The 57,671-nt window shown below is 37.0% G+C and carries 52 protein-coding genes (2 of these 52 only partly in view); 19 read left to right on the top strand and 33 right to left on the bottom strand.

Annotated elements, in window-relative coordinates; translation table 11 throughout:
* The 3 genes from BN1243_RS20340 to BN1243_RS20330 form a co-directional block, all read left to right on the top strand.
* On the top strand, positions 1–559 hold the 3' portion of the coding sequence (locus tag BN1243_RS20340; protein ID WP_062109928.1) for an ABC transporter substrate-binding protein. Its footprint begins 797 nt before the window's first position; the window shows 559 of its 1,356 coding nt (coding positions 798–1,356); its start codon lies beyond the left edge, outside the window; the stop codon is at positions 557–559.
* A gap of 196 nt (positions 560–755) precedes the next feature.
* Positions 756–1,961, top strand: coding sequence for a UTP--glucose-1-phosphate uridylyltransferase (locus BN1243_RS20335; RefSeq protein WP_062109926.1), 1,206 nt, complete (start codon positions 756–758; stop codon positions 1,959–1,961).
* 232 nt (positions 1,962–2,193) lie between these two features.
* The gene (locus BN1243_RS20330) at positions 2,194–2,661 is read left to right on the top strand and encodes a GyrI-like domain-containing protein (RefSeq protein ID WP_062109923.1); all 468 of its coding nucleotides are present in this window, start codon (positions 2,194–2,196) and stop codon (positions 2,659–2,661) included.
* 151 nt (positions 2,662–2,812) lie between these two features.
* Here the strand turns inward: BN1243_RS20330 and BN1243_RS20325 are convergent, their stop codons facing one another.
* The 5 genes from BN1243_RS20325 to BN1243_RS20305 all read right to left on the bottom strand — a co-directional run bounded on the left by BN1243_RS20325 (position 2,813) and on the right by BN1243_RS20305 (position 9,091).
* Positions 2,813–4,480, bottom strand: a complete 1,668-nt coding sequence (locus BN1243_RS20325) for a ribonuclease J (RefSeq protein ID WP_062109921.1) — start codon at positions 4,478–4,480, stop codon at positions 2,813–2,815.
* Positions 4,481–4,666: 186 nt separating this feature from the next.
* Positions 4,667–5,470 carry a class I SAM-dependent methyltransferase gene (locus tag BN1243_RS20320; protein WP_062109919.1) on the bottom strand — a complete coding sequence of 268 codons (804 nt, stop codon included), beginning with the start codon at positions 5,468–5,470 and terminating at the stop codon, positions 4,667–4,669.
* 155 nt (positions 5,471–5,625) lie between these two features.
* Complete coding sequence (locus BN1243_RS20315) at positions 5,626–6,498, bottom strand: carbohydrate ABC transporter permease (protein WP_062109917.1); 873 nt, start codon at positions 6,496–6,498, stop codon at positions 5,626–5,628.
* A complete protein-coding gene (locus tag BN1243_RS20310; protein ID WP_069201810.1) occupies positions 6,498–7,466 on the bottom strand; it encodes an ABC transporter permease in 969 nt (322 codons plus the stop codon). The genes BN1243_RS20315 and BN1243_RS20310 overlap by 1 nt, the downstream gene beginning before the upstream one ends.
* A gap of 62 nt (positions 7,467–7,528) precedes the next feature.
* Positions 7,529–9,091, bottom strand: a complete 1,563-nt coding sequence (locus tag BN1243_RS20305) for a type 2 periplasmic-binding domain-containing protein (protein WP_062109915.1) — start codon at positions 9,089–9,091, stop codon at positions 7,529–7,531.
* A 415-nt stretch (positions 9,092–9,506) separates the two neighbouring features.
* On the opposite strand from BN1243_RS20305, the gene BN1243_RS20300 reads away from it, so the two are divergent.
* The gene (locus tag BN1243_RS20300) at positions 9,507–10,748 is read left to right on the top strand and encodes a CynX/NimT family MFS transporter (protein WP_062109912.1); all 1,242 of its coding nucleotides are present in this window, start codon (positions 9,507–9,509) and stop codon (positions 10,746–10,748) included.
* A 201-nt stretch (positions 10,749–10,949) separates the two neighbouring features.
* On the opposite strand, the gene BN1243_RS20295 is transcribed toward BN1243_RS20300, so the two are convergent.
* From BN1243_RS20295 to BN1243_RS20285, 3 genes are all read right to left on the bottom strand, one after another.
* Positions 10,950–13,157, bottom strand: a complete 2,208-nt coding sequence (locus BN1243_RS20295; RefSeq protein WP_062109910.1) for an ABC transporter ATP-binding protein — start codon at positions 13,155–13,157, stop codon at positions 10,950–10,952.
* A gap of 635 nt (positions 13,158–13,792) precedes the next feature.
* Positions 13,793–14,350: a DUF1854 domain-containing protein gene (locus tag BN1243_RS20290; protein WP_062109908.1), complete on the bottom strand. Its 558-nt coding sequence runs from the start codon at positions 14,348–14,350 to the stop codon at positions 13,793–13,795.
* The gene (locus tag BN1243_RS20285; protein WP_230200272.1) at positions 14,351–16,675 is read right to left on the bottom strand and encodes an ABC transporter ATP-binding protein; all 2,325 of its coding nucleotides are present in this window, start codon (positions 16,673–16,675) and stop codon (positions 14,351–14,353) included. It lies immediately after the preceding gene.
* Positions 16,676–17,190: 515 nt separating this feature from the next.
* Here BN1243_RS20285 and nagE point away from each other — a divergent pair.
* The 5 genes from nagE to BN1243_RS20260 all read left to right on the top strand — a co-directional run bounded on the left by nagE (position 17,191) and on the right by BN1243_RS20260 (position 22,393).
* A complete protein-coding gene (gene nagE / locus BN1243_RS20280; protein ID WP_062109906.1) occupies positions 17,191–19,080 on the top strand; it encodes an N-acetylglucosamine-specific PTS transporter subunit IIBC in 1,890 nt (629 codons plus the stop codon).
* Between the two features lie 6 nt (positions 19,081–19,086).
* On the top strand, positions 19,087–19,308 hold the full coding sequence (locus BN1243_RS20275) for a hypothetical protein (RefSeq protein WP_062109903.1): 222 nt from the start codon (positions 19,087–19,089) through the stop codon (positions 19,306–19,308).
* Positions 19,309–19,359: 51 nt separating this feature from the next.
* A complete protein-coding gene (locus tag BN1243_RS20270) occupies positions 19,360–20,268 on the top strand; it encodes a nuclease-related domain-containing protein (protein WP_326569856.1) in 909 nt (302 codons plus the stop codon).
* Between the two features lie 431 nt (positions 20,269–20,699).
* On the top strand, positions 20,700–21,374 hold the full coding sequence (locus BN1243_RS20265) for a response regulator transcription factor (RefSeq protein WP_062109902.1): 675 nt from the start codon (positions 20,700–20,702) through the stop codon (positions 21,372–21,374).
* Positions 21,375–21,541: 167 nt separating this feature from the next.
* Positions 21,542–22,393, top strand: coding sequence for a sensor histidine kinase (locus BN1243_RS20260; RefSeq protein ID WP_230200271.1), 852 nt, complete (start codon positions 21,542–21,544; stop codon positions 22,391–22,393).
* A 20-nt stretch (positions 22,394–22,413) separates the two neighbouring features.
* On the opposite strand, the gene BN1243_RS20255 is transcribed toward BN1243_RS20260, so the two are convergent.
* Both BN1243_RS20255 and BN1243_RS20250 read right to left on the bottom strand, forming a co-directional pair.
* Complete coding sequence (locus tag BN1243_RS20255) at positions 22,414–24,333, bottom strand: ABC transporter permease (RefSeq protein ID WP_062109898.1); 1,920 nt, start codon at positions 24,331–24,333, stop codon at positions 22,414–22,416.
* Positions 24,320–25,096: an ABC transporter ATP-binding protein gene (locus BN1243_RS20250; RefSeq protein WP_062109896.1), complete on the bottom strand. Its 777-nt coding sequence runs from the start codon at positions 25,094–25,096 to the stop codon at positions 24,320–24,322. Before BN1243_RS20250 ends, BN1243_RS20255 begins: the two co-directional genes overlap by 14 nt.
* 244 nt (positions 25,097–25,340) lie before the next feature.
* On the opposite strand from BN1243_RS20250, the gene BN1243_RS20245 reads away from it, so the two are divergent.
* Positions 25,341–26,300, top strand: a complete 960-nt coding sequence (locus tag BN1243_RS20245) for a glycine-rich domain-containing protein (RefSeq protein ID WP_062109894.1) — start codon at positions 25,341–25,343, stop codon at positions 26,298–26,300.
* Positions 26,301–26,378: 78 nt separating this feature from the next.
* Here the strand turns inward: BN1243_RS20245 and BN1243_RS20240 are convergent, their stop codons facing one another.
* Positions 26,379–28,706, bottom strand: coding sequence for a carbohydrate-binding domain-containing protein (locus tag BN1243_RS20240; RefSeq protein WP_230200270.1), 2,328 nt, complete (start codon positions 28,704–28,706; stop codon positions 26,379–26,381).
* Positions 28,707–28,942: 236 nt separating this feature from the next.
* Here BN1243_RS20240 and BN1243_RS20235 point away from each other — a divergent pair, with 236 nt between their 5' ends.
* On the top strand, positions 28,943–29,629 hold the full coding sequence (locus BN1243_RS20235; RefSeq protein WP_062109892.1) for a response regulator transcription factor: 687 nt from the start codon (positions 28,943–28,945) through the stop codon (positions 29,627–29,629).
* Complete coding sequence (locus BN1243_RS20230) at positions 29,622–30,890, top strand: sensor histidine kinase (protein ID WP_062109890.1); 1,269 nt, start codon at positions 29,622–29,624, stop codon at positions 30,888–30,890. The genes BN1243_RS20235 and BN1243_RS20230 overlap by 8 nt, the downstream gene beginning before the upstream one ends.
* A gap of 215 nt (positions 30,891–31,105) precedes the next feature.
* On the opposite strand, the gene BN1243_RS20225 is transcribed toward BN1243_RS20230, so the two are convergent.
* Positions 31,106–31,531 (bottom strand): SRPBCC family protein, encoded by a 426-nt coding sequence (locus BN1243_RS20225; RefSeq protein ID WP_062109888.1) that lies wholly within the window; start codon positions 31,529–31,531, stop codon positions 31,106–31,108.
* A gap of 282 nt (positions 31,532–31,813) precedes the next feature.
* On the opposite strand from BN1243_RS20225, the gene BN1243_RS20220 reads away from it, so the two are divergent.
* Together BN1243_RS20220 and BN1243_RS20215 are read left to right on the top strand one after the other, a co-directional pair.
* Entirely contained in the window at positions 31,814–32,512 is a 699-nt protein-coding gene (locus tag BN1243_RS20220) for a polyphosphate polymerase domain-containing protein (RefSeq protein WP_062109886.1), read from the top strand.
* Between the two features lie 40 nt (positions 32,513–32,552).
* On the top strand, positions 32,553–33,236 hold the full coding sequence (locus tag BN1243_RS20215) for a DUF4956 domain-containing protein (protein WP_062109884.1): 684 nt from the start codon (positions 32,553–32,555) through the stop codon (positions 33,234–33,236).
* A 436-nt stretch (positions 33,237–33,672) separates the two neighbouring features.
* Here the strand turns inward: BN1243_RS20215 and BN1243_RS20210 are convergent, their stop codons facing one another.
* The 4 genes from BN1243_RS20210 to BN1243_RS20195 are packed head-to-tail and all read right to left on the bottom strand — an operon-like array spanning position 33,673 to position 38,234.
* Positions 33,673–34,158 (bottom strand): NUDIX hydrolase, encoded by a 486-nt coding sequence (locus BN1243_RS20210; protein ID WP_062109882.1) that lies wholly within the window; start codon positions 34,156–34,158, stop codon positions 33,673–33,675.
* Positions 34,159–34,186: 28 nt separating this feature from the next.
* Positions 34,187–35,989 (bottom strand): ABC transporter ATP-binding protein, encoded by a 1,803-nt coding sequence (locus BN1243_RS20205; RefSeq protein ID WP_062110815.1) that lies wholly within the window; start codon positions 35,987–35,989, stop codon positions 34,187–34,189.
* A gap of 32 nt (positions 35,990–36,021) precedes the next feature.
* On the bottom strand, positions 36,022–37,758 hold the full coding sequence (locus tag BN1243_RS20200; RefSeq protein WP_062109880.1) for an ABC transporter ATP-binding protein: 1,737 nt from the start codon (positions 37,756–37,758) through the stop codon (positions 36,022–36,024).
* Between the two features lie 11 nt (positions 37,759–37,769).
* A complete protein-coding gene (locus BN1243_RS20195; protein WP_062109878.1) occupies positions 37,770–38,234 on the bottom strand; it encodes a PadR family transcriptional regulator in 465 nt (154 codons plus the stop codon).
* Positions 38,235–38,393: 159 nt separating this feature from the next.
* On the opposite strand from BN1243_RS20195, the gene BN1243_RS20190 reads away from it, so the two are divergent.
* Positions 38,394–38,828 carry a hypothetical protein gene (locus BN1243_RS20190; RefSeq protein ID WP_062109876.1) on the top strand — a complete coding sequence of 145 codons (435 nt, stop codon included), beginning with the start codon at positions 38,394–38,396 and terminating at the stop codon, positions 38,826–38,828.
* Positions 38,829–39,099: 271 nt separating this feature from the next.
* Here BN1243_RS20190 and BN1243_RS20185 read toward each other — a convergent pair whose 3' ends face one another.
* The 5 genes from BN1243_RS20185 to BN1243_RS20165 form a co-directional block, all read right to left on the bottom strand.
* Complete coding sequence (locus BN1243_RS20185) at positions 39,100–39,336, bottom strand: hypothetical protein (RefSeq protein WP_230200268.1); 237 nt, start codon at positions 39,334–39,336, stop codon at positions 39,100–39,102.
* Positions 39,337–39,483: 147 nt separating this feature from the next.
* Positions 39,484–39,672, bottom strand: coding sequence for a hypothetical protein (locus BN1243_RS20180; protein WP_062109872.1), 189 nt, complete (start codon positions 39,670–39,672; stop codon positions 39,484–39,486).
* A 125-nt stretch (positions 39,673–39,797) separates the two neighbouring features.
* Positions 39,798–40,544 carry a phosphotransferase family protein gene (locus tag BN1243_RS20175; RefSeq protein WP_062109870.1) on the bottom strand — a complete coding sequence of 249 codons (747 nt, stop codon included), beginning with the start codon at positions 40,542–40,544 and terminating at the stop codon, positions 39,798–39,800.
* Between the two features lie 98 nt (positions 40,545–40,642).
* Positions 40,643–40,975: a DUF3221 domain-containing protein gene (locus BN1243_RS20170; RefSeq protein ID WP_062109868.1), complete on the bottom strand. Its 333-nt coding sequence runs from the start codon at positions 40,973–40,975 to the stop codon at positions 40,643–40,645.
* Positions 40,976–40,992: 17 nt separating this feature from the next.
* Positions 40,993–42,165, bottom strand: coding sequence for a DUF4317 domain-containing protein (locus BN1243_RS20165; protein ID WP_062109866.1), 1,173 nt, complete (start codon positions 42,163–42,165; stop codon positions 40,993–40,995).
* A gap of 337 nt (positions 42,166–42,502) precedes the next feature.
* On the opposite strand from BN1243_RS20165, the gene BN1243_RS20160 reads away from it, so the two are divergent.
* Positions 42,503–42,895 carry a DUF3888 domain-containing protein gene (locus tag BN1243_RS20160; protein WP_062109864.1) on the top strand — a complete coding sequence of 131 codons (393 nt, stop codon included), beginning with the start codon at positions 42,503–42,505 and terminating at the stop codon, positions 42,893–42,895.
* A gap of 129 nt (positions 42,896–43,024) precedes the next feature.
* Here BN1243_RS20160 and BN1243_RS20155 read toward each other — a convergent pair whose 3' ends face one another.
* Positions 43,025–43,525, bottom strand: coding sequence for a hypothetical protein (locus tag BN1243_RS20155; RefSeq protein WP_062109862.1), 501 nt, complete (start codon positions 43,523–43,525; stop codon positions 43,025–43,027).
* Between the two features lie 73 nt (positions 43,526–43,598).
* Positions 43,599–44,438 (bottom strand): sulfurtransferase, encoded by an 840-nt coding sequence (locus BN1243_RS20150; protein WP_062109860.1) that lies wholly within the window; start codon positions 44,436–44,438, stop codon positions 43,599–43,601.
* 202 nt (positions 44,439–44,640) lie between these two features.
* On the opposite strand from BN1243_RS20150, the gene BN1243_RS20145 reads away from it, so the two are divergent.
* Entirely contained in the window at positions 44,641–44,907 is a 267-nt protein-coding gene (locus BN1243_RS20145; protein WP_062109858.1) for a hypothetical protein, read from the top strand.
* A gap of 126 nt (positions 44,908–45,033) precedes the next feature.
* Positions 45,034–45,918 carry a fructose bisphosphate aldolase gene (locus BN1243_RS20140; RefSeq protein WP_062109856.1) on the top strand — a complete coding sequence of 295 codons (885 nt, stop codon included), beginning with the start codon at positions 45,034–45,036 and terminating at the stop codon, positions 45,916–45,918.
* Positions 45,919–45,970: 52 nt separating this feature from the next.
* On the opposite strand, the gene BN1243_RS20135 is transcribed toward BN1243_RS20140, so the two are convergent.
* The 5 genes from BN1243_RS20135 to BN1243_RS20115 all read right to left on the bottom strand — a co-directional run bounded on the left by BN1243_RS20135 (position 45,971) and on the right by BN1243_RS20115 (position 52,280).
* Entirely contained in the window at positions 45,971–47,641 is a 1,671-nt protein-coding gene (locus BN1243_RS20135; protein ID WP_062109854.1) for a glycoside hydrolase family 13 protein, read from the bottom strand.
* 33 nt (positions 47,642–47,674) lie between these two features.
* The gene (locus BN1243_RS20130) at positions 47,675–48,709 is read right to left on the bottom strand and encodes a LacI family DNA-binding transcriptional regulator (protein WP_062109852.1); all 1,035 of its coding nucleotides are present in this window, start codon (positions 48,707–48,709) and stop codon (positions 47,675–47,677) included.
* Positions 48,710–48,802: 93 nt separating this feature from the next.
* Entirely contained in the window at positions 48,803–50,155 is a 1,353-nt protein-coding gene (locus BN1243_RS20125; protein ID WP_062109850.1) for an SLC45 family MFS transporter, read from the bottom strand.
* Between the two features lie 419 nt (positions 50,156–50,574).
* Complete coding sequence (locus tag BN1243_RS20120) at positions 50,575–51,378, bottom strand: CPBP family intramembrane glutamic endopeptidase (RefSeq protein WP_062109848.1); 804 nt, start codon at positions 51,376–51,378, stop codon at positions 50,575–50,577.
* 107 nt (positions 51,379–51,485) lie between these two features.
* The gene (locus BN1243_RS20115) at positions 51,486–52,280 is read right to left on the bottom strand and encodes a MerR family transcriptional regulator (RefSeq protein WP_062109846.1); all 795 of its coding nucleotides are present in this window, start codon (positions 52,278–52,280) and stop codon (positions 51,486–51,488) included.
* A 210-nt stretch (positions 52,281–52,490) separates the two neighbouring features.
* Between BN1243_RS20115 and rluF the strand changes: the two genes are divergently transcribed.
* Positions 52,491–53,198, top strand: a complete 708-nt coding sequence (gene rluF / locus BN1243_RS20110) for a 23S rRNA pseudouridine(2604) synthase RluF (RefSeq protein WP_062109844.1) — start codon at positions 52,491–52,493, stop codon at positions 53,196–53,198.
* A 70-nt stretch (positions 53,199–53,268) separates the two neighbouring features.
* Here rluF and BN1243_RS20105 read toward each other — a convergent pair whose 3' ends face one another.
* From BN1243_RS20105 to BN1243_RS20085, 5 genes are all read right to left on the bottom strand, one after another.
* Positions 53,269–53,769: an LURP-one-related/scramblase family protein gene (locus BN1243_RS20105; protein WP_062109842.1), complete on the bottom strand. Its 501-nt coding sequence runs from the start codon at positions 53,767–53,769 to the stop codon at positions 53,269–53,271.
* Positions 53,770–53,924: 155 nt separating this feature from the next.
* Complete coding sequence (gene phnX, locus BN1243_RS20100; RefSeq protein WP_062109840.1) at positions 53,925–54,767, bottom strand: phosphonoacetaldehyde hydrolase; 843 nt, start codon at positions 54,765–54,767, stop codon at positions 53,925–53,927.
* Complete coding sequence (gene phnW, locus BN1243_RS20095) at positions 54,764–55,858, bottom strand: 2-aminoethylphosphonate--pyruvate transaminase (protein ID WP_062109838.1); 1,095 nt, start codon at positions 55,856–55,858, stop codon at positions 54,764–54,766. The genes phnX and phnW overlap by 4 nt, the downstream gene beginning before the upstream one ends.
* An 18-nt stretch (positions 55,859–55,876) precedes the next feature.
* Entirely contained in the window at positions 55,877–56,875 is a 999-nt protein-coding gene (locus BN1243_RS20090; RefSeq protein ID WP_062109836.1) for an extracellular solute-binding protein, read from the bottom strand.
* Positions 56,876–56,919: 44 nt separating this feature from the next.
* Positions 56,920–57,671: the 3' end of an ABC transporter permease subunit gene (locus tag BN1243_RS20085; protein WP_062109835.1), read on the bottom strand. The gene runs 868 nt beyond the window's last position; only the last 752 of its 1,620 coding nucleotides appear in the window; its start codon lies beyond the right edge, outside the window — the gene reads right to left on this strand; it ends in the stop codon at positions 56,920–56,922.

Below are 57,671 nucleotides of genomic sequence, written 5' to 3'. Positions count from 1 at the left end.
TCCCGGAAACTTGCCTCCTGAAGATTCAGGTGGTGCACTAGGTGACTTTTTGAATGGTACGGTAGCGATGACTCTTTATTCCCCACAATTCATGAGATGGGGCGTTGGAACTCCTGAAAAGGCAGAATCCATAGACTTTTTGCCGGCACCTGTTTGGTCTGATCAGTCAGATGTAACAGAACCAGCAAAAAGTTACTATCACTGGGTTATTAACAAATATAGCGAGAATAAAGATGCTGCTTTTAAAGTATTAGCTGAATATACTTCTCAAGATATTCAAGAATTAATTACAAATGCTGGACAAGAAATGACGATCCTTGCTGATGATTCAATCAAAGGGCAATTCGGTTCAGAATTAGACGTGTATGAAGGTAAAAATATCCAAGCCATTTTTGAAATCCCTTCTGGAACTCCTCCAGAGAAAATTAGTAAATACAATCAATACGTTAAGTTTGAAATTAATGAGTTCATTAACTCTAATAAAGATGTGAACCAACATATAAGAGAAGTTGCGGAAAAAGCAGAGATCGAGATTAAAAACGCTAGCGGCAACAACTAAGCGATCATAATCTTATATGTCGGTGAAAGCGGTATCGGACTGTCAAATGGACAGTCCGATTTTAATTTTTACGATACGTCAGTATTTTTATAAAAGGGATTATGGAGGATCATCACGAATCATATTGTTAGTAGAGATGTGGATTAATGAGTGTTTGCGGTCCAGAAAAATCAATTAATGCGAGGTCAAAAACTGAATGGATAACTATAAATTGACGGAAGAAAAATTAAAACAATATGGTCAAGAGCATCTCCTTAGCTTTTATGAAGAATTAGAAGAAAACGAGCAAGATGCATTAATTAAGCAAATTAATTCTATTAATTTTGCTGAAATAGAAAAAGCTTTTCATCATTTATCTTCTACTAGCAGAAAAAGAGAACTTACATCGATCGGTTTTGAATCAGTCGAAGATTTACCAAAATTAACAAAAGAAATATATGCAGAAAAAGGTTTAAAACTTTTAAAAGAAAATAAAGTGGCTGTCGTCCTACTTGCAGGTGGACAAGGTAGCAGATTGGGACACGATGGACCTAAAGGCTCTGTTAGTATAGACGGTTCTCCCCAATCTTCACTATTTGCATTACAAGCTAAACGTCTCCAGCATGTGGAAGAAATAATAGGATCCAAAATCCCTTGGTACATTATGACTAGTCCTTTTAATGATCGTGAAACTAAGGAGTTTTTTAAAAGTAACCATTTTTTCAACTGTGACCCAAATCAAATACGTTTCTTTCAACAAGGACTCATCCCGACAATAAACGCAAACGGGAAAATTATTCTAGAAAGTAAATCGACCATTTCTTTAGCCCCTAATGGAAACGGAGGCGTATTTGATTCCATGGAAAAAAGTGGGGTCTTAAAGGATTTGCAAGAAAGAGGCATTGAATGGCTCTTTTTTAATAATATTGATAATGCCCTCGTTCAAGTTGCAGACCCATTGTTTATTGGTTTTGCAGATGAAAGCGGCTCAGATATATCCAGTAAATCAGTAAAAAAGAGGAACCCAAATGAAAAAGTTGGTGTACTTTGTTTATCTGACGGGCATCCAGCTGTCATTGAGTATTCTGAGTTGCATGACGAAAAAAGTAAGGCTAGCCTCGTGAATGCAAACATAGGAATACATCTGTTTCGAGTATCTTTCCTTGAAAAAACGAAAGATGTTTCTCTCCCTTTTCACTTAGCTCATAAAGTCATACAAACAATCGATCAAAATGGCTGTACAATTAAGCCTGTGAGTCCAAATGGCTACAAATTAGAACAGTTTTATTTTGACATTTTTCCATACGCTGAGAGCATGTCAGTCCTACAAGTACAGAGAGAAAAAGAATTTGCCCCTATCAAAAATAGAATTGGAGAAGATAGTTTAGAAAGTGTAAGAAAGATGATGTTATCAAAAGAATAAATAATTCGTTCGCATTATTCTCAAGCAATAGTTATGAAAATACAAAGCTGCGGAAAATTCAAATCAAAAATTGAACAAAACAGAATGAAATGATTATTGACTGAGAGTGTTTCAAACGACCGTTGCAAGAAGCGCGTTCGTATCCCTGGTCGTTAATTTTAATGCCAGTAACAATGGCATAAAGGATAAGCTTCGTAAGCAAATGGAGAAACATTAATCGGGAGTGAACGATATGCCAGAAACGACTATAACTATTAAGGAACTTAATGAGTTAAAATTAGTAGGTTTTCGAGTATTATGCTCAGATGACCAATATGCAGATAAAATTTCTCAAGCATCGTTACGTTTAAATGAACGCATCAATGAAATTGAACAAGTTAAAAATCCTTCACAGCAATACGGTGCATTCATTGTAGAAAATGAAACAGCTGATGAAGATGGCTATTGGGTTTGTGTTGAAGTTAAGGATTACGAAAATATTCCGAGAGATATGGCGAAACTGACGATCCCACCTCAAAAATACGCTGTCATAAAACATATAGGTTCTAATCAAAAAATTAGAGCTTCTTATAATGAATTACACAAATGGATTGAAGAGAACAATTATATAAGGTTAAAAAACAAGTGGCATTTAGAAAAATATTACATTTGGAACAACACGGAAAATATTCATGTTGAGTTAATGGATACAATTAAGTAATCACAAAATTTCTACCGATTGAAATGCAAATGTGGATATTAAAAGAGGAGGAATCCATGATCTAAGGATCCCAATAGTCGGATCATGAACTCCTCTAAAAATTAGTCATACACAGAGCTTTGGAAGGGTTCCAAAATATTGAAGATTCTAGTTAAACTTCAATCAATATCGGAACAATCATCGGCTCTTTTTTTGTATACGAATAGACAAATTGTCTAATGTTTCTCTTGATTTGTTTTTTCACGACATTACGTTTAATTCTATTTTCTTCTTGTAGTTCTTCAATAGTTTCCAAAATAATTCTATTTACTTCTTTGCGGAACTTTGAGAAATCCCCATCTGTAAAGCCACGAGAAATGATTTCTGGATTAGCCTGAAGTTCTCCATCAGTTTTATCTAATGTCATAATAATCATCACCATGCCATCTTCAGAAAGTTGCTTCCGGTCACGCAACACATATTCCAGGTCGCCGACTTCGCCGCCATCTACATATGTACTTCCAACCGGAATTGATCGATATTGGCTAGGTATAGAATTTTCAATATCAACAACATCACCATTTTTCAAAATAAACGTATTTCCTCGTTCTACACCAACGGATTCAGCTAATGAACGATGATGGTGGAGCATTCTGTATTCCCCATGAATCGGTATAAAATATTTGGGTTTCATTAAAGTTAACATTAATTTTAAATCTTCTTGATAACCGTGGCCGGAAACGTGCATCCCTGAAGTGCTTCCAGATCCATAAATGACATTCGCTCCGAGCTCAAATAAATTATCAACAATTGCTGTAATTCCTCGTTCATTCCCAGGTATTGGTCCTGCTGCAAAGATCACCGTGTCTCCAGAATAAACATCGACATCGCGGAAATCTCCGGTCGAAAGTCGAGCGAGCGCGGCAAGCGGTTCTCCTTGACTACCGGTGCAAAGAATTGCCACACTTTCTGGAGCCATTCCATGAATTTGACGTGGTTCAATCAGCATTCCGTCTGGTACAGTTAAATATCCTTGATCGATGGCAAGTTTTACGACATTCACCATCGTTCGGCCAAGCAATGCCAACTTTCGATTCGTTTTATGGGCTGCATGGACGACTTGCTGAACTCGACTTACATTGGAAGCAAACGTCGTAACAAACACCTTCCCTTCCGCTTTCATAAAAGCTTGTTCCAAATGTTCGCCGACCATCTTTTCTGATGGAGTAAAACCTGGACGTTCAGCATTCGTACTTTCCGACAATAAAAGCAAGACTCCCTCTCTTCCAATTTCCGCCATTCGATGAATATCGGAATGCTCATTCGTTGCAGGAGTTAAATCAAACTTAAAATCCCCAGTATGTACAATGTTTCCCTCTGGCGTGTGAAACACTATTCCTAAACAATCAGGAATACTATGAAATACTTTAAAAAAGCTAATATCCATTTGTCCGATTTTCACTTTCGAACTTGGTTTAATTTCAATCAATTGGCTTTCCCTTAATATTTTATGTTCTCTTAATTTCAATTCAATCAACCCTAGTGTAAAGCGTGTTGCATAAACAGGAACGTTCAATTGTTTTAAGAAAAATGGTATTCCTCCAATATGATCCTCATGCCCATGAGTAACAATTAACGCCTTTACTTTCTCCTTATTGTCAACTAAGTAAGCAATATCAGGGATAATAAGATCAATCCCTAATAAACTTTCATCTGGAAACTTATTTCCACAATCAATTATGACGATATCCTCACCATATTGGATGGCATACATATTTTTCCCGATTTCATTCAAGCCGCCTAAAGCAAAGATTGATATTGTATTCTTATCTTTACTCATACTAAAACCTCCTCCTGGAAATAGATAGTATTAGTATGTCTCCTTGTATTTCCTTCATTCTTCCCTATCTAAATGGAGACAAGGATAAGTGAAAATTATAAAAGAACAATACCAGGTTTCTTATTTAAGCAGAAACCTGGTATCTTAGACTTTTGATGATTCCCTTTTTTAAAATAGTGATGGCACTTAATTAGAGCAAATAAAAATTCCCGTGTCTTTTGTAATATGTATATATCCTTGATTATTTTTCTTAGCTTCTAGGAAGTCAATAAAATTGTTATAACTTCCCTTTCTAATCATTGCTGCTTTAAGTTCGGTTCCTATCGTAAATATATAATCCGCCAAGTCGTGAACATTCGTAACCTTTAAATTACCTTCAAAACGTAACAAGCGTACTTGCTGAAAGAAATTCCTGAGTTGTTGTTCCCCATTTTCCAGACCAAAATGCTTTGAATTTAACGGTTTAGAAAATGGAAGTGATGCATCAAACTCTGCAATAAATTCATAAATCTCTTTCATATGGCTTGAACTATTTGTCGCTGTATAGAATGTTCCACTAGATTTTAATATTCGTTTAATTTCCGATAAAGCTGCAGTAATATTGGGAACGTGATAAAGCATATGGTTAGCTATGGTAATATCACAATAGGAATCCGCTAAATCGATTGATTGAACATCCTTTACCTGATACGTAATGTTTGGAAGTTCCCCAATACTCTTTTTAGCCTTTTCAAGCATTCCTTCAGATAAATCAGTTAAGATAATTTCCCATTTACTATTAATCCTGCTTTTATTTTTAGCCCATAAAGCCCCGGAACCGCACCCAAATTCTATAATCGTGCTTTGTTTTTCAAATTTAATATGATCAAAAACCCACTCATGCCAATCTGCCTCATTGGTACTATACAACTCATGGAGTGCTATGCGAATATCTAATTTGGATGAATCATTATACTGTTTAGTCAAAAACTCTTTTGAATTCGTTAACATAATAGTCTCCTTTAATTTCCTAATTTAATAAATATTCGATAATTAAGTATAAGAATCCTGCTGGAGGAAACTTAAATACATCGAAGGGATTTTACAAATAGAAGAAGCGTCAACCTTTGTATGTGTTTAGGCTGACGCTTATTTTTTTAAAAGAGCTAATCCTTAATCGATCCTAACAGCATACCTTTGTTAAAATGTTTTTGAAAAAACGGATAGACGCATAATAACGGTAGTGCGGTGATCAAAATTGCTGCCATTCTTGCTGAATGCGTAAAATTGACACCTTGGATTTCTTGTTGTCCAAAATCGGCATCTCCTTCAACAAGCATCAACTTTAGGAACACTTGTAATGGCCATTTATTGTTGTCATGTAAATATAAAATAGCATGAAAATACGTATTCCAGTTGTAGACCATATAAAACAACGTAAAGGTTGCAATCGCTGCCTTAGATAATGGAAGCACGATAGAGAAAAGAATGCGCCATTCACCTGCTCCATCAATCCGGGCGGAATCAAATAATTCATCGGGAAGTCTCGTAAAAAAACTGCGCATCACGATTAAATTAAAAGGTGCGATCGCTGTTGAAAACCAGAGCGCTCCAAATGTATTCATCAAGCCTAAACTATCAACAACTAAATAAGTTGGAATCATTCCGCCTGAAAAAATCAAAGTAAACACAACGATAAAATTTAGAAATGAGCGGCCTTTAATGTATTTTTTCGATAATCCGTAAGCCATTAAAGTCGTAATGACAATATTGATAAATGTACCAATAACTGTAATTTCTACAGCATTTTTAAAAGCTTTTATGAACGAACCATTTTTTAATAAATAGGAGTACCCCTCTAGTGTAAATTCATGGGGAATAATAAAGAAGCCTCGGGTTAAATATTCCTTTTCCGTTGCAAAGGAAGTCATTACTACATAAAGAATTGGGAGTATAATCACAATGACACCGATAATTAATAGGCCATAAACAATCGTTTCTAAGAAAAGATTTTTTCCTTGTGGATTGTGTTTTGCCATTAAAATATTCCCTCCTCCCCGAGTTTTTTAACCACCTTATTTGCTCCGACAACTAAGATCAGACCAACAACACCTTTAAATATCCCCACTGCTGTCGTATAACTGAAATTCCCCATTAAAATCCCTGTTCTATAAATATACGTGTCAAAAATATCAGAAGTCCCCATATTCAACGGATTTTGTAATAATAAAACGTGTTCAAAGCCAATATCCATAAACGAGCCTAATCGTAAAATAAACAAAACAATAATGACACCGCGAATAGCGGGCAAAGTAATATGCCAAATTTGCCGCAACCGCCCAGCTCCATCAATCGAAGCTGCTTCATACAAGTTAGGATCAACCCCGGCAATCGCAGCCAAGAAAATAATGGCACCCCACCCCGTACCTTGCCATATATTTTGCAATATCCAAGTAATGCGGAATCCACCAGGGGTTGTCAACGGCTCGATCGTATTAAATCCTAAATCCTTCAAAAGCATATTGATTCCGCCATCCCGTGTTGCAAACAGTACAACCGTAATGGCCACGATCACAACCCAAGATAAAAAGTGTGGAGCATAAAAAATTGTCTGGGAAATAACCTTAAACCATTTTAGTCTTACTTCATTCAATAAAATTGCCAAAATAATCGGCATAGGGAAAAAGAATATGATATCAAGACCACTTAAAATCATCGTATTCGCTAATAATGGCCAAAAATTCCGTGTAGTAAAAAGCCTTTCAAAGTGATCCAATCCAACCCAACTACTCCCCCAAAAGCCCTGAAAAGGATCGTAGTTTTGAAAGGCAATGACAATTCCCGCCATCGGGACATATTTGAAAATGATAAAAAATAAAAAGCCAGGTAAAATCATCATGTAAATTGGCCAAGTGCGTTTAAGATTGAATCCATTTTTTTGGGGACGTAACTGTGTCTGTACAGTCCCTTCCGCTAAAGGGAATTTATTGGTTGTTCTCATGCTCATTCGCTAGATTCACATCCTTGCTTCTTATATTTCTTAATAGGAAGGGCAAGATGCCCCTCCATTTATTCCATGTTTTTTTGTTTTTGATAGGATTTATTCACTTCTTCGATGATTTTATCTCCGCCTTCTGACTTCCAACGTTCAATCACTTCGTCAATATAGTCAACTGGTTTTCTTCCAGCAATAATATTAGCGATCCCTTCGTTGAAGTCAGCGGCGAGGTCTTTGGATCGTTCTTGGAAAGTCGGCGAATCGATCGTATACGGATCCCCTGCATCTCTCCATTCAGAAGGATATTGATCCACTGCTTTCTGGAATTCATCATCATACTGTTCTTCTTCTGGAGTCCAGCCATGAATATTGAAATTATCGTCAGAAGAACGGAATAACCAGTTATTTAATAGATTAATTTGTTCCTCATATGTCTTCCCTTTTTCCGTCAAAACAATTTCCCCATCTTTTTTCTCCCAGATTTCCCCTTCAGGACCATCTTTCATCACAACGGTACCTTCCTCGGAAATCCACCATTCTAACCATTCTAAAATACGGTATATTTTCTCCTCATCCATATTTGCATCCAATACAACTTTTCCACGCCCTTGTACTGTTACCAACAAACCTGATTCACCTTTAGGCCCTTTTGGCGGATAAGGAATCATCACAAATTCTGCATTTGGTTCGATTTGTTTCAACGCTTCTTCTCTCTGTTTAATGGATCCTGGGCTAGCAATCTCCCAACCTATTTTATTTCCCTCCACTAACGCTTCGATGTCACTTCCAACATTCGTTGCGAAATTGGCATCAAATACACCTTCCGCATAAGCTTTACTTAAAAAGGTTAAAAGTCCTTTCCACTCTTCATTTTGTTCCTCCATCTTAACTAATTTGCCATCCTGTTCCTTCCACTCATAAGCGATGCCATAAGCAGCTTGAAGGAAAGCATTTCGACTTTTCCCTAATCCAGTTGATGTTCCAAATTCATTCGTAAATCCAACGGTATCATCTTTTCCATTTCCATCAGGATCTCCCTCTACAAAGGCTTTTGAAATCTCATAAAACGTATCAATCGTAAATTCTTCCGGACTTGGAATTGGAATGCCTAATTTATCTAACCAATCTTTACGCACCCATAATGCATTACTATATTTCATTGTGTATTTTGGAAGTCCATAAATTTTCCCTGGTTCATTAAAAATCTCCATTGCATCTTCTGGAAATTCGTTTGCTAAACCTGGAAATTCCTCTAAATAAGGTTTTAAATCAACAAAGGCACCACTTAGCTGCCATTTCCTAAACTGAACTGGCTCATTAATCATATAGATGTCAGGTAAATCCTTTGAAGCTGCTAAACTATTTAACGTGTTTTTGTAGTCATTACCTCCAGGGACCCAACGGATGTCTAATTCAACATTGAATTTCTCTTCAATATATTTAATTGTTGGGTGCTCCTTATCTTCCCATCCTCCACCTTGCTGAACAGGTATGGCCATAGAAATAGTTAACTTTTCCGTTCCATCATCAATCTCTTTTCCACTAGGTTCCTTCCCACCAGATGATTTTGAACAGCCAACAATCATAATGATGCCCAGCACAAAGACAAACAGTGTTAGATATGTTTTTTTCACGCGACAACCTCCTTGTATGGTAATGAAACAGCAAAAATGAAATGATATAAGTACGTAGTTCTCTATTCCCTTTTAAAGGGGATACTCAAATTATATGAAAATTATTTCCGAAAAGAAGTGATTTTGAGTTGAGCGGATTGGAATTTAGTATGATCATTGGAGTTTTAAAAAATATATATCTCAGGTGGTTACTCATTGGAACAAGACGTACAAATGAGCAGCGTAGCTGGACCATAATATTTTTACTCTTATAACTCCCCCACATCCATTTTCTAACAATTATAAACTTCCATTTTAAAATTTCTGGTGATCAACGTTTATAAGTTTACTATAGGAATTTTTAATCAATTTACATACCAACGAAACAATGATACTATGCAAACTGTCGTAATTCTTTATATATGGAGGTAATTATTTGAGAAAGGTCCCATCAACAATAGATAGCAGCACATCGACCCTTCGCATAAATTGGTTATTAGTCATAGGAATCGTTTTAATAGGAGCAAACTTAAGAGCTCCGTTAACATCAGTAGGATCACTCATATTATTTATTCGTGATGATCTCGGTTTAAGTCATGCCGTTGCTGGAAGTATAACGACTTTACCTTTGCTCGCCTTTGCACTTCTCTCTCCTTTTGCTCCTAAAATTGCATATCGTTTAGGAATGGAAAAATCAATTTTTCTTTCGATGCTACTTTTAACTTTAGGACTCGTGATACGCTCCCTTTTCGGTACTACATCGCTTTTTGCTGGGACCCTAATTATTGGGCTAGCGATCGCCATTGGAAATGTATTATTACCAGGATTTATTAAAATAAATTTTCCGCAAAGAATCGGTGTCATGACTGGTATTTATGCTGTCTTCATGAATCTGTTCGGTGCATTCGGATCAGGATTAAGCGTACCGATCTCAAACGTAAAAGGAGTAGGCTGGAAAGGTTCCCTTGCGTTTTGGGCAATCTTTGCGATTATTGCACTTTTAGTTTGGCTCCCTCAATTGCGCAAGGCAAGTCACTCAGTTATGAAGGTTAAGGAAGTTAAGAAAAAGCAGAACAGTATTTGGCGCTCACCGCTAGCATGGAATATTACGATTTTTATGGGATTACAATCCTTCATTTTTTATACACTGATTACTTGGTTACCAGAAATTTTACATTCTCATGGATATAGTTCTAGCGCCGCTGGCTGGATGCTATTTCTTATGCAATCTGCTCTTATTCCGATCACCTTCATCATTCCAGTAATTGCGGAAAAAATGAAAAACCAAAAATTGTTAGCTAGCTTATCAGCTATTCTATTTTTCGCAGGAATTACTATATTAATATTTGGAAGTAAGCCACTGATGCCCGTATCTGTAATTCTAATTGGCATTGCAGGGGGAAGTGCTTTTAGCTTGGCTATGATGTTTTTTAGTTTACGTACTGCGGATGGTGAACAAGCAGCTGAAATGTCAGGAATGGCTCAATCATTTGGTTATTTATTAGCTGCCGCTGGACCAATTCTATTTGGCGGCTTGCACGATTTAACAGCAGGATGGACAATACCGCTTTTCACATTGCTTATAGTCTCGGCCCTTATTTTTATGACAGGTAGAGAAGCTGGAGAAAATAAATTGATATCTGTTTCCTCTTTGGAAGAAAAAGCTATCGTATCATAGGAAAAACCAGATATGGAATCTGGTTTTTCCTTGTATTTCGAAAATATAGTATACTCTAGTCATCTAATATTTTTATCAATAAGAAAGGTGGCTTTAGTATCGTTCACTTTTAGGTCGTAATCTCATTGGAAATCGTTCATTAAAAAATAAAAGCCAGTCCGTTGATGTATGTTCTACACCAAAGAACTGACTCTAAAGAGATTAGCCCGCTTTTACCTTAGTCTTCGTCATATTCCGCTGAGCCATAATCAATCCGTAATAAATACCTTGTTTTTCCATGAGCTCTTTATGAGTTCCCACTTCAGCAACCTCACCTTTATCAAGAACGAGGAGCCGGTCTGCATTGCGGAGCGTGGAAAGCCTGTGTGCAATCGCAATCGTTGTACGATTTTTCGTCACTCTTTGCAAAGCTTCCTGAATGGCAGTTTCTGTGTCGATATCAAGGGATGCTGTCGCTTCATCTAAAATTAAAATACGTGGATTATGAAGAACCGCTCGCGCAATCGTCAATCGCTGACGCTCTCCCCCCGATAAATTATTCCCGTTTTCTTCCAATCTCGTATCATAGCCATCTGGTAAATTAATAATAAATTCATGGGCATTAGCAACCCTTGCAGCCTGAATGACTTCTTCCATCGTCGCATCCGGTTTGGAATAACGGATATTCTCCATAATTGATCCTCGGAACAGCATCGTCTCTTGTAAAACGACTCCAATTTGCGAACGTAATTCTTCTTGCCGGATTGCTCGAATATCCACTCCATCAATCAAAATTTGTCCTTCATTGATATCGTAGAATCTGGAAACTAAGTTGATAAGCGTCGATTTTCCCGCTCCAGAATGTCCGACAAGTCCGATCATTTCTCCTGGCTGGATTTCAATGTTGATTTTTTTCAACACAGGCTCATAAGATTTATATCCAAAAATCACCTCTTTAAATTGGATATGACCATGAATGGAGTGTGAAATGGATGTTTCTTTATCAAAAATTTCTGGATCCTCATCTATGACAGAAAAAATTCGATCAATCGCAATAGCTGCATCGGCAACCCATCTCGGCATATTCATAAGCCATGCAAGTGGTCCAAAAACCATACTTGCATATCCTGTGAATTGGACGAGTTCTCCGAGTGTTAAGTTTCCATTTAGGATCATATTACATCCAACTAATAGTACAAAGTAAGTCGTAATCTGTAGTAAATATGTGGAGACTGGGGTGAGAACACTATATACTTTTTCTGATCTATAAGACGCTGCTGCATATTCAGTGTTATACTCTCTAAACCGCTTGATTTCCCTTTGTTCTTTACCAAAGGTTTTGACTACTCTTATTCCGCTCAGTACATCATGAAGATAAGAATTCGCTTTATCAAAAATTCTCCATTGTTTACGGAAGAGTCTCCTTACAATTACACGCCAAGTCATAAATTGCAAATAAGCTACAAATGGTGCAGGCAACAGGACAATTAAGGCTAAACGCCAGTCTGTCATTAGCAGCAAAACAGTAATAGCGATTAACATAATGACTTGATAAACAGCCGTTGTGAAAACTTCCTGAATCAAACGACGAATCCGATTTGTGTCAGATGTAACCCGATTCATTAAATCGCCTGCTCTTTGTGATGTTAAAAAGCCTAGCGAAAGGTTTTGGATTTTTTCATAGACAAGTTTACGCAAGTCCGCTGCAATCGTGGAACTGACAGTAGCCATTACCCGTCCCTTCGAAACATTTAAAAGCTCTCCAGCAACTAGAGAAAACAGGATTCCCCCGATCGCAAGAAAAAACATGGGAATGCTTGGATCCTGTCCTTCAGGTGGCTGTAGCGATGAGTTGACAAGCAATTTTTGAAAATATGGGCCTAATAAGGCAACAGCAGAAGTCACCAAGAGAATGAATAATCCTAAGGCAAGCATGGGCCAATGGGACTTGGATATTCCAAATAACCTTTTTAAAACCGCCGCTTTATTCATACACTTTGCACATACTCTCGTGCCACGAATTAATTTTTCCCCACAATTAGAACAAACGAGTTCTTCCTCGTCATTGTAGATCCTAATTTCACTATTTGTAGCGATATAGTTCAATATTTGAGCAATGTAGGTAAACCGAGCTATATGTTCCATGGAAATTCTAACAATGATTCTTTTTCCAAGTTCATCCGTTGTTTCCAGAATAGCGTTACCTACAAGTGGTACCACTTTATAATCATGTCCTTCTGATATAAGGCAGCTTTCTTTTACTTCTCCCGCTTCAACATAGGCCCACTTATCCTGACCAATTACAAAATATCCTTTAGTTCTTCGCCCAGTAAGAGATAAATCAGCAGGTACACAGTAACGAATCGTTTCCCCAATCACTTCTTGAACAGCTGACCGATCTTGTTCTGAGAGTTTATAATTTAAATTCATAGCAGCCTTCCTTTTTTGTAATGAGAAAGTTTTAAATAAAGGTCCAATGAATCTTCCGCTTTTCTTTGCGTTAGGGGCTCGAGATCAAATAACCTGAGGCAAGAAAAGCCAAAAACCAGGCTTTTTTGCCTCAGAACATTTGCTTGTCGCCCCTAGCAAACGCCTTCCGCTTTTCTTTGTCTAGCTCCCGCGCCTAGCGACTAGCAAACTTTCACGTTCTTCCTACGATAAGTCAACATCGGTTCGTCCTGGTGGACTCACCGTGTAATCTAGCTGCAGGCGGCAGGGACTCGGGGTCAAATAACCTTTCCACCGAAGGCACAAAACGCCTTCTTAGTGGAAAGAACATTTGCCTGTCGTCCCTAATCGGCCGCCTTCCGCTTTTTATTTTCCTTTATCTCAGGCCAACAGGATGTTGGTCAGAACGGCGTTGCGCCAGGACGGCGCGTCTTTAGCCGTTCATCCTTTGTTAAAAAGTTTGTACGTCGCTGGACAGGCGCTTCCGCTTTTCTTTGTCTAGCTGCAGGCGTTAGGGGCTCGAGATCAAATAACCTGAGGCAAGAAAAGCCAAAAACCAGGCTTTTTTGCCTCAGAACATTTGCTTGTCGCCCCTGTCAAACGCCTTCCGCTTTTCTTTACGCCATGCACATTTCTACCATTCGGTATTCTTTGTCTGTTAAGTCACCTAAATCTTCGATGATAAAACGGTTTCCATCTACGTCGGTGATCAATACCTTTTTAGCTGTAACAGCAGTAATGTTCCCTCTGCCAGAGCGTACTGTAAAATAGCAGCTTCCCGAAGTTGTCTCCGTATCCCAATAAGAATAGCCAAATTCCTCACTAATTTTATTAACCCTGGTAATTTTTGGAGCGAAATATCGCAAATTAATATGTTTCTCTAGCAAACTTACAGTCTCACTCGGAAATTCATCCAAGTTTTTGATGATGCCAATTTCTTTATTCTCACCCGTTCGGACAGATACAAAGACCCTTTTATCCATATGCGGGAATGAGCAATGTAAAAAAACAGCAGGGTGCATTTCTCCATTAACGTGGACCGAAAGCATTTGTCCTTCGGTTTCCACAAACATCGCATTATCCATCGTTAAATAATTCATACTCACTGCATCAGACAAGTCTGTTTTATTTCCTGCCCGTTCATGTCGACCGTGCCCAAGTTCCAACTTCGACATTTAAATCGCCTCTTTCATTTTTAAAGCTTCTTCATGTTTTTTAACCATCCCGGCGTATATTCCATCTTTAACCATAAGTTCCTCATGCGTGCCAGCTTCCTCAACCTTCCCCCGTTCCATCACATATAAATAGTCAGCATTTCGCAAAGTCGATAGCCTGTGAGCAATCGCAATGGTTGTTCTTCCTTCAGCAAGCGACTCTAAAGCTTCTTGAATTTGCAATTCTGTTTCTGTATCAAGGGACGCTGTCGCTTCATCCAAGATTAATATTTTTGGATCATGCAAAATGGCTCTCGCAATCGATATCCGCTGTTTTTCGCCTCCCGAAAGACTATATCCACCTGTTCCAACAACCGTATCATAGCCGTCTGGAAGATTTTCAATAAAATCGTGCGCATTCGCGATTTTCGCCGCATGAATAATATCTTCAAAAGTACAATCTGGGTTGGCGTAAGCAATATTTTCGGCGATGGTTCCTATAAACACGTATACTTCCTGTGATACAATTCCAATATTTTTTCGTAACGTGTCTGATGTTAAATCTTTAACATTAATATCATCAAGCTTGATTTCCCCTTCATTGACCTCATAAAGCCGTGATATTAAGTTGACTAGTGTTGATTTCCCCGCTCCAGAAGGCCCTACAACCCCTATCATCTGCCCTGGTTTCGCAATTAATGATACATCCTTCAAAATTGGATTATTCGGCTCATAACTAAAGTGAACATTTGAAATCTGGATATGTCCTTCGAGCTGCTCCAAATGGAGGGCATCTTCTTTTTCGATTACTTCCGGGACGGCATCTTGAACTTCAAAAATCCGCTGTGCCGCTGACATACAAGAAGACCACCAGTTAGCAATATTATTCATGAATTGGATCGGCCCAAATAACATGAAAATGTACGTAATGAAAGTCATAATTTCCCCGAATGTCATTTCTCCCCCAATGACTCTCCAGCCACCAAAGGCCCAAATCAACACTCCTCCAATTTGAGTGACCATATTAATAATTGGAAAAATGGTGCTTCCCATCTTATTAAACCTTTGTTCTGCCTCAGAGTAAGATTCATTAGCTCCTTGAAATCGATCGATCTCAACTTGCTCTTTTCCAAAAGCTTTAACAATTCTTGCACTGCGTACAGTATCACTTATTATCGAGTTCATGCTGCTCATTCTTCTATGCCTTCTCCAGCCCATTCTCCATAATTTAGGAAAAACCCACCTTACTAATAGAACAACAAATGGTAGCGGTATCAAACATATGAGCGTTAATTTCCAATCCATAATGAGTAGTACGGTTGTAACTCCAATAATATTCATCGAATTGACGATAAAATAAGGAATACCATCTACAAAAAAGGCCTGTAATTCATTTGCATCATCATTAACTCTTGTCATCAATTGTCCTGTCTGCCTTTTTTGAAAAAAAGATAAAGAAAGTCGCTGCATCGAGGTAAATATACTCGCTTTTAAATCAAAAACAATATCTGCTGCCATGCGGGCGTTGATGACACCAAATAAGATTCCGAAAACAAGAGATAAAGTTCGAAAAACAATAATAATTGCAATGACTAACGCAATCTTTCCAGCGAAAGTTCCCGTCCCACCTAGTGCTTGGTCGAATAATACAGTACCTTGGAAATAAGGAATAACAAGTCCCGTTGCCGAATTCAATAGCATAAATAAAATTATGAGGAAAATTGATAGCTTATGATTTGCTGTAAAACTTAGCAATCTTGTAAATATGGCACCCTTCTTAAGACATCGCGGACATACTTGACGTCCCTTTTCAGGGTAAATCATCCCACACTTTGGACATGTATTTGTACTTGTATCATCCTCTACATGTTTTTCAATCGTCTCATTGTTTTTCAGCTTCTCAAAGGTTCTTATAAAGCGAGAAGCATCCTCCATAAAGCCATTTGTAAAAGCTGCAAGCCCTCTTTCCTCTGGAGCTTTTATGACGATCATCCCTGAAGCAATTAAATTTACGGTGTAAACACTTTCAATCTCTTCGATCAAAAAACTGCTTACTTCAAAATGCTTTTCTTCTATTAAATTAGTTTTCTTCTTTGCCTTTTCATTCACACGAAATCCTTTGAATGTTTTTTGCTTCTTTTCATGGTCGTTAGAAATTCGATAGAGCGTATCTTTCGTAAGAACTAAGTATGTATCAACAAATCCACCGCTCATCGCACGGTCACAAACGATCCAATCCATGATGTCTTCTACCAATACACCCTTATTCAAAAATAAGGTCTTCAGTTCTTCTGTCAGCTTTTTCATATACTTCGGAAACCTCACTCCATTTTCTATCATTTTCATAAGAATAACGGAACTCCTGTACTTTACATCTTTTCCGTCTTTGCTAGATCTAGATCAGCAAATTTTATACTTTCTTATCTTGATAAAAATAGCACATAATAGCACTCAATGTAAAATGATTCTTCTCAAAAAATCTAAATTTTTGCTCTAGACAGGTATTTTGATCAAAATTGAAATCATTAATAGATTTGACTCTGTTTTAAAAACACACTTAAGTGGTATAGAACCTTGAATATATCTTTACTCCTTATTCGCAAATCAAACTCAAACATCCATAATAAGAAAAAACTGTGTTTCCAAGTGACTCTCTAGCAAGTACTTAATTGTGTCGTCTAGGAATATTATAAAGATAAGGTAGAAAAATACACATTATCTCTATTTAACCCTTTCCAAATTAGCGGTTCTTTTTCATTTGAATAAAATTCAATGCATTCCAGCAAAATAACTTTATAACTATTGTAGGGTACTTTTTATTTTTGCCTAATCTATTTATAAGAATAGGAGGAGATTCATTCATGTTAGGTTTTTTACAACGTATTGGTAAGGCCCTTATGCTGCCAATTGCTGTATTGCCAGCTGCAGGATTGCTTTTGCGTTTTGGACAAGAAGATTTATTAGATATTCCCTTTCTTGCAAATTCGGGTGACGCCATTTTCAGTAACTTGGCTCTAATTTTTGCTATCGGGGTCGCGATTGGCTTTGCAAAAGACAATAATGGTGCCGCTGCACTAGCTGGTGCCATTGGTTACCTCATCTTAACTGAGGGTGCAAAAGCCATTAACGAATCAATTAATATGGGAGTGCTTGGTGGGATTATCACTGGAATTATCGCAGGTCTTTTATATAATCGATTCCATGACATTAAACTTCCTGATTGGCTCGGATTTTTTGGAGGACGGCGGTTCGTACCAATTATCACTGCGGTAGTTATGGTCTTCTTAGCATTTTTAGCTGGATATGGATGGCCACCAATTCAAAATGCAATTGATGCATTAGGTAACTGGATCATCGGTCTTGGCGCAGTGGGAGCAGGTTTATTTGGATTCTTCAACCGCTTGCTCATTCCACTTGGACTGCACCACGTACTAAACAATCTTTTCTGGTTCCAGTTTGGAGAATATGGAGGAAAAACGGGTGATATTGCCCGATTCTTTGCGGGAGACCCAACAGCTGGAACATATATGACAGGTTTCTTCCCAGTTATGATGTTTGGTTTACCAGCGGCAGCTTTTGCGATTATTGCAGCAGCAAAACCAGAGCGTCGTAAAGCCGTTTTTGGGATGTTTATCAGTCTTGCGTTAACTTCCTTTATTACAGGTATTACCGAACCAATTGAATTTGCGTTCATGTATATTGCACCACTTTTATATGGTGTTCACGCTGTTTTAACAGGGGTTTCCATGTGGTTAACGACGAGTCTTGGTATTAAAGATGGTTTTACGTTCTCAGCTGGAGGAATTGATTATTTAATCAACTTTACCATTGCCGAAAAACCATTACTTTTACTACTTATCGGTCTGATTTACGCAGCAGTCTACTTCGTAGTGTTTTACTTCTTAATTAAAGCATTTAACCTGAAAACCCCTGGTCGTGAAGATGAGGAAATTACAGAAGAAGATGAGGCTACTGTTGCACCGACTGGAAATAAATATGATCAAATGGCTTATCATTTCATCAATGACATTGGCGGCCGCGACAATATTACGGCGATTGATAATTGTACAACTCGCCTCCGCTTAAATGTGAATGACATGGATCAAGTAAAAGACGATGCTCTTAAACGACATGGTGCGAAAGGCATCATGAAACTGAATAAAAAGAATTTACAAATTGTCGTTGGGACAGATGTTGAATTTGTTGCCGATGCCATGAAGAGAATCGATATGAGTGCAGCGCCTGTTGCTGAACCTGTCGATACCGATGAAGCTGGAACAGGTACAAACGGTCTGCTTCCGTTAACATCGAAAGACTTCGTTATGCCCATTACCGGAGAAGTCATTCCGATAACAGAAGTACCAGACCAAGTATTTTCGCAAAAAATGATGGGTGACGGTTTTGCGATTGTTCCAGAAGATGGAACAGTTGTCTCTCCTGTTGATGGAGAAATTATCAGCGTCTTCCCAACAAAACATGCAATTGGAATTCGTGCTAAGCAAGGTTATGAAATTCTAATTCATGTTGGGATGGATACCGTAAACCTAGAAGGAAAAGGCTTTACGGCCCACGTAAAAGAAGGTGACCCGGTTACAAAGGGACAAGAAATTCTCACCTTTGACTTAGATTTCATTAAACAATCAGCACCATCTACAGTAACACCAATCGTCTTTACAAATTTAACTAAGCTTAACTTGCGGAAAGAAGGAAAAGTGGAGCAAGGAAGCGAAGGTATTATTTCAATTGAATAACTGAAATTGAAAAATGTCCGCCTGATTATGGCGGATATTTTTGATGAAATTAGGATAATGGCGCTAGGTCGAAAAAAACAAGTAGAAGAAATTCAATCGATTATGTCTAACATAAAGGCAATCAAAGAAAGCCTAAATCATGAGAAAAGAGATCATGTGAGAAGACGACTGTATATTGGGATCGAACCTGTTAATTATTATCAAGGTGTTTGGAAAATTATGTTATAATCAATATAAATCTCCCTTATCAATAAATCCAAAAGAAAGGTGGTTCATCCCTTGATCATTGGCAAGCCCCGCACTGAATCTACAACTTTAAAAGCTCTAAAATTTTTAAACACACGCATGTCTTTATCCGAAGAAGATAAACGCTATTACCTCAACTTACTAAAAGGATACGAAGGCGAAATCATGTTTGATTCTATGACAGAAAAATTGGAATGTGATTGCATTATATTGAATGATCTGCTCCTGGAAGTGAACAATTCAACATTTCAAATTGATACATTGATCATTACCTCTGAAATCATTTACCCTTTCGAAGTAAAGAACAATTCCGGGGACTATTATTACGAATCAGATAAAATGTACACAATGAATAAAATCGAAATTAATAACCCGCTGAATCAATTAAGAAAAAACAACTCACTATTAAACCGATTACTTCACCTACTTGGCCATAAACTCCCCATCGTTGATTCCGTTGTTTTTATAAACCCCGAATTCACGTTATATCAGGCACCTATGGACTTACCATTGATCTTCCCTGGACAAGTTCACCGCACTTTGCAAAAGGTTGATGCAACACAGTCTAAACTAACAAGGCAACATAAACTATTGGCTGAAAAACTTGTGTCTTTGCATATGGATGATTCTCGTTTTTCAAAATTACCATCCTATAATTATCATTCTTTGCGTAAGGGAATAGTTTGTAAAAACTGTCATTCCTTTTTGGTATCCATTTCAGGAAGTGCCTGTATCTGTCAAAACTGTCATACTAAGGAAAGCGTTACTGAAGCAGTCATACGAAGCGCCAATGAATTTCAACTCCTATTTCCTAATGAAAAAATGACAACAGGGCTGATACACGACTGGTGTAAAATAGTCTCCTCAAAAAAGAGAATATCCCGTATTTTGCAGAAAAACTTCAAACAAATCTACTTAAATAGATGGACCTATTTTAAATAAAAAATTTCCGTCTCTGACTGATTAGTCAAAGACCCCTTCTTGGAAATTTTCAGAATTTTGTCTCCGAGAGCAACGATCAAAGACATATTTTACTTTTTCTCCCGTCTTTTGTCTCTGATCATCTCCCTCAGAGACTTTTTTACAATAAATTTCGGGATTTTGTCTCCGAGAGCAACGATCAAAGACATATTTTACTTTTTCTCCCGTCTTTTGTCTCTGATCACCTCCCTCAGAGACTTTTTTACAATAAATTTCGGGATTTTGTCTCCGAGAGCGATGATCAAAGACATAATTTATGTATCCTTAAGTACATTGAAAATACAAAAAGAAATGCTTATTATTGATCAATTACTAAAGTAGTTTAAGTAGCGATTCTTACGACTTTCCCCATTCTATCCCCCGTATTTGCTATACTAAAAAGGGTGATAATCATGTACAAAATTTTAATTATTGAAGATGACAATAAAATCAGAACATTGATCGGGCAGTATTTAGCTAAATGGAATTTCCAACCTGTTATTGTAGAGAATTTCGAGAAAATTGTCGAGCAAATGTTAAAAGAAAGCCCACATCTCATCCTTTTAGATATTAATTTACCTGGAAGGGATGGTTTTTATTGGTGCAGCAAGCTTCGCCAGATTTCAGATGTACCGGTCATAATCATATCATCACGTTCGCAAAGTATGGATATAGTGATGGCGATGAATATGGGGGCAGACGATTATATTCAAAAACCATTTTCACTTGAAGTGTTAGTCGCCAAAATAAACGCTGTTCTACGACGATCCAGTTTCATTCAAAATAAAGAAAATGACATACTTACAGTGGGAGAACTTACTCTTAATTTGCAAAATTCCTTTGTGTCCTTCCTTGAGAAAGAGGTTTCCCTTTCAAGAAATGAATTTCAAATTTTATACCTTCTAATGAAAAAATCTGGACAGATCATTTCTCGAGATGAAATCATGCGGGCATTATGGGAAGATGAACAATTTATTGATGACAATACACTTACCGTCAATATGACTCGTCTTCGAAGAAAGCTTAAAGAGATTGGCAAAGCAGACGCCATCATTACGAAAAAAAGACAAGGATATCTATTACAATGAAATGGAAACAATATCTTTTTGAGCAACGATTTTTGATCTTCACTTTTTTTATATTCATGATACTTACTTCTTTAATCATATTACTAGATCCAAAATTACAGATACATATTAGCAACCTTCTCTATTTATTAGTAATAATAAGCTGCCCTTTTTTCATCTACTTGATTTTGGATTATCATAGAAAAAAAGCTTTTTTCCATGAAATAATGCAACAAATAGAAGCTGGAATTATTTTGCAACCCTCAAACTCACACAACTTTGAAGAAAAAAAGATCATACACTTATTGCAATCACAAAAACTGCAATTTGAATACGATATTGGCCGTTTGAAAAGTAAAGAAAAGGAATGGCATGAATACATGACTACGTGGGTTCATGAGATCAAAACCCCAATTTCTGTTAGTAAAATGATCTTTGAATCCGAGTCCAGTCTGGACAGTTTAGAAGAGGAAATGGATAAAATTGAGCATTTAGTTGACCAAGCCCTTTACTACACGCGAGCCAGTGATTTTAGTAAGGATTATTTTATTCAAGAGTTGGATGCTGAATCCATCATTAAGGAAGTCATAAAGGGAAATCGCAAATTATTCATATCAAAAAAAATCAAGGTACAATTAAACCTTAGCCCATTAGAAGTCCTCACTGACAAAAAGGGACTGCTATTTATCATAAATCAGATTCTATCAAACTCATTAAAATACACTCCTCCCAATGGGGAAATTGTCATCCAGATTGATACAAATAAAAGAAAAATCATTATCCATGATAATGGAATTGGAATTTCCACTGAAGATTTGCCAAGGGTTTTCGAGAAAGGCTTCACTGGAATAAACGGAAGGCAATTTTCTGCTTCCACTGGAATGGGCTTATACCTTGCTAAAACAATTGCCGGTAAATTAGGACACCAGTTGGAAATTCATTCGTTGGAAGGAACCTATACAGAATCCTCCATTACTTTTTCCAAAACCGTTGATCATTTTAGAGAGGAATTAAATCCATTCTCTTACAAAAGGACGTGATCTGATGACCACGTCCTTTCTTAATGATTCACAATTGAATCATATTTCTTATATGTGATTACGTAGTATCCAAAATAGATAACGATATAAATACCAATCATAGTTAAAAACGGCAGAAACATATTCATATGAGTAAATCTAGCAAGGGCTGTCATAATGACTGAACTATTCGGAATCGCAATGATGAGAGGGAGTAAAAAAACCGGCAATAATTGTTTGGCAATCGCTCCCTTCATTTGTTTTCGGCCCATGCCAATTTTTCTTAAAATCTTATAACGTCCTTGATCAGCCGTTGCCTCTGTCAGCTGTTTGTAGTACAACATACTGCCAGTAGCCAGGATGAAAACGATCCCCAAAAAGGCACCAATGAAAATTAATAATCCGTATGTCTGAATCCCTTTTTGATATTCCTGATAGAAGGAAGAGAACTGGAAAAATTCATCATGGATATTATCATAAAATTCTTTTTCAATTGCGGCGGTTAGTGTTTCCATCTTTTTTTCATTTTTTAGTTTATATATTTGCATTGTTCTCATTTCAGCATGTTCTTTCAACTGCTCATATTTTTCGTTGGCAATGACCAATTGGAATGTAGAATAATCCAAATTCAGCAGTCGATCTTTTTCATATGCCTCAATTTTCACCTTGCCTTGATCATATAACAAAACGTCTTTTCCCGTATACGGGTCGTAATTTCTATTCAAATCCCCATCATTAAAAACAATAGCTCCATCTTGCCCAATACTTGATATCGGATTTAATCCCATTTTTCCAGCCAAACGCTTGTAGTCCTCTTCAGAAATTAGCATTAAAGGCATATGATCAAACCATCTTCCTGAAGCGGATAAATCTCCCTCCAACTCCAAATACTCTAGTTGTTCAGCAAACACTATTGGGTGATCCCCGCTCTCTTTGATCAATTTTTCAATTCGGGCATCGCTTTCTTCACTTTGAGAAGTATACATTATGCTTAAAGGATAAGTTTTAGACAGTTCATCATTAATGTTTTGTTGAAATCCGAAAATAGCCCCTAGAACGAACAGAGTAAGAGTCGTTAAGGATGCAATCACAGAAAGAATAAGGACATTCCCTTTCATCCGAAAGCGCAGATGGGAAACACTAATTAAGTTTGTCCCTTTAAAATAAATTCTCCCCATTTTTCCAATCCATTCCAGTAGAGTAATAAAAGCAGAATGGATAAATAAAAATGTTCCAATTAAAATGAGCAGCAATGATATAAGGACTGCAGTGAACCCCATTTCCTTATAAATCCCTGCATCAACAGGTAACAACAAAACGTAATAGCCAGCCCCAAGAAAGAGAAGTGATAATAGTGCGGCAACCTTTGACCCTCTCCGCTGTTTATCACCTTGTTTGTCTGCTTTTAACAAATCAATTAACGTATAGCGATAAATCATCAAGTAATTATGGGCAGACGTTAACCCGATGATCCCAGCAAACACGATAAACGTTTGAAAAACGGCTTCCACAGATAGTTCAAAATGAGCATTCAATGAAAAACCCATTAATTTTATTAATAACATCGTAAACAGTTTCGACAAGAGGGCTCCAATCACAATTCCAACAAGAAGAGCAACAAAGCCAGTAATTAGATTTTCATAGAAAAGTAATTTTGCAACTTGTTTCTTTCTCATTCCGAATAGTGAATATAAAGCCACTTCCTTCTTTCGCTTTCTTGTAAAAAAGGAATTTGAATACCAAATAAAAATCGCTGAAAAGATTAATAGCATGACAGATGCTGCCAAAAAAGCGGGTTCCACTTTTCCAAGAACAGTAGCCGATTCAATAATCTGCCTGTTATACTGAAGCGACACAAAAGTAAAATAAATTACGACACTAAGGACCATCGGATAAAAATAAAGTAAATATTGTTTCGTGTTCTTCTTTAAATTCTTTTTAGCTAAATCAAATAATGTCATGATGCCCACCTCCCCCAATTGTTGCGAGGATATCAATAATTTGCCCAAAAAATTGTTTCCGAGTTCGCTCTCCTTTTCTTATTTCAGTAAAAATAGATCCATCCTTAATAAATAAGACACGATTAGCAAAGCTTGCTGCGTAGGCATCATGTGTAACCATTAAGATTGTTGCCTCTTGCGATTTATTTAATTGCTCCAACGTTTGGAGTAATATAAAGGCAGATTTGGAATCTAAAGCTCCCGTCGGTTCATCAGCGAAAATTAAACTAGGATTCGTAATTATTGCTCTTGCGACAGCTGTTCTTTGCTGCTGACCTCCTGAAATATTGGCAGGATAGGAATTTAAAATACTTTCGATCCCAAGTGTTTCCGTTACATTCCTCAGTTTCTCTTCAATATCGAAATAGGAAGCATTCGATAAAGAAAGCGGTAAAATTATATTTTCTTTTACAGTTAATGTTTCTATTAAATTATAATCCTGAAAAATAAACCCCAGTTTTTCTCTTCTAAAATCAGCTAATTCTTCTTCTGTCAATTGGAGGATATTTTTCCAATTAATCATGATTTCTCCCGAAGTCGGGACATCGATTGTTGATAATACATTTAACAACGTTGATTTCCCTGCCCCTGATGGGCCCATTATCCCAACAAACTCACCTTTATTAACTTGCAGCTCAATGTCATTCAATGCTGTGTGAAAATTCCCTTTGGAACCAAAAGTCTTTTTTAAATTGCTCGCTTCTAAAACGATATCCTTTTCCATTTATTATCCCTCGTTTTCCTTTATATCTCTTACTATAAAAGATCCTAAAGGGTCTAACCATAACTTATCCTTACAATTTACCTTCCATCCTTACAATTTTGTAACATTCCCGGGCTACACTTTTCCCCAACATTTCATTTACGGTATTTTACTTGCCGTTCAGAGAGCTAGAATTAAATATGCCAGGATTTTGAAACATTTCCTAATAGTAAACGTATAGCTTATATAATAGGGAGGGAAAGCCATGGAAATCTTCATTATAGCTATTATCATTATTATTTCAGCTGTCGCTATTCAAATGATTGCGTCAAGAAGACGTTCTAAGTTACGTATTGAAGAACTGCCTATTCCAGACAATCTTGGCATACAGATGGAAGGTTTAAAACTTACCGTCCAAGATTTGGATAAAGCTTTGCCAGGTTTCTATGCTTCTGATGTAAAAAGCCGCTTTATGCAAGAACATCCAAAGGTAAAAGATTATGAGTTTGAATGGGTCTTCTTTGAATTAAAACGATACTTTATTATGAATCGTTTGTTGAAATCAGTGCCAATGTTCAGTCCCACTGTAGATGAAATTTGGCATGAGATGCTTATGTTTACGAGAGACTATGACAAGTTCTCCCAAAATTTTTATGGAGAGGTATTGCATCATACGCCAAATATGGAAGTAACCCCGATTCCAGGTGAAAGAGGCTTTTTCGACTGGGTGTATTTAAGCTTATTTAAATCTACTCCTAATAGTAGAATCATTTGGAAGGGATTTCTGAAAAATCCAATTGATCCTGATATAATGGGTGATTTTCGAAACTTAACAGATGCAGAACTGTTACAGAAGTATTTTCGGAATAATGAAGAGGAGCTTCCTCTTAAGAAGGAATTGATTCAGAAATTAAAAAATGAAATATTATCATCCGAACAAATGATGAAGGAAAACAGTGAACCGAATCCAATACCTTCATCAACACCTGAATCACAATTATTTTATTTAGCCGCAGGTGCAGCCGTCTTTTACTCACTACATGATCAGGGTTCTAATACATTTCAAGATCAGATGAATGATGTAATTCCTAATGAATATTATAAGACGTCTGCTAGCAGCGGAGGATCTACCTGTTCAGGATTTTCATGTAGCAGTTCCAGTGATTCTGGCGGCGACTCTGGAGGATCGAGTTGTTCCAGTTGCGGCGGTGGCTGCAGTAGTTAAAACGCTGTATTGATTCTAGGAAACCAATTTTAGAAAAAGGCGATACCTATTCATCTGGTATCGCCCTTTGTTAACCCTTTATTGTCTTCTTTGCCCCGGTACTTCAATACCTAGTTCAGCTAATTTTTCTGAAGCTTCTTCTTGTGTAATCGTTCCGTTCTGTACTTGTTCCATTATCGTCTGGACCTTCTCATTAGTTTCTTCATCAAGGTCGTTAAACATCCCGCCAGGTCCTTGTCCTTGTGGCTGCTCTCCCATTCCTCCTCCATTAGGAAAACCTCCACCAGGGCCCGAGTTTCCACCTGTTGTGACACCTGATTCATCCAGCCACGTTACAGATTCTGAAATAGTAAAGTCGACTACTTTCGTACCTTCTTCATATTCCCCATCTAAAAATAAACCATCTTGTTTCTCCCCTGTTGCTGTGCCCCCAGAATAAAGAGTGTACGTTTCACCCTGTTTCAATTCGGCTGAGCTGATCAAAACTGATTGATAGTCTTTACTAGGAACAAAGGTTGCGATCGTATTCCCGGCCTGGCCTGTAAGATGAACAATCGTACCTGCTTTTTTTGTTTCAGGGAACGTCATTAAAATCGACTTCTGTGTAGATTGTTCTGACGGTGCCATTGCCATACCAGAGCTCCCAGCAGTAATTAAGGTGCCTCCGCTAATTTCAAAGCTTTCATCATAGTCAAGCGAACCATTGCCATTATTTGTTGGACCGTTAACGATCACCGTACCACCAGTCATTGTGATCGATCCGTTTGAATCTAATCCATCACCATTCGTATCGATCGTGATATAACCGCCTTGAATTATGAGTCCTCCATCACTCTCTTTCGTTTCCTCAGTTTCTTCCCCAGTGCTCTGTTTTCCATTCTCCCTTGCTACTTCCCCGCTAGTGCTATCACTAGTAGCTGTTTTTCCTTCTTCGTTTGCTTGCGTGTCTTGCCTGCTCTGTGATGGCATTCCCCCGTCTTTTGCTACCGGCTTATCTTGTTCACCTGTTGACATTCCGTCTTCACCTGCATCTATATTCGGAGGAGCCTCGCCATTTCCATTTGTGCCTCTATTCCCTTCCATTCTTGGCGGCATTCCACCTCCACCATTTGGCATTCCGAAACCAGAGCCATCATTTCCACCGCCCACATTCACTCCATCGTCACTGGAAGTAATATGGATCTCACCATCGAGAATCGTAATCTGCGCACTCTCGACACCTTCATAACTTTTCGTAATATTTATTTTTCCGCCAGCAAGAATGAGAGAAGAATCCGCATGGACACCATCATCACCTGTGGAAATTTCGAACTCCCCGTCGATAATAGCGACTTGATCATTACTATGAATGGCATCATCCATTGCATCAATTGTAAAAGTACCGCCGCTTACCGCTAGAACCTTCTCGGCTTTGATCCCTTTCGTACTTGGTGAATCTTCTTCCTCTGTAGCCGCTTCTGTAGAATCTCCCCAAGGATCAGGCCTTTGTTCTTCAGCTTCAATTTTATCTGGACTTCCTCCACCAGAAACAATGTTATAGGAACCATCGGTAATGTAGACAGATGTGGCAGCTTGCATTCCGTCGCTACCCGCGACAATATTGTATGTCCCACCTTGAAGTACGATACCGCCTTTGTTTTCTTTTTCGTCATTCGTTGATTTAATTCCATCTCCACCGGCATTCACCTTTATATTTCCAGCTTTGACAGCAACTACATCCCGACCGATAATCCCATCATCAACGGCAGTCACTTCAATATTCCCACCAGTGATTTTCAAATTATCCTTACTCTTTATCCCATTATTATAATTTCCGTTAACGATTAGCTTACCTTCCCCGTTGATCGTTAAATCATCTTTACTAAATAGCGCCGCATCTGGCTCACCTTCTGATGCTTCGTCTAATTGATAATCCGTTCCATCCGTAATCGTATTTTCTGTTCCTTCAGGCAAAGAGATAATTGTATTTTCCGCATTTTTAATAAAAATTGGAGCATTATTATCACTGCTTATATCTACTCCATTTAAAACTAGTTTTACGGTCCCTTTATCTTCCGCATCTACAATAATTTGGCCATTTTCCCACTCGCCGCTTAAAACATAAACACCAGACGTTTTAATAGTCAGATTTCCTTCAGAATGAAGCAAGGCTTGGGAATCATCAAAGATCGCTTCATTCCCTTTTAACTCAATATAGACTGGATTTTCATTTTTCCAATTGCTATACTCGTCAGCATTCTGATAAGTGACCATATCACTAATCGCCTCATCCATATCCTCCATTGTCATAGCTGCAGCTTTACTTTCTTCTGCTGAATTATTCTCTATTTCAGTATTAGGATTACAAGCTGTTAAAAGCATGGCAGATAGCGTAAATACTGCTAATTTAAAATAAGAAGATTTCACACATATTCATCCTTTCTTTTCAAGATGACCTTCCTTGAACTTGAAACTATTATCTTCTCTCAACCTTAAAAGAACCTTAAAGTGTGTGTTCCATTACGAAGAAATTCGCTTAAGTCTTTTTACCAGACTGATTGAACTACCTTTTAAAATTAACTAGAAAAGTCTTTCTTGCATTTTCTTTCCGCTATCCTGTAAGATCGATACATAATTTAAGAGCATGTAAGGTGAGGGTTATAATGAAGCTGCTAATCATTGAAGATGATCAATTTCTGTCTGAAACAATCCGCGAAACAACGGAAGGCCTGTTCGAAACGGAACAAGCCTTTAATGGGGAAGATGGATTATTTTTAGCCGAACAAAATATATTCGATATTATTATTTTAGATATTATGATGCCATACATGGATGGCTATGAAGTTTTAAAAAATTTAAGAGTGAAAAACATTACAACACCAGTGCTCATCCTATCAGCGAAGGATGGGATTGATGACAAAATCCATGGATTTAAAGTAGGAGCTGATGACTATCTCGTTAAACCATTTCATAGAGAGGAATTGCTGTTACGACTAGAGGCAATCATTCGCAGAGCAGGAGGAACATTGGAAGAAAATACGCTCTCTTTCAAGCAATTGAAACTTAATGTAAAAAATAAAACAGCCTCATTTGAGGATGAACTCCTTCCGCTGAATGGAAAATTATTCGAGCTTCTTGAATATTTCATTCATAATAAAAATACGATTTTAACGAAAGAGCAGATTTTTGACCGAATTTGGGGCTTTGAATCAGATACGTCCACGACTGTTGTTGAAGTGTATGCTAGTAAATTACGGAAAACTTTAAAAAAATATGGATATGATCAATACATTAAAACATTTCGGGGATTAGGGTATATGCTGACGGAAAATGGTGAAGGCAATGATTAAAAACAAAATTTTCCGTAAAGAACAATTAAAATTTATGATTTTAAACTTAATTGCCTTTACGCTAATCTTTACTATTTTCGATATCATCATCTTCCACCAAGTACAGAGAACGCTATTTTCCAAATCAGATCACGAATTATTAGCATTTAAGGACATGTTAATAGAGCAACCATTTGATAAAAATCGAACACCACCGCCTCTAGATGGTCGGCAAAGACCGAATCCCAACCCCCGTATTACCGTTTTAAAATGGAATAAAGCTGGGGAAATTATGAATGAAAAGGAAATTGGTTCCTTGTTATATGAAAGTTATTTTCAAGATTATCAATTAGATGAAGCTCCGTTAGATGTGATTACAACAACAACGATTGATGATGTTTATCATTTTCGCTACTTGCTTTTTCAAGATCCTAATAATGAAGAAGGAGCTTATACACAGGTCCTTATTAGCATTGACGCAGAATATACATTCGTCGATAACTTTGAAAAGCTGCTCTTAATTTGTTCGATTATATTTATTTTGCTTTCCATAACCGCAAGCTATTTGTTGTCAAAAAGAATGATGACCCCGATTATCCGCTCTTGGAACAAGCAAGCGGAGTTTGTCGAAAACGCATCACATGAACTGCGAACACCTTTAACGATTATCCAAAATAAGCTAGAACTATTGCTAACGACACCAGCAGAAAAAATTATGGACAAGTTTGAGCATATCGCCCTTAGCTTATCGGAAACTAGAAGACTATCCAAATTGACATCTGACTTATTAACTTTAGCGAGAGCAGATTCAGCGGAAACAGAACTTATTAAATCATCAATCCCGATTGATTCTTTTATTAAAAATATATGTACACCTTACATTGAAATTGCCGAATCACAAGATAAGCAATTTTGGTTGAATCTAAACTGCCATGAACAGCTTGAAGCAGATGAAGACCGCCTTCATCAACTCTTCGTCATTTTGCTTGATAATGCATTAAAGTATACAGCTGAAGGCGATAGTATTGGCGTAAAAACATATAATGAAGATGCAAAGATTTATATCGAAATTAGTGATACGGGGATTGGGATCAAACCTGAAAACGAGAAACATATTTTCGATCGCTTTTATCGAGAAGATAAAGCACGTTCGCGGGAGACTGGCGGAAGCGGATTAGGTCTTTCGATTGCACAATGGATCGTTGCAAAACACGGTGGAACAATCGCAGTAATAAGAGGACAACAGAAAGGAACAACCTTTCAAGTGAAATTGCCGAAATGATACCGTCGTTTTAAAAACAGGATCTTAAACGACGGAGAAAAACGCTCAGAAGATGAGCGTTTTTTTACAGTTTGCGAATTGTTTACTCCGCAATCGCGCCTGATTCTGGAAGATCACTTCAAAAGTTTCTTAAAGTGAATCCTATTATATTAAGTCATGTTTACGTAAAAATAGCCTCAAAATAATTTGGACCTTATCAACTAATACCTCATTTTTTAATGAATTAATGATGCTCTTAAGGTATTAACCTCATTTTCTAAATATGCCTTTAAGCAACTTAACATATATACCCAGCCTTCTTTTTGACCCATCATTTTAGCTACAATCTCAGGATCATTTTCTGTAAAACCTGATTCATTTACTTCAATAATTGTACTGGTATCATCCTCTTTTAGGGTAATTGTAACGACCGTTTCTCCCCAAGAGAACATAATTTTCTCATTGTTCACGACCTCTTGTATATTAATATCCCCTTCAGCATTGTACTCATCATATCTCAATGTAATCGTCTCGCCTTTTTCCCATCTTTTAGAACTCGATGAGAACCAAAAGTTCCCGATTTTTACAGGGTCTACAATGGCTTCAAACACCTCATGAGCTGGTTTATTAATTTTAAATTTCGTTGTTATTTCTGTATTCATACTAAGTCATCCTTTTTAGATTTATTATCTGTTGTAATTCTACCTCGTTTACTAAAGCTTTATTCAATTAAATTGCCCTTTTGTTGAATAAAAATTGCTCTCGATTCCTTAGAATATTGCAAATCATTTTAACACAGATTTCCCTAGTTTTCTCCCCATCATCCGAACTCATTCTCTTTAAACGAGGCCCTTTTTATTTTTTATGGAACGTTAAGGTTTGTTTAAGGTTTGTCCTCAATAATAGGAAGCACGGAGGAAATTGAAGCAAAGGAGAAATTCAATATGAAGACGATGTGCTTAAATGGGATTCAAGGTCGGACAGAACTGAAGCATGAAATGACAAAGATGGATTGCTTTCTTCTGAGAAATCGACTAAAGCATTACATGCAGACGGATCCAAATGCCAATCACAACGGGACATACCTGATTCGCAGCGTTTATTTTGATAACTTCGAGAATAAGGTGTTAACCCAGAAAAAAGAAGGGCATTTTGAACGTGATAAATTTCGGGTGAGACTCTACAACTATAATACGGCTTTTCTCTATTTAGAAAAGAAAAGCAAGCGAAATAATCTTACCTATAAACAAAAATGCCAACTGTCCGCTCCGGAATATGAACGAATCCGACACGGTGATATTGCTTGGATGGAGCACGACTCCCGGACACTTTTGCAAGATTTGTATGTTCAAATGAACCTATTCCAATTAAAGCCGATTACGGTTGTGGATTATGAAAGAGAGGTTTACATTTATCCACATGGAAATGTCAGAGTCACATTCGACAGCTCTATTAAAACAAGCTTTCGAAATAATGATGTACTTAATTCGCAATTACCTATGGTAGAAACGAATCCTGATATTGTCGTCCTTGAAGTTAAATATGATCAATACTTGCCGGATGTTATTAAACAAATGTTACAGATTGGCAACCGACTAAAAGGGACTTATTCCAAATATCAAATAAGCCGAATGTACGGCTGAGCAACTTTATTAAAAGAAAAATATAATTGGAGGTTTAATTATGGATAATATAACTTTTAACGATATATTCAAATCCAGTTTTTTAGAAAAAACATCGAGTTTTTCCATCATCGATTCCCTGCTTGGGCTAGTAATCGCATTTTTAATTGGTCTATCAATCTATTGGGTTTACAAAAAAACTTTTTCAGGTGTTATTTATTCTCACACCTTTAATATCGCACTCATCATTATGACGATGGCGACCGCATTAATTATTATGGGAATCTCCTCTAACATCCTCTTATCACTCGGGATGGTCGGTGCTTTATCGATCGTGCGTTTTCGGACACCTATTAAAGATCCGATGGATATCGTCTATATATTTTGGTCCATCGTCGCCGGTATTTTATGTGGAGCTGGCTTTATCCCATTAGCAATCTTAGGATCTATACTAATCGGAATTGTATTGATCCTATTTATCAACCGAATAAAAGTAGAGAATCCTTATTTATTAGTCATTCGCTATCAAGAAACGGAAATCGAACATTCACTAGAACATGTTATTGCAGAGCATACCGAAAAACACTCCATTAAATCGAAATCTGTTATGCCTGGTCATAACCATGAGGTCACATACGAAGTTCGAGTAAAACATAATGAGATGAACTTTATAAATACGATCTCCAGTCTGACTGGCGTGGAATCAGCAATCATGTTAAGCTACGATGGAAACTTTACAGCGTAAAAAAAGAGCAGCCCGATCAGTCGAAGGTATACGCCTTCGGTGATCGGGCTTACTTTTCATCTCCTTCAGTCACCGTTCATGCGTAGCGATGATCGTTTTAGTGTCAAAGACAGAACCAAACCGGATTCGTATTTTCAAGGACAAAAAGAGCCCCTTTTCGGAAAAATTGTCTCTGACACTGGCGATCAGAGACATTTTCATACTCGATTTAGACATTTTGTCTTCGATAGGACCTATCAGAGACATAAAGAGCCTCTTTTGCGAAAAAATGTCTCTGATTCAGTCGATCAGAGACATTTTCGAGCTCGTTTTAGACATTTTGTCTTCGATAAAACCTATCAGAGACATAAAGAGCCTCTTTTGCGGAAAATTGTCTCTGACACTGGCGATCAGCTTTGCTCATCACCTTAAACCGTTAACAATTGAAGCAACTTCACTAAAGTGTAAGAGCTTCTATGGATTTCGTTACTTTATATTCCTTCATATCCCAATCTTCATAAATAAATTTGTATTCATATCCAAATTGACCCTCTAATATATTTGGCAAATAGATGTGAATATTATCTACCACCCCTTTATTTTGGGGATCTAATACCCAATCAATCTCTTTCCAATCGAGAATCCCTTCATCTGTCTGGATCGGTGTCTGCACAGCAACATCAACTGGCAAGTCAGCAATAAAAACATACATACCTGAGTTGCCGCTACTACTTTCCCAAATGACATCTCCAGCATGATCCACTTTAGAAAGCGAAATGCCAGTTTCCTCCAGTGTTTCCCGCAAAATTCCTTCAATAGGCGTTTCATTCCGCTCTATTTTCCCGCCAACGCCATTCCACAAGCCCATATTCGGATTTTTCTTCCTGTTCAGGAGCAGCAGTTGGTTACCCTTCCTGATAAAGCATAGTGTATATTTCAGCATAAAAAAACTCCTATCATAACAGATACATTCACGAGCTTACTGCTTCCCCGCTAATGTTAAATTGGCTTTCATACATACTATAATAAAATCCTTTTCTTTGTAAAAGTTCTTGATGTGTACCAGACTCTAAAATTTCTCCGTGATGAATGACGAGAATCCGATCGGCATTTTCAATCGTTTTCAAACGGTGAGCAATAACGAAACTCGTTCGTCCTTCCGTTAATCGGTTAATCCCCTTTTGAATTTCAATTTCCGTATTCGTATCAATACTTGATGTCGCTTCATCTAATATTAAAATATCTGAATCAGCTAAAATCGCCCTTGCGATTGCTAGTAATTGGCGTTGCCCCTGGCTTAAATTCGATCCGCCAGAAGTAATCTGCGTATGATACCCTTCCGGTAAATGTTTAATGTAACTGTGGGCTGATGCCATTTTGGCTGCAGCCACTACTTCTTCATCAGTTGCTTCTAGGCGACCATAACGAATATTTTCCAAAATTGTTCCTGAGAACAAAAAAGTATCTTGCAAAACGACACCAATTTTTTTCCGCAATCCGCTTAGTTGATAATCTCGGACATCGCGTCCATCCACTTTCAACTCTCCACCTGTCACATCATAAAATCTCATCAATAAATTAATAATCGTTGTTTTTCCGGAACCAGTTGGACCAACAAGTGCAATTTTTTCTCCAGCCTTCACTTGAAAATCGATGTCTTTCAAGATCGTTTTTCCTTCGTCATAACTAAAGTGAACATGTGAGAATTCAACATCCCCTTTAAGAGATTCTATAACAATTGCATCTTCTTTATCTACTAAATCTGGAGTTTCATCCATCACTTCAAAAACTCGCTCCGCCCCAGCGATCGCCGATTGGAATGTATTCAATAGATTAGAAAGCTGGTTGATTGGTCTGAAAAATTGCCGAGAGTATGTTACAAATGCAGCAATGATCCCAACAGTCGCCATCTCATTCACCGTCATGACAGCTCCAACCGCAATAACGCAGCCAAGCCCCAAGTTGTTAATAAAGTTATTCACAGGTCCAAGAAATCCCGAAACTGTATCAGCTGACATCGCGGAGTGACGAAGTCTTTCATTAACTTCCGAGAATTGCCGATCGATTTTTTCTTCCTTCCCAAAAAGCGTAATGACTTCATTCCCCGAAATAGACTCTTCAATAAAGCCATTTAGTTCCCCTAAATCCTTTTGTCTTTTTATAAAAAAACTACTACTATACTTAATCAATTTTTTCGTAGTAAAAATCATTAATGGAATAACAAGTAATGTCACAATCGCAAGCAGCCAATTCATTGTAAACATCGCAATCCCCACTCCAGTAACCATTAAAACGGAGGAGAATATTTGGATTACGCTTTGGCTAAGCGCATTATTTAAACTATCGATATCGTTTGTTACCCGGCTCATCAGATCACCAGAAGAACGCTTATCAAAAAATCGCAACGATAATGTTTGAAATTTATCAAATAAATCCTGGCGTAATTTCCGAATCGTTTGCAAGGACACCCGAACCATCATAAAATTTTGCAACCATGTAAAAATAGTTGTTGCTAAATAAATAGCTGCAAGTACTCCTAATAACCGTAAAGTCCCGCTAATATCCTTTGGAATGATATAATCATCCACAATAATTCCAAGCATATACGGAACTAAAAGCCCGAGCAAAGTCGTCACAATGACAAATACGATCGATGCGATTAAAGCCGCCTTTTGCTTCTCCATATAACGCCAAATTCGCTTGATTGTTCCTTTAGCGTCCTTTGCCTTAACAACCGGTCCACTAAATCCTCTTGGACCACGTGCACGTCCCATCACGCTTGGGGTTGATTGTGAAGTGGATTTACTCATATGCTAACCTCCATTCCACTTTGAGCATGATAAATATTCCGATATACTTCGCTCTTCATCAATAATTCCTCATGTGTACCGCTCGCTTCAATCATTCCATCTTTCATAACTAGAATTTGATCTGCATTAATAATGGAAGAGATTTTTGAAGATATAATGAACACATTCGTACTTGAAAAATCTTTTCCCAATGCTTTTTGTACAGCTACCTCTGATAATGCATCGATCGCAGAAGTTGAATCATCGAGAACTAATATCTGCGGTTCACGAATAAAAGCACGGGCCATCGATAACCGTTGTTTTTGTCCACCTGATAAATTGGTCGCTCCCTGCATGAGTGTATGTTCATACTTTCCATCGAAGCGATCAATAAATTCGCTAGCAGCCGCTGATTGTGCCGCCACATCCATGTCTTGCTCTGTCGCTTCTTCTTTTCCAAAGCGAAGATTCTCCTTGATCGTCCCAGAAAATAGCGTCGCTTTTTGTGGAACAAATCCAATTGCTGACCGGAGCTTTTCAAGTGGCAGATCCTTTATGTTTACTCCATCAATGAGAATTTCTCCCAAGTCCGGATCATACAGGCGAGGAATCAGCTTAACGAGGGTTGATTTCCCACTACCAGTTGATCCAATTATTCCAACCGTCTCACCAGCCTTGGCGGTAAAGTTAAGATTTTTAAGTACATACTCTCCATTTTTACTATAGCTAAAATGAACATCCCTAAACTCTACATCACCACGGAGCGGCTGCTCTGCAATCGCGTGCTCACTTTCGGTAATATCAATCTCTGTGTCTAGCACTTTCATGATCCGATCAGCCGAAGGAAATGAACGAGCAATTTGCATTAATACATGACTACTGCTCATTAATCCGTTCATCATTATATTTAAGTAATTGATGAACGCTAGAATGACCCCAACTTGAATAATCTCTTCGTTAATCTTGATCACACCTAACCAAAGCCCTGCAATAATCCCCATATTAACTACGAACATCATAATGGGCATTAACGTTAAAATAAGCTGTTCTGCACTCATGTTTCGTTTAGTAAGCAAATCATTGACAGTTTTAAAATGGCCTTTTTCATATTCACCGCGATCAAAAGCTTTAATGACCCGAATACCCGCCAACATTTCCTGTAGTTTCGTATTCACTTTGTCCATTGCCTTCTGCACTTTTGCAAAAAGCTGCCCAGACTTTACGGAAAAGAAATAAATAAAAGCAATCAAAATAGGAATCGTGACAAGCAATATTGGAAAGAGCTCACGTGCCGTGAACCAGACGATCACGACAGATCCAATAAACAGCAAAGGCCCCCTCACAAAAATGCGCAAGGTCATAATAATCGACTGTTGCAAAGTTGAAATATCATTTGTCAATATCGTAATTAACTTTCCCGTCCCGAAAGAATCGATATTTTGATTTGAAAACTTTTCGGTTTTCTTAAATACATCTCGGCGAATATCTGTCGCAAAATGAACAGCTGCTTTTGCAGCATATACTGAACTTCCTGCTCCTCCGATTAATCCTACAAACGCACTAAATAACATAATAAGTCCAAGCTTTACGACATAACCGTTATCCTGATTGGCAATCCCGACATCAATGATTTTCTGCATAAACGTTGGTTGTAAAAGATCCATGACAACTTCCACACACATAAAAAGCGGTCCCAATAGCGCAAAAAGTGTATATGGCTTTATATATTGTAATAACTTCCTTATAGCACCCATAACATTTCCCCTTAACTGTTACTGTCCTTTTTTAAACGATCGGTCATTTCTTCCATCATCGTAATTAATTCTTGTATCTTTTTCGGATTTCCACGTGCCTTCTTTACCGATTTTCTCCATTCCTTTTCCCAACGATCAACGGCTTCCTTTAGTTGGATCGCGTGCTTGGAGTTTCTCCAAACCATCCGTTCTTTCCATTCCACCCAGAATTCAACCTCGAAGTGTGCTGCAGCTTCTTCTACTCGCTTCTTTCCTTTATCACTAAGGACGTAAATTTTTTTATCGGACTCGGCATCAAGTTCAATTAAATGCTGGTCTAATAATTCCTGAAGAGCTGGATAAACCGTACCCGCACTAGCAGAATAAGCACCACTAGAGCGCTCTTCCAACTCCTTCATAATTTGATAACCATGCATTGCTTCTTCCTTCAGCAAATGCAAAATGGCAATCTGAACAAACCCTCTTCGCTTTTTCATTTTCTTCCCCCTTAACTATATCGATAATTATATTCGATATATCGAGGAATATCAATCGTAACAAAAGCAGAGTTTAAGAATTTCTTCCGGTTCACTACCAACTAAGCCTAAAACGCAACATTTGATCAGTGATTACGTCTATTCTATAGAAGTGATAATGTGAAAAAACTGATTATTTTATTGATTGCAATTGGTCTTTCGTTATATGGGTGTAGTCAGGATGCAAACGAAAATAAAACAGTTTCAACCAAATACGAGGTTTATAATAGTAAGTGGGACGGTAACCCGATAAAGGTAAAGCAAAGAAACAACAACGGAGATTTCGAAAAAACAAAGGAAATAGCTGATCTCATTGAGGTGCAAAAACTTATAGAGGCCTTGGGAAATGCTGAATGGGAAGAGAATGTTAAAGTAGATATACGTCCTCCAGATTATAGTTTTACTTGGAATTCCTATAAACATGATGTTTGGGTAAATGAAGAATTTAAAAGATTAGATCTCATAATTGAGGGGCAGTCAAACTACGGAACTTTATCTGAGGAGTTATCAAAATTTGTATTCGAAATGTTAACAGGCAAGAAGATAAACAGCTAAGTTTGCTTACGTGGCATAGGCTGAACAATGAAGTTATCTCTAGAAGGAGTATCTTCAGACCAGGCGTAACTCACATTGAAAAATCTATTATAATAAAAAATGTTAGACTTAGAGACAACAATCTTTGAAACTAACATTTTTAAATTTTAAACAAACTCCTTCTATATAAAAACTTTAAGTATAGCCGAATGATCGTTGTTTTCTTTTCTAAGGTTGCGACGGAAAAAGATCCGTTCTTTATCCTTCTCCATTGCCGTTCGTGTAAACAAATTTAACGATTACAATTACACTCATATTCTTTAAATTTATATTCTTTATACAATCTAAATTCCTTAAAGTCACTAGTGTCTGACTCAAACACTTTAATTACAGGAGCAATATCATTCTTTGCAAATTCCCTCACTTGCTTATCAATATCAATCGATAATTCTAACGGATATTCATTCATATTTTCATATAGATTATTATGTTCACAAACATCGTACGTCACGGCCTTGTAATACCTCATCATCCTACTCCCCTCTCACTCCGTATTTTAAATAATAATTAACTTCCCCAAGTCATTTACACATCTCTCGTTTGCCATCGGAATAACCAAATTAAAAATAAACGTTAATCTCCTAAAATTAACGAATCCTTAACATGATATGCAGAATTATCCCGCTACCAAAGTTACTGTAACAGCGATACTCCATACGATCAACATAAAAGAAGTTGTCAGCCAAAATGTATTTTTAGCAGTAGGCTGCTCCTCTTTGACTTTCTTTATTACTTCTACGAGATTAAGACAAAAAATGATAGCTAAAATAGGTGTAGCATAAATACTAATAAATGCAAATATCATCAAATTCTCTACCTTTCTGGCTTTTACTTCCTTTTATTTCCCTGTCCCCAAAATTTTTATTTCCCCGCCCCAAGTACAATTCGTTTTGGACGATCGGTAGTGGCCTATTTCAATCTAGCCATTAATCATGAGCAATAATGTTCAATAATCTTAATAAGTTGTTCCGAATTCTCTGGTGAGACATTTTTAGATAATCTTGTAGCAGCAATAATAGGTGCCCATTGTAAAATTTCAGAAATTAGAATCCCACTTTTTTCACTATACAGTCGCAAATACAGATCCGCTATTTCAGATGAAAATTGGGAGTATAATAGATAAGTCCGATATACGTCGGCACGAACATCTCCCATATTTGAGTCAACCCAATCTATAACCACCATTTCGCTATCCGTCTGAATCAAATTAAATAAATGAAAGTCACCATGACAGAGCCTGTTTTCAAATGTAAACGATTCCATTTTCTTTAATAAAGCAGTTTTCAGCCTTCCCTCTAAAATATTTACTGAATTAATTTGACGATATAATTTATTATACATTGGTTCGATTGAGTCTGGAATAATATTGTGAATTTCAAGTTGCATATCGATAGAAAGGCTTAAGTAATGTTCTGCTCGATCTCTATCTTTAAGTAATAAACCACCTAATGTCTCTCCCTTTATATATTCCATAATAATAACTTGTTTTCCATTTATCTTAGTAACCTCAAAGACCTTAGGTACACGAAGTCCATATGAATAGGCAATTTTTTGTTTCTTTGCTTCATTTACAGATTCATCATCTGGCAAATAATCTTTAAAAACTTTATATATTTTTTGATCGTAAAGATAAATTTCCGCAGTATTTCCTTCCGCTATGGGATTACCTAAATCCATTGATTCCTCTCTCCTTTCCCCATACAAACTAGAATCAAGCCCCTGTGTATCATACATGGGGATTGATCCTAATAATATTCAAAACGGCTACTGCATAATCAATCAACCAATTCTACAGATAGAGTATTAATTTGCGCAGGATTCGATTCTCTAACGGTGCCATCAAACCCTACTTTTACCTTGTCCCCGACTTTAAAGCTCTGTTTATTATTTACAGAAAGATCAACAAACACGTCACCTTCCGGATTGTTCTCAAAAATTGTAGCAGAAACAATTGCCCTATTACCGCTAATTTCCTTAATTGTTCCTATAAAACTAAAATTTTCCGTTTTGATGTCATTGTTTTCATCTTCATTTTGGTCTATTGAATTTGAACATCCAGCAATGGTGAACAAGGCAATAATTGTTAATACCTTAAATATTCTTGGCATCTAACATCATTCCTCCGTCAATAACTCAACGCTGTTTCTGGTACGATCTTAAATCCTTCAATCACCGTGTCTTCATCTACTTCTATTAACACACAGCGTTTTCCATTATAATTTACTTGTTTCACATATTTTAAATCTTGCGGGCTAATCGCGATATTGGCGACCTTTGTTTCGATCTTTATCGATTTAGATGAAAATTTCGGGACAATACTGCTCGCTTTTAATTCATATTTTTCATCATCGATTACCTTTTGGAAAGCCATCTCCACTTGATCTGTGTCCACATTCTCAACACCGCTCACCTTTAAAACACGTTGCACATCTTTATAATCTAACATCGGAACTTCTTCTTCTTCCTCTTCATCCATCATCCGGTTAATTTCTTCATAGACGTTAGTGAGTGTCTCTGTATCTACAACCTCACCAACGACCTCTTTCACAATTTCCTCAAAAACTGCTTTATCGTCCTGAGCGGTCATAATGTCTTCACCGTTCAGCACAGTTTCGATAAAATGGTAGTTAGGTTGATTCACTTTCCCGGATGAATAAAGGATATGATTCACATCCGCATAGTTTTCGGTAAAACAAGGGAACATAAAGCCGGCAAAAGGTGAAGACAAATTGATCACCGAGTCAACTGAAACACTGGATTTAAATTCTTTCTCAATAAAATCGAACACGAGCGCTTTCTTCGGTTGCACCGTCGGGTTAATACTGCAAAGAATAAACGGATGATCATAGACCTCATCCAAATCACTAACCTCAGCTTCCTCATTTTTCTTTTTCGTTGGCTTAAAATATTCACCGCGAATAAAAGTGACGACCATGTCCTTTTCATATTGAACATCCTTAAACATCTTTTCAACGATTAAAAGCATTTGCTCTTTCCAGTCTTCAACGTCATCTTTTTCAAGAGCTTCATATAAAATAACCTGTGTATGATCTTCAGCTTCACTTTGAAATTTCACTTCAAATAACTTTTCATCCACATTTCCGGAAAGTACTTTTTTAAAATTTTTCATAAATAACTCTTGCTGCTCACGATCCAACATAAGAAATGGGTGGCTTTCTTCATGATAAATTTCGCTGCTATCTTGCCTTATATAAACATTAAATATATCTTTTACTTTTAATAATTCATTATCTAATTTGAATTGTTTACGAATATTTGCAATGTCTTTCTTGTTCATTTGAACGTCAACTCCTTAGCTATCTTCAACAGTTTAATCATTCATTATACAACTCTATCATTATACATCATTATTACTATCGTTTTTTAATTTAAATAGTTTGAGAAGATTTCCCACTCATCTTTTAAAATAAAAGATAGTGTTTAGATTTCTCTAATGAACTGGATTAATCGGATTATTTGCATCTATCTAGGAGCCTTGAATAAGGAAGGGGATTGAATATAAGTAACGAAAAAATGCTTTGAATTTGAAAATGGGACAGAATAAAGGAGAGTATACATTTCTTTTGCTTAATTATCTTAGTTGCTAATAAGAGCGACATTGAAGGAGGATTTTTATGAAAAAAAGCCTTTTAATATTTACCATTTTAATTTATTTCTCTTATTTTCCTGCCCAAGCCGAAACTGTAACAAAAAATGATGTACAATTGCGGGATGATGTGATCCTTGTTTTACTTTTTCCATCCATCGATAAAGAACTTGAAAAACAATTTGGCAAATCGACGCAGTATTATTGCGCTAAAATTCTTCAAGTAAAAAGGCTAGAACATAACTACCATTATAATATCACAGTACAGCTAACAACATTTGAAGGTGCTCACAGTCCTCCATTTAATTTAGTAACCATCACTCTTAGTAATGAATTAAGTATGGAGTTTCGAGCTATCAAATTCAAAAGCACAAGATTAAATCCCAACGAAATAATTGAATGCAAAGGCTTGTCCAATTAATACCTAAAAACTCTTTAAATTGACCTTCATATTAAAAACGTTGATTGAAGCAGAAGGCGCCGAGGTAGCTCCCCGTATCGCTCTCGGAAGCGCGAGCCTTCTACAAGAATCAACTATAACGTAAATGTATTAGCGTCCTATCTTCTCTACGTATTCTTCCTCCGTCACCGCACGAAATATCAATTTTTCGTCAGTCTGCCAAAACGAAACGTCGAATTCGGTTGCATCTCCATGAAAATTCCCAATCATTTTCACTTGCTTTCCTTCATCATTAGTGAAAATTTCTACCATCTTCCCATCCGTTATCCCGACTATATCATAGGTCCTTTCTTCGTAAGGTTTGCTTTCATCACCAGTGTCAGCCATTACAAGCAAAGAACCTGTCAATTCCCCTTCACGAAGAGCTTCATCGATTTTTAGAAACAGCTGAAGTGATCCATCTTCTGTCGTAGATAAAAATCCATATATACGATCAAGTTCAGAGAAAAATTCGTTTATCCGAGCTTTTTCTAGTTCTTCCGTTCTGTCTAACGGAGGTTCTGCCTTTTCTTGTGCAGCCATGATCCACCATATAGCCGCTCCAATCAACACGACAATAAGTGCTGCCAAGCTCCATATTTTTATTTTCATCGGTTCCTTTTCCTCCTATGGCCGGAATTCCTGAAAAATCTATGGCACCCTCTCTATTTTATGCAAGTCGTACTTATTCTTTTCCTTTAGCAACAGGATTTTCTTCATATGAGACCCAATCACTATAACTTCCGGCGTATAGTTTTACTTGCTCATAACCTGCCATTTTTAAAGCAATATAGTTAGGAGTCGCTGTTACACCTGATCCACAGTATACGATAATCGGTTCATCTTGACGAAGCCCCGCAAACCTTAGCTTCTGTTCCTCACTATTTTTAAATGAATCTTCCTCCAATCCATCAGACCAACATTTATTGATGGCACCTGGAATATGTCCAGCCACTCTATCAATCGGTTCAAATTCTCCTAGGTAACGGGCTTCATCTCTTGAATCAATTAATACAGGGGATTTCTTCGCGGAATCAACAATCTCTTTTACCTCTTCATAAGTGGCCAGCATTTCTTTTTGGAGATGGACATGGAACGAAGCTGATTCCCCTTTTGGTATTTCCTCTGTTACCGGATAATCGGCTTTTATCCACCCTCTAAAGCCTTCATTTAATACATAAACCTTTTCATGACCTAGATATGCTAATAACCACCAAAAGCGAGATGCGAACTGACCTTCTCCACCGTCATAGGCTATTACCGTTTTCGTATTGTCAATCCCTGCTTTTACAATTTCAAGTATAAATCGTTCAATCTTCGGAAGCGGATGCCTGCCACCATGCTCTGAAACTGGAGCAGATAAATGTTTTTCTAAATCAAAATAGAAAGCTCCTGGAATATGATTTTCCCGATAAAGTCTTTCCCCTTCCTCTGGATCTCCCAATGCAAAACGACAATCTACTATCTTGACATCCTTATTATTTAAATTTTCAACAAGCCATTCCTTATTCACTACAAAATTCACTTTACTGCACCTCCAACTTTTCTAAAGACCATTATCCTTTAATAAACAAGCATTTATATAATATTTCGTGTTTCATGACGGTAATCCTTTATCTAGGAGAAAATTTTTATCCGCACAGAACATTGTAAAAAAATGTTTGATTTTGATGGAAAAGGGTATTAAACCTATAAGCAGTTATTCCATTTCTTAGGAGGTTTTTAAGATGAGACAAGCTATACCTATTCAAACAGCTATTGTAATAGGGCTAGGAGCATCTGCTGCAATGTGGCTATCATCAAAAACAAACCGAATAAAACTGCAATGTTCACTTAAGGATTTGAAACGTAAGTTTATACCTTCCCCTTACAAAAGTAAAAGTCTCCCTGTTACGAAAGGCGGACATCCTCACCCAACTGATATAGAGGATAACAAAATGGTGGATGAAGGCGCTATGTACTCCGTACAATTTTTTAATGAGAATGTGCAATAGATGATTGGGGGAGCACTTGCCCCAATCCTTTTGTATTGTTCCAATATATTTTAACGATCTTCCTGCTAGACTAATGTATAAATGTGTTGTCACAGATGAAACTATACGAGAAAAGGAGTGACTATAATGAATCAAGCTCATTTTGATAAAATGAAAAATGGTAAAGGATTTATCGCTGCATTAGACCAAAGCGGTGGAAGTACTCCAAAGGCATTAGCTGATTATGGCGTTCCGGAAAGTGCATACACAAATGAGGAAGAGATGTTCGACTTAGTCCATCAAATGCGGACACGAATTATTACATCCCCCGCTTTTGACTCGAACTATATTCTTGGAGCAATTCTTTTTGAGCAAACGATGGATCGAGAAATTGCAGGGAAGTATACGGCCGATTATTTAGCCGAAGAAAAAGGGATCGTTCCTTTTCTAAAAATTGATAAAGGCTTAGCAGCGGAATCAAATGGCGTACAACTTATGAAGCCAATTTCAGACCTCGACGATACACTACGTCGAGCAAATGAACGCCATATTTTCGGCACAAAAATGCGCTCCGTCATTAAAGAAGCGAATGAAGACGGCATCAAAGCCGTGGTCGATCAGCAATTTGAAGTCGGAAAACAAATTATTGCCGCTGGGCTTATCCCGATTATTGAGCCTGAAGTCGATATTCATAGTCCAGAAAAAGAAAAATGCGAAGAGCTATTGAAAACTGTAATTCTTAGCCACCTTGATCAATTAAGCGAAAACGAAAATGTCATGTTAAAAGTTAGCATTCCTACAAAAACAAATTTTTATAAAGAATTAATCGACCATCCGAGAGTTGTACGAGTTGTTGCATTATCTGGGGGCTACTCACGAGTAGAGGCCAATGAAAAACTAAAAGCCAATGACGGTCTGATCGCAAGCTTTTCAAGAGCGTTAAGTCAAGATTTAAATGCCAATCAAACAGATGAAGAATTCAATGCTGCACTTGAAAAAGCTGTAAAATCAATTTATGAAGCTTCTATTTGAGCTTATGACAGAAAAAAGTAGTTCGTATCAAAGGACGAACTACTTTTTATTATTAAATACTTAATAAATATACCCTTGTTTCATATGGCTTTAGCGTGAATTCTTTCCCTAATGTTTCGTCTGTCACTCCATAGTTGTTAAGAACAAGTTTAGCAGATTGTCCCTGAATATTTGCAGGAACTTCGAAAGGCGTAGTTTGATCAGAGAAATTATTAATCACTAAAGCTTTTTTCCCGTCTAATGAACGTATATAAACGAAGAGCTTTGAGTCATCTGCAAATAATAATTCATATGTTCCATAAACAAATAGTTCATTCTCTTTCCTTAAGCGAATCAACTTTTTATAAAAATTCAAAATTGAATCTGAATCAGCTAATTGATCTGCCACATTAATTTTTGGATAATTAGGATTTACCTTCATCCATGTTTTACTTCCTGTCGTAAATCCTGCCATTGGTTCATTGGACCATTGCATCGGTGTCCGGGAATTATCTCGTCCCGTCTTCCAAATGACTTCCATAATTTTTTCATGAGGAGTTCCTTTTGCCGATTCAATCTTGTAATAATTGATCATGCCGACATCATTATAATCTTCAATGTTAGGGAATTGAACGTTCGTCATTCCGATTTCCTGCCCCTGGTAAATAAACGGAGTCCCCTTCATTAGAAAATATAAAGCTCCAAGCATTTTGGCGCTCTCTTTCCAATACTCCTTATCATTTCCCCAACTAGATACTCTGCGTGTCTGGTCATGGTTTTCAATAAATAACGCATTCCAGCCTCTGCCTTCAAGACCTGTCTGCCATTTCGTTAAGTTTTCCTTTAAAGCAATGACATCGACAGTTCCATCTGTCGCCTTTTCCCAAAGACCTAAAAACTCGAATTGAAAGATCATATTGAAATAACCATCTTCTCCGACCCATTTATCAGCATCTTCAATGCCCACACCATTAGCCTCGCCAACCGTCATGATGTCATAATTTTTTATCGTCTTATGAGCAAATTCTGATAAAAACTTATCAATGCCCTCAACATTCATCATTTTCGGAAACGAAGGTACATATTCTAAGTTATTCGGATTTGGCATATCTTGTAAACCAGGTTCCTTTTTTATATGAGAAATGGCGTCTACTCGGAACCCATCGATCCCTTTATCAAGCCACCAGTTTACCATATCGTACAATTCTTGACGGACATCAGGATTTTCCCAATTAAGATCCGGTTGCTTTTCAGAGAAAATGTGCATGAAATATTGGTCTGTTTTTTCATCATATTTCCATGCTGGCCCATTAAAAATCGACTCCCAATTATTTGGTTCCTTTCCATCCTTGCCATCACGCCAAATATACCAATCTCGTTTCGGATTGTCTTTGGATGATTTTGACTCAATAAACCAAGCATGCTCATCACTTGTATGATTAATAACTAAGTCCAATATCAATTTCATTCCACGTTTATGAACCTCTTCCATAAGTTCATCAAAATCTTCCATTGTCCCAAAGTCGTCCATAATATCTTGGTAGTCTGAAATATCATATCCGTTATCATCATTTGGAGATTTATACATCGGACAAACCCATATCACATCAATTCCTAAATCCTTTAAATAATCTAATTTCGTAATAATTCCCTTTATATCACCAATTCCATCTCCATTGTGGTCCATAAAACTTCTCGGATAAATTTGATAAACGACACTTTCCTTCCACCACTGTTTATTCATAATTGACCTCCAAATTCTATTACTTCCTTTAGATCAGCTATTCTTTATTTGTTTAAGGGAAATCGTCGACTCTCTTTCAACCATAATGGTCGGGATAATGATACATTTCTTAAATTCCGTAGGATCGTTAATTTCCTCAATTAAACATCTAGCTGATTCATATCCTAACTGGTAAATTTGCGTATCTATTGATGTAAGAGAAGGATTAGAAAATGTAGAAACGATTGTATTATTAAAACTAATTAAGCTGACCTGATTAGGTACGTTTACTTGTTTTTCTTTTAGTACAAGCAATGCATTAATCGCTGTTAAATCGTCGATTGCTACAATCCCACTAGGCGGAGAGTCCAACCCTATAAGTTCATAAATAGCATCTCTGACGGCGTCTGGGGATTCCGGATTTTTAATATATTCCTCAGAAATATCCAATTGATTTAATAAAACAGCTTCTTTAAAACCTTGTAAACGGTATTTACTTACTTCAAATTGAAGCGATCCGCCAATATAAGCAATCTTTTCATGACCTTTCTCGATCAAATACTCTGCTGCTTCTCGAGCAGCCTTTACATTATCATTATCAACATATGTAATTTTATGAGCTTGACCAAGAGGTTTTCCGATGACAACAAAAGGAATACCACACTCCATTAAATACGGCACGACTGGATCAGCTTGTTTGGAATAGGATACGATAATCCCATCGACCTTTTTACCTTGAACCATTTTTACGACATCTTGAAAAATTGATTCTTCCGATTCACCCGTAGTTAAACTAATACTAAAATCTTGTTTATGACACCAAGCACTAATGCCGCGTAAAACTTCTGGAAAAAATGGATCATGAAGAGATTCGCGCGCAGAGCTCTTCATGACAATTCCGATCGTCTTAGTCGACCGTTGAACTAGATTTCGGGCATTTTGATTAATATGGAATTCCAATTCTTCCATGACTTTTCGTACTTTTTGCTTTGTCTTTTCGCTAATTTTAGGGCTGTTTGATATAACACGTGATACTGTAGAGGTTGAAACACCAGCTTGTTTGGCAACATCTTTAATTGTGACACTCATGTAAGACACCTCTTCATTAGATACAGTTCATAACGCAAAGCATATAAGTTAACAGCCATTCTAAAGCACTTCGCTAGAGAATGGCTGTAAGGATTAATTTGTAGCTCTATCTTTAATAATAGGAACTGCAAGCGCACCTACAATGAGCAAAATTCCCGAAACTAAAATCATAGCCGGCATAGATGCTCCCAGTGCTGGGAATAAAGCAAAGCTTAAACACGATGCGATAATTTGTGGCAAACAAATACTGCCATTAAATAAGCCTAAATACATGCCCATGTGCTCTCCTGATAGAGCATTCGTAAGCATCGTAAATGGATAGGTCATCATCGCAGCCCAAGCAATACCAATTAATACGAAGGAGATGATCAATACCCCTTGGTGATGAACGAAGAAGACAGATCCGAACCCAATCCCACCTAGTAACAAACTAATAGCATAGGCCATTTTATGTTTTCCATTAGGTACTCTTGACAAGACTAACGACCATAACACAGCGGCAATGGATTGCACAGCTGATAGCATACCAAACCAGTTTCCAGCCGCTTGATATTCAGCGCTTGATGGTTCAACGGTATTCCACACATTTTCTGCGACTGCACCTGTACCATAAGTCCATAAATATTGAAATCCCATCCAGCAAAACAATTGAACTAACGAAACTGTCCAGAAAACTTTTGGAGCTTTGCGCAGTAATGTAAAAACGCCAGCTCTTTCTGTACTAGCAGTATCCGAAATACCATGGTAAGCTGCATACTCAGCTGGGGGATATTCTTTAACTTTAAATATCGTAAAAAGGCTACACAGAACTAAAATAACAGCTCCTGCATAGAAGGAGATAACAACCGACTGCGGCACAACACCTTTTGCCGCACTATTGGAAATACCAATCATCGTTAATAGGAAAGGAAAAATACTAGCTAATACAGCACCGCTATTCGACAAGAAACTTTGAATCGAATAAGCAAAACCTTTTTGTTCCTCATTTACCATGTCTCCAACCATCATCTTGAATGGCTGCATAGCGACATTCGATGAAACATCCATAAACAAAATTGTGACAGCACCAAAAGTAAGAGCAGCGACTGCACTTAATCCAAAGCTACCCGCATTAGGCAAGAGACACATAACGATAACCGCTACAATTGTCCCTCCGAGTAAATAAGGAATGCGGCGACCAAGTTTTGGTAACCAAGTGCGGTCTGAAAAATAGCCGACTAAAGGTTGTACAATTAATCCTGCCAATGGCGGTAAAATAAAGAAGAAGCCTAGATTATGCGGATCCGCTCCGATCGTTTGAAAAATCCGTCCCATATTGGAACTTTGTAATGAGAATGCCATTTGCACTCCTAAAAACCCAAAACTTATTAACCAAATTGTACTTATAGGAAGATTAGGTAACTTATTTCCTGTACTTTTTGATTGATCTTGTTGCTCCTCTATCATAAAAAAATCCTCCTAAAAATTTTAAAAAATATGAAACTATGTACCTGTGTAATGTTAATAACTACTTTAGCCCGTTTATTGCCATTATAAATGCAATCGTTTGCACTTAAAAACAATCAAGCTAAATAAACTAAGGAAGTTAATATGATACATTTCCTTTACTTATCATATTTTATATAGAAATATATCAAAAAAACATCATTAACAGGTGAAATATACTTTAATGAACATGTTTCATTATAATATTTATTATCATTTAGGGCAATCGTTTGCACAAATCCCTAAAAAAATTACAGTGGATTGAAAGTATCTACATTTATGAAAGCCATTACTTCGATATACTCTCAGATTCAAAAAAGAAGCTATCATGAACAATCACATTGGAGATAGCTTCTTTTTTAGCTCAGTTTATACAAAGTTCAATTACTTTTATTGTAAAGAATCCCCTTTGGGTTTATAACAATTAATATGATCGCAGCAATAAAGTAAGAAAGCATAACATATACAAGAATATCTAATAAGTCTCCTTTAATCAAAACAAGAGAAAAATTGAATAATTGGTGACTAACTATTGGGATCACTAGATTCTTATTTAGATTGTAAAACAACGTTAAAATGACCGAAAAAGATAAAATTCCAATCATAAAAAGTAAAATGTACTTGATTAAATCCAAGCCTGTATAGCCCGAAGCGAACCAAATTGGAGCATGCCAAAATCCCCATAACACCCCTATTGTTATCGCTGATCGTAAAGGCGAGTACTTCTTTTGAAGCTCATTTAATGCATATCCACTCCAACCGAGTTCTTCACCTAAAGGTCCCCTTACTAAGTTATCTGAAAAGGCAATAATTAACAGTCCAAGGCTTGTAATCGATAATCCTACATTTTGTGTATCATTTGTTGCGGATTGTAGAAACATAGCCACTGCAGTAATGAATACTTGAATGATCACAACGGTGCTGAGAACAGAAACCTTGATTCTTGTGGCAAAAAGCGCCTTTACAAAATTCCTTAACTTTAATTCTGGATAAATTCTTCTAAATAAAATGACAAATGCAAAAGTTGAAGACCATGCCGATACGATTTGTAAAAAGTATGTAATCTTTGCAGATGCATCTAACAAGATGCTTAGCCCGATGACAATAAAAAACACAAAAAATATGACATAGGTTAAAATAATAAAACTAACTAAAGGTCTACTCAATGCTTTTTGCTTTTTCATAAAAACCACACCTTTTTAAAATAAGTCGTCGCAACGGGAAACATTTCATCACTGACGCCTTCATTTTAAACCTGTGGGTTACCCCCAGCTCAACAACTTTTATTACATTATTTTATTGGGGCGTACATTTCTAAAAAAACACGTTCAAGTCCTTCTTCGTATGTTGTTAATACTATGTTAATGTAGGCTAAACCTACTAATTCATATCCATTTTCTTGAGCTATTTTTATAAGTGTATCCCCTACTTCATTATCAATATTGTTTCCGCCGTCTACCGCTCTACCATTTTCTAAAACAGTATAAATACACTTTGGATAAGCAATGACTTTACTAGTAAGATGATTGTCAGTATCTTCTTTCTTGTTAACAACTATAAATCTATCCGCTTTTATTCCTTCTCTATCAAAATGGATAACGCGTCTTACACTATTTAAAGTAACCGCCTTCTTTAGATTTTCTGAATTATTTCTTATAATTTCGTATTCATTAAAGGCAGTATAATCCGTTAATTCCCCTTTTATCTCTAAAGGCTTCATCTCTTTAACGGTAAATTTCCCTAAGTGTTCTTGTATTTTAGAATAGTCCTCTTTTACTGATTTTATTTGTTTTAAGAGGAGCTTTTTATATTCAAGTTCCTCCAGTATTTTTGCTTCCTTCTCTGCCAATATATATTCTAAATTAGCTAAGCTCTTGCTTTGTCTGATTTCCTGGATTTTCTTAATCTCAATATCAAGCTCTCTATAAAAATTAATAGTCATGACATCATGAATATCAAATTGATTATACTTTCTATAACCACTTTCCTCATCATACCTTGGCTTAACCAATTCTTTTTCCTCATAATACTTTAATGTATCTCTTGTAACCCCTAAGAAATTAGCTACTTGGCCAATGGTATACATAATACCCCTCCCTATCTTATAGCAATGCACAAATTATAAAAATAGTACTGTTGAAGATCCCTACTCTTAATAGTACTTCAAGTATATAAAAGCAAAAAAATAATAATACTTAAAAATATATTACTTCTGTAAATAAAGATTTATTTAATTTTTAAAGTAGGGTATTGTTATTACCTGAAGAAACAATAATTTCATGAAGGTTGTGTCAACATGCGAATTAATAAATATATAAGTGATTCCGGAAAAACATCCAGACGTGGAGCAGATCGGTTAATTGAAGAAGGTGTCGTATTTATTAACGGGAAACGTGCCACTGTCGGCAGTCAGGTTAAACCAGGGGATCGAGTATTAGTAAATGGTGAACCTATTCACATAGCAAGAAATAATGTCTATATTGCCTTAAATAAGCCAGTGGGCATAACGAGTACAACAGAAAAAGGCGTAAAAGGAAATATAGTGGATTTGGTCAACCACCCATTAAGAATCTTTAATATTGGGCGACTTGATAAAGATTCAGAGGGCTTAATCTTGCTAACGAATGATGGCGACATTGTTAATGAAATTCTGCGTGCTGAGAACAAGCACGAAAAGGAATACATTGTTTCTGTAGACAAGCCCATAACCCCTGATTTTTTAACGAAGATGTCTGCAGGGGTCAAAATATTAAATACTAAAACACTTCCTTGTGAGGTCGAGCAACTATCCAAATATGAATTCAAAATCATTTTGAAACAAGGATTAAACCGGCAAATACGTCGGATGTGCGCGGAACTAGGATATGACGTATATAGATTACAAAGAATCCGCATTATGAATATCCATTTGGGAAATCTTCCAGTTGGGCAATGGAGAGATTTGACTAAAAAGGAGAAAAACCAATTATTTAGGGAATTAAACTATGAGCCAGCGGAATGGTAGAGTCTAAATAATAATCGATGGTTTCAGTGCTTCTTTTCAAAAGGAGCACTGAAATCAAAAAGATTTTTCTTTAACCCGGCGATACAGAAGATGCGGCAGCTGCTTCGTCAGCCTTCACACAATCGATAGCCACTACGAGGGCAATCATGAGTGTCTCCATCTCTTCCTGCAATACTTGAACCTTATAGCTATCGCCCCATGTAAACCATTCCTTACTTACCTGCCCGATAACTTTTCCATGTTGATACACCTGAAAATTCATGTCCCACCAGTTCCCCTGTACTTCAATACCAGCCGCATCAATGGTATATCGTGCCTTTAAAAAGGAAAACTCCTTCTTGATTGTCAACACCTCTCGGCCATTCACCTCAACAAAAAATTTCGGTAAAAAGCTAAACACCTTTTTCGTAATAAGTGCAACTTCCTCCCTTGCTGTATTCATAATGGAGAAAGTCTTGGGTATCTTCATAAAACTACCCTCTATAAAAAAGATGTCCTCCTCCTGCTGATCCTTTACCGTAAACTTGCCGCTCAGACTGAATACCTTCTGCTTTATATAAAATTGCTTCATAATATGCCTCCTTCGATATATAGCTTATTACTAAATATTCAACTCATTATCTTAGGATTCCTTCTATTAAAGAAGTTTACATCCCTTACTAATCTCTAAAAAAAGCCGATTCAACAGTATTGTAGAATCGGCTTTTTTAGAGATTTGTGTTACATTTACTGTAACAGGTATACTTCCGAAGGTTTATCATGCATTGGTCTTTTCCCTTCTGAAATAAGGCCATTTATTCTTTCAATTAATTCAGGTAGTTCATTCATTGTTTTGATTGTAAAATCGGCTCCGTTTTGTAAAAAAGTTTGTTCTGTTTCAGAGATGACCTTCTGTTGGTCATCTTCGGATAGAGCATTAAATTCAGCTAAACTTAGACCCATTTCCGAGCTTCCTATGATAACGCCTACTGACCAAACACCTGCGTTTACAGCCTCTTTTATATCTGAGACTGTATCTCCTACTTTAACTACCTTCCAACAGGCTGATAATTGCAATGCTTCCATATTTCGATAAACCATATATGGATACGGTCTCCCAAGAGAATCGGTTCCGTCAGGAGTGATATAAAAATCAGGACTATACCCTTTTTTAAGAGCATTCGGTACAACAACATCCATCATAGTTTGTGTGTATCCTGTTGTTGAACCAATTTTCAATCCTTGACTTCTTAGTATTTGGACTGCCTCAATCACCCCCGGAATGGGATCTGTATATTCGATTAAAGAGGACAAGAGTGCAGGTTCGAATTCAGCATATAATTTCTTTACATCCTGTTCATTAAACTCGCTGCCGAATTTCTCCCTCCATAGATTAGAAATTCTAGGTGTAGAAAGCATGGCACGAATATGGTCAATCTTAAGCAGTCCCATTGGTGCTCTTGCCTCTTCCATTGTCACATCAATGCCTGCCTTTTTAAAAATATCAATAAATACATTTACAGGTGCAAAACAACCAAAATCAACCGTCGTCCCAGCCCAATCAAAAATGACTCCTTCAATTTTATTCACTTTGCCATCACTCCCATATATTCTTCAATTATTTCACATAATGCTTGGATATCTTCCTCATAAACTTCACCAATGTTTCCAATCCGAAATGTATCTACATCTGTAAGTTTTCCTGGATAGAGAACAAAACCTCTCTCTTTTGCATAAGTATAGAACTCTTCAAAGTTAAATTGTTCATTCGGAAAAACAAAAGTAGTAATAATTGGTGATTGTTTGTCAGCTGTAATATAAGCATGAAATCCTACTCTTTCAAGTCTTTCTCTTAAAATACGATTATTATTTTGATAACGGGCAAATCTAGCTTGAATACCGCCTTCTTCTTTTAATTCATCAAGCGCCTTTGAAAAAGCTGCCACTACATGTGTTGGGGAAGTATAGCGCCATTTTCCATCCTTCTCCATTTCCACCCATTGATCATATAAGTCTAATGATAGACTACGTGAATTTCCCTCACATGCAAGTAGTTTCTCTCGTTTGGCAATCACAAATCCAAAACCTGGCACACCTTGAATACATTTATTTGCGCTGCTGATTACATAGTCAATTCCAAGCAAAGGTACATTGATATCCATTCCACCGAAACTACTCATTGCATCAATAATAAGAGTTTTTCCATAATCGTTCGCAAGTCTCGACACCATATCAACTGGATTCAGTATTCCTGTCGTTGTTTCACAATGCACCATAACCATGTGGGTAATTTCTTGATCTTCTTCTAAAACTGCTTTTAATTCCTCTTCTTTTGGGTATTCATTGTAATCTACACGAAATTCCCTAAAGTTCAGACCAATACACTTCGCCATTTTTACAATTCTTTCCCCATATGCACCATTTGTGATAATGAGGGCTTTATCCTTATTGGTCATAGCTGTTTGCATGACAGATTCAACCGCGAACGTCCCACTTCCTTGCATAAGGACAACCGTATACTCGTCTTCTGCGGCACCCGCAAGTTCAAGAAGTTGAGTTCTTATTTTTTGCGTAATAACCTTATAATCATAATCCCATGTGCAGCGGTCAAAGAGCATTGTCTCTTTAACCGTGCTTGTAGTTGTTAGAGGGCCTGGTGTTAATAATTTATAATGATCCATATCCATCTCTCCTTCATTTTACTTTGCTGCATTGAAAAACTCTTGATGTTGCTTTAATAGTTCAACCGTTAATGGTTTTTCGAAACTCATTGTATGTGCAGGTTTGTAAATGTCACTAACCGATTCACCTTCATAAAGAGGAACGGGATAATGAGTGATTAATTCTTCCCTTCCATCTTGAATAATGACTTCTGCCATTTTCATTGCTAATTCGGTCGTTTTATCATCCTTTTTTACAATAGCGACTGTTTCAGTAAGGGAAAAATTCCCTTCAGTTGGATCAACATAGTCAATTGGTGCGCCTTGTTCTTTCGCGATCACCGCTTGATGACGAAGCCCAAAGCCAGTAGCCACTTCACCTGCTTGAACTTTCTTAATAGGACCTGATCCAGAACTTTCAAGATGCGGACCCGTATTTGCTATTAAATCGTGAAGAATGTTTTTTCCTTCTTGTTCTCCGTACTCCGCAATAACGGCTTGGACTAATAACCATGCTGTAGAAGAGTCCATAATATTTGGAATCGATACAAATCCTTTAAACTCAGGTTTTGTTAAGTCCTTAATAGAAGTTGGCATCGGTAATTTCTTTTCTTTGATTACTTCTGTATTGACGAAAATAGAGCCAGTATTCGCTAAAATCGGTGTATGATAAGATGCATATTTCTCTAATGCGTTGTTTGTGAATGTTAAATCTGTAAACATTTTGTGCTTCTCCTGAGCGCTCTCAACAAAATAAGAGCTCATTGTGACTAAGTTAGCATTAATTTTTTCACCCTCAGCGATTAATTTCCCACCTAATTCAGAAGTACTTAAAGATTGAATGATATATTTCCCTTCATATCCTGCGTCCTTAAGGGCATTTTCAATCGCGGCAACAGCTTCTTCATCACTATTGGTGAGAATAACCACTTTCTCCGCCTCATCAGCATTTGCTGCATTACCACTACAGCCAACTAAAGCAAAAACGAGACTAGCGGCTAGTAGAGCCAGTAACATCCCCTTCATTTTTTTAAACATTATTTTCCCCTGCCTTCTACAATTTTTTATTTCAAAACTGTCCATTACCCACTAAGTGGTTGGCGTTTTTGAAAATAATGACAAATGAACTTAACGAGTAAGTTGGTCCCAAAGATCAGGATCGACAAAACAAAAATCTCATTAAATTTTGCGAAATGCTGTAATTCTTTTATTTTGCTTGCTACTAATGATGTCTCAGCTGTAACTAAGAAGATTATTCCACTAATCGTTACCATTGCATTAATGAAATAGTAGCTAAACATCTCAAAAACAGTTGATACCGAATTAGGCAGAAGGACTTGCCGGATTGTTTTTAACCAACTATCCCCCAATAATTCTCCCGTTGTTTCCCAAGAAGGATTCATTTTAGCTAGTGAATTTTTAGCCATTAAATAAGGCGTTGTAAAATAGTGAACAATGGTGCATACCACAATAATAGTGAACGTCCCTTTTAAACTACTGTTATTAAAAAGAAGTAAATACGATAAACCCAATACCATACCCGGTACTGTATTCGCAATCATGGAAATGATATCCATTGTTTTCTTCCCTTTAACTGGTGTACGTACATTTAATAACGCTGCACAATACGCAATTAATGTTCCAAATAAAGCCGTCAATAACGCTACTATTATTGAGTTTTTATAAACGTATATTAAATCACTCGATTGAAATACATTGATAAAATGATTCATTGTAAATCTAAGATTATAAGGGTAGCTTTCGACTAGTGGTGCAAAGAACATGACGACAATAACAGCAACCAAGCCTATTAAAATGCTAGAAGAGATTACTC

The organism is Bacillus niameyensis (genome assembly GCF_001375535.1).
GTDB classification, from domain to species: domain Bacteria; phylum Bacillota; class Bacilli; order Bacillales; family Bacillaceae_C; genus Lederbergia; species Lederbergia niameyensis.
Note: the sequence above shows the minus strand (reverse complement) of the source record. Positions and strands in the feature narration are given on the sequence as shown.

Excerpts from the sequence above, each read along its gene's own strand:
- BN1243_RS20335 (WP_062109926.1), top strand. The coding sequence starts at position 756 with ATGGATAACTATAAATTGACGGAAGAAAAATTAAAACAATATGGTCAA.
- BN1243_RS20330 (WP_062109923.1), top strand. The coding sequence starts at position 2,194 with ATGCCAGAAACGACTATAACTATTAAGGAACTTAATGAGTTAAAATTA.
- BN1243_RS20325 (WP_062109921.1), bottom strand. The coding sequence starts at position 4,480 with ATGAGTAAAGATAAGAATACAATATCAATCTTTGCTTTAGGCGGCTTG.
- BN1243_RS20320 (WP_062109919.1), bottom strand. The coding sequence starts at position 5,470 with ATGTTAACGAATTCAAAAGAGTTTTTGACTAAACAGTATAATGATTCA.
- BN1243_RS20315 (WP_062109917.1), bottom strand. The coding sequence starts at position 6,498 with ATGGCAAAACACAATCCACAAGGAAAAAATCTTTTCTTAGAAACGATT.
- BN1243_RS20310 (WP_069201810.1), bottom strand. The coding sequence starts at position 7,466 with ATGAGCATGAGAACAACCAATAAATTCCCTTTAGCGGAAGGGACTGTA.
- BN1243_RS20295 (WP_062109910.1), bottom strand. The coding sequence starts at position 13,157 with ATGAATTTAAATTATAAACTCTCAGAACAAGATCGGTCAGCTGTTCAA.
- BN1243_RS20290 (WP_062109908.1), bottom strand. The coding sequence starts at position 14,350 with ATGTCGAAGTTGGAACTTGGGCACGGTCGACATGAACGGGCAGGAAAT.
- BN1243_RS20285 (WP_230200272.1), bottom strand. The coding sequence starts at position 16,675 with ATGAAAATGATAGAAAATGGAGTGAGGTTTCCGAAGTATATGAAAAAG.
- nagE (WP_062109906.1), top strand. The coding sequence starts at position 17,191 with ATGTTAGGTTTTTTACAACGTATTGGTAAGGCCCTTATGCTGCCAATT.
- BN1243_RS20265 (WP_062109902.1), top strand. The coding sequence starts at position 20,700 with ATGTACAAAATTTTAATTATTGAAGATGACAATAAAATCAGAACATTG.
- BN1243_RS20255 (WP_062109898.1), bottom strand. The coding sequence starts at position 24,333 with ATGACATTATTTGATTTAGCTAAAAAGAATTTAAAGAAGAACACGAAA.
- BN1243_RS20250 (WP_062109896.1), bottom strand. The coding sequence starts at position 25,096 with ATGGAAAAGGATATCGTTTTAGAAGCGAGCAATTTAAAAAAGACTTTT.
- BN1243_RS20245 (WP_062109894.1), top strand. The coding sequence starts at position 25,341 with ATGGAAATCTTCATTATAGCTATTATCATTATTATTTCAGCTGTCGCT.
- BN1243_RS20235 (WP_062109892.1), top strand. The coding sequence starts at position 28,943 with ATGAAGCTGCTAATCATTGAAGATGATCAATTTCTGTCTGAAACAATC.
- BN1243_RS20230 (WP_062109890.1), top strand. The coding sequence starts at position 29,622 with ATGATTAAAAACAAAATTTTCCGTAAAGAACAATTAAAATTTATGATT.
- BN1243_RS20225 (WP_062109888.1), bottom strand. The coding sequence starts at position 31,531 with ATGAATACAGAAATAACAACGAAATTTAAAATTAATAAACCAGCTCAT.
- BN1243_RS20220 (WP_062109886.1), top strand. The coding sequence starts at position 31,814 with ATGAAGACGATGTGCTTAAATGGGATTCAAGGTCGGACAGAACTGAAG.
- BN1243_RS20215 (WP_062109884.1), top strand. The coding sequence starts at position 32,553 with ATGGATAATATAACTTTTAACGATATATTCAAATCCAGTTTTTTAGAA.
- BN1243_RS20210 (WP_062109882.1), bottom strand. The coding sequence starts at position 34,158 with ATGCTGAAATATACACTATGCTTTATCAGGAAGGGTAACCAACTGCTG.
- BN1243_RS20205 (WP_062110815.1), bottom strand. The coding sequence starts at position 35,989 with ATGGGACGTGCACGTGGTCCAAGAGGATTTAGTGGACCGGTTGTTAAG.
- BN1243_RS20200 (WP_062109880.1), bottom strand. The coding sequence starts at position 37,758 with ATGGGTGCTATAAGGAAGTTATTACAATATATAAAGCCATATACACTT.
- BN1243_RS20195 (WP_062109878.1), bottom strand. The coding sequence starts at position 38,234 with ATGAAAAAGCGAAGAGGGTTTGTTCAGATTGCCATTTTGCATTTGCTG.
- BN1243_RS20185 (WP_230200268.1), bottom strand. The coding sequence starts at position 39,336 with ATGAGGTATTACAAGGCCGTGACGTACGATGTTTGTGAACATAATAAT.
- BN1243_RS20180 (WP_062109872.1), bottom strand. The coding sequence starts at position 39,672 with ATGATATTTGCATTTATTAGTATTTATGCTACACCTATTTTAGCTATC.
- BN1243_RS20175 (WP_062109870.1), bottom strand. The coding sequence starts at position 40,544 with ATGGATTTAGGTAATCCCATAGCGGAAGGAAATACTGCGGAAATTTAT.
- BN1243_RS20170 (WP_062109868.1), bottom strand. The coding sequence starts at position 40,975 with ATGCCAAGAATATTTAAGGTATTAACAATTATTGCCTTGTTCACCATT.
- BN1243_RS20165 (WP_062109866.1), bottom strand. The coding sequence starts at position 42,165 with ATGAACAAGAAAGACATTGCAAATATTCGTAAACAATTCAAATTAGAT.
- BN1243_RS20160 (WP_062109864.1), top strand. The coding sequence starts at position 42,503 with ATGAAAAAAAGCCTTTTAATATTTACCATTTTAATTTATTTCTCTTAT.
- BN1243_RS20155 (WP_062109862.1), bottom strand. The coding sequence starts at position 43,525 with ATGAAAATAAAAATATGGAGCTTGGCAGCACTTATTGTCGTGTTGATT.
- BN1243_RS20145 (WP_062109858.1), top strand. The coding sequence starts at position 44,641 with ATGAGACAAGCTATACCTATTCAAACAGCTATTGTAATAGGGCTAGGA.
- BN1243_RS20140 (WP_062109856.1), top strand. The coding sequence starts at position 45,034 with ATGAATCAAGCTCATTTTGATAAAATGAAAAATGGTAAAGGATTTATC.
- BN1243_RS20135 (WP_062109854.1), bottom strand. The coding sequence starts at position 47,641 with ATGAATAAACAGTGGTGGAAGGAAAGTGTCGTTTATCAAATTTATCCG.
- BN1243_RS20130 (WP_062109852.1), bottom strand. The coding sequence starts at position 48,709 with ATGAGTGTCACAATTAAAGATGTTGCCAAACAAGCTGGTGTTTCAACC.
- BN1243_RS20125 (WP_062109850.1), bottom strand. The coding sequence starts at position 50,155 with ATGATAGAGGAGCAACAAGATCAATCAAAAAGTACAGGAAATAAGTTA.
- BN1243_RS20120 (WP_062109848.1), bottom strand. The coding sequence starts at position 51,378 with ATGAAAAAGCAAAAAGCATTGAGTAGACCTTTAGTTAGTTTTATTATT.
- BN1243_RS20115 (WP_062109846.1), bottom strand. The coding sequence starts at position 52,280 with ATGTATACCATTGGCCAAGTAGCTAATTTCTTAGGGGTTACAAGAGAT.
- rluF (WP_062109844.1), top strand. The coding sequence starts at position 52,491 with ATGCGAATTAATAAATATATAAGTGATTCCGGAAAAACATCCAGACGT.
- BN1243_RS20105 (WP_062109842.1), bottom strand. The coding sequence starts at position 53,769 with ATGAAGCAATTTTATATAAAGCAGAAGGTATTCAGTCTGAGCGGCAAG.
- phnW (WP_062109838.1), bottom strand. The coding sequence starts at position 55,858 with ATGGATCATTATAAATTATTAACACCAGGCCCTCTAACAACTACAAGC.
- BN1243_RS20090 (WP_062109836.1), bottom strand. The coding sequence starts at position 56,875 with ATGTTTAAAAAAATGAAGGGGATGTTACTGGCTCTACTAGCCGCTAGT.